Source organism: Sphingobium quisquiliarum P25, from assembly GCF_000445065.1.
Lineage (GTDB): Bacteria > Pseudomonadota > Alphaproteobacteria > Sphingomonadales > Sphingomonadaceae > Sphingobium > Sphingobium quisquiliarum.
The window spans coordinates 1-55,507 of record NZ_ATHO01000011.1; the positions used below are offsets into that span (position 1 = coordinate 1).

At 65.2% G+C, this 55,507-nt stretch carries 60 protein-coding genes (1 of these 60 cut by a window edge); 27 read left to right on the forward strand and 33 right to left on the reverse strand.

Annotated features, from left to right (window positions below):
• Window positions 1–757: glycosylhydrolase-like jelly roll fold domain-containing protein (locus L288_RS43385; protein WP_031303778.1), on the forward strand; the 757-nt coding region annotated here is incomplete at its 5' end.
• Here L288_RS43385 and L288_RS23960 read toward each other — a convergent pair.
• The gene (locus L288_RS23960; protein WP_021236655.1) at window positions 754–1,821 is read right to left on the reverse strand and encodes an AraC family transcriptional regulator; all 1,068 of its coding nucleotides are present in this window, start codon (window positions 1,819–1,821) and stop codon (window positions 754–756) included. The genes L288_RS43385 and L288_RS23960 overlap by 4 nt on opposite strands.
• A gap of 83 nt (window positions 1,822–1,904) precedes the next feature.
• Between L288_RS23960 and L288_RS23965 the strand changes: the two genes are divergently transcribed.
• The 8 genes from L288_RS23965 to L288_RS0121120 are packed head-to-tail and all read left to right on the forward strand — an operon-like array spanning window position 1,905 to window position 8,143.
• Entirely contained in the window at window positions 1,905–2,537 is a 633-nt protein-coding gene (locus L288_RS23965; protein WP_021236656.1) for a nuclear transport factor 2 family protein, read from the forward strand.
• Between the two features lie 6 nt (window positions 2,538–2,543).
• Window positions 2,544–3,041 (forward strand): nuclear transport factor 2-like protein, encoded by a 498-nt coding sequence (locus L288_RS23970; RefSeq protein ID WP_021236657.1) that lies wholly within the window; start codon window positions 2,544–2,546, stop codon window positions 3,039–3,041.
• Window positions 3,038–4,111 carry an alkene reductase gene (locus tag L288_RS23975; RefSeq protein ID WP_021236658.1) on the forward strand — a complete coding sequence of 358 codons (1,074 nt, stop codon included), beginning with the start codon at window positions 3,038–3,040 and terminating at the stop codon, window positions 4,109–4,111. The genes L288_RS23970 and L288_RS23975 overlap by 4 nt, the downstream gene beginning before the upstream one ends.
• A gap of 30 nt (window positions 4,112–4,141) precedes the next feature.
• On the forward strand, window positions 4,142–4,933 hold the full coding sequence (locus L288_RS23980) for an SDR family NAD(P)-dependent oxidoreductase (protein ID WP_021236659.1): 792 nt from the start codon (window positions 4,142–4,144) through the stop codon (window positions 4,931–4,933).
• Window positions 4,934–4,938: 5 nt separating this feature from the next.
• Window positions 4,939–5,736, forward strand: a complete 798-nt coding sequence (locus L288_RS23985) for an SDR family NAD(P)-dependent oxidoreductase (protein ID WP_021236660.1) — start codon at window positions 4,939–4,941, stop codon at window positions 5,734–5,736.
• 19 nt (window positions 5,737–5,755) lie between these two features.
• Entirely contained in the window at window positions 5,756–6,511 is a 756-nt protein-coding gene (locus L288_RS23990; RefSeq protein ID WP_021236661.1) for an SDR family NAD(P)-dependent oxidoreductase, read from the forward strand.
• Between the two features lie 46 nt (window positions 6,512–6,557).
• Window positions 6,558–7,073, forward strand: coding sequence for a nuclear transport factor 2 family protein (locus L288_RS23995; protein WP_031303780.1), 516 nt, complete (start codon window positions 6,558–6,560; stop codon window positions 7,071–7,073).
• Window positions 7,070–8,143, forward strand: a complete 1,074-nt coding sequence (locus L288_RS0121120) for an alcohol dehydrogenase catalytic domain-containing protein (protein WP_021236663.1) — start codon at window positions 7,070–7,072, stop codon at window positions 8,141–8,143. Before L288_RS23995 ends, L288_RS0121120 begins: the two co-directional genes overlap by 4 nt.
• Here the strand turns inward: L288_RS0121120 and L288_RS24000 are convergent, their stop codons facing one another.
• Window positions 8,144–8,548 (reverse strand): VOC family protein, encoded by a 405-nt coding sequence (locus L288_RS24000; RefSeq protein WP_021236664.1) that lies wholly within the window; start codon window positions 8,546–8,548, stop codon window positions 8,144–8,146.
• A gap of 97 nt (window positions 8,549–8,645) precedes the next feature.
• Between L288_RS24000 and L288_RS24005 the strand changes: the two genes are divergently transcribed.
• The 3 genes from L288_RS24005 to L288_RS24015 all read left to right on the forward strand — a co-directional run bounded on the left by L288_RS24005 (window position 8,646) and on the right by L288_RS24015 (window position 11,898).
• The gene (locus L288_RS24005; protein WP_021236665.1) at window positions 8,646–9,737 is read left to right on the forward strand and encodes a DUF1214 domain-containing protein; all 1,092 of its coding nucleotides are present in this window, start codon (window positions 8,646–8,648) and stop codon (window positions 9,735–9,737) included.
• Window positions 9,738–9,925: 188 nt separating this feature from the next.
• A complete protein-coding gene (locus L288_RS24010) occupies window positions 9,926–11,230 on the forward strand; it encodes an MFS transporter (protein ID WP_021236666.1) in 1,305 nt (434 codons plus the stop codon).
• A gap of 146 nt (window positions 11,231–11,376) precedes the next feature.
• A complete protein-coding gene (locus L288_RS24015) occupies window positions 11,377–11,898 on the forward strand; it encodes a hypothetical protein (RefSeq protein ID WP_021236667.1) in 522 nt (173 codons plus the stop codon).
• A gap of 204 nt (window positions 11,899–12,102) precedes the next feature.
• On the opposite strand, the gene L288_RS24020 is transcribed toward L288_RS24015, so the two are convergent.
• The 20 genes from L288_RS24020 to L288_RS24115 are packed head-to-tail and all read right to left on the reverse strand — an operon-like array spanning window position 12,103 to window position 30,575.
• Entirely contained in the window at window positions 12,103–13,050 is a 948-nt protein-coding gene (locus L288_RS24020; protein ID WP_021236668.1) for an alpha/beta hydrolase, read from the reverse strand.
• An 18-nt stretch (window positions 13,051–13,068) separates the two neighbouring features.
• The gene (locus L288_RS24025) at window positions 13,069–14,613 is read right to left on the reverse strand and encodes a FadD3 family acyl-CoA ligase (RefSeq protein ID WP_021236669.1); all 1,545 of its coding nucleotides are present in this window, start codon (window positions 14,611–14,613) and stop codon (window positions 13,069–13,071) included.
• Between the two features lie 8 nt (window positions 14,614–14,621).
• Window positions 14,622–15,797 (reverse strand): acyl-CoA dehydrogenase family protein, encoded by a 1,176-nt coding sequence (locus L288_RS24030; protein ID WP_021236670.1) that lies wholly within the window; start codon window positions 15,795–15,797, stop codon window positions 14,622–14,624.
• Between the two features lie 3 nt (window positions 15,798–15,800).
• Window positions 15,801–17,003 carry an acetyl-CoA C-acyltransferase gene (locus L288_RS24035; RefSeq protein ID WP_021236671.1) on the reverse strand — a complete coding sequence of 401 codons (1,203 nt, stop codon included), beginning with the start codon at window positions 17,001–17,003 and terminating at the stop codon, window positions 15,801–15,803.
• 17 nt (window positions 17,004–17,020) lie between these two features.
• Window positions 17,021–17,464, reverse strand: coding sequence for a nuclear transport factor 2 family protein (locus L288_RS24040; RefSeq protein ID WP_021236672.1), 444 nt, complete (start codon window positions 17,462–17,464; stop codon window positions 17,021–17,023).
• 6 nt (window positions 17,465–17,470) lie between these two features.
• A complete protein-coding gene (locus L288_RS24045; protein WP_021236673.1) occupies window positions 17,471–17,935 on the reverse strand; it encodes a MaoC family dehydratase in 465 nt (154 codons plus the stop codon).
• A gap of 4 nt (window positions 17,936–17,939) precedes the next feature.
• On the reverse strand, window positions 17,940–18,731 hold the full coding sequence (locus L288_RS24050; RefSeq protein WP_021236674.1) for an SDR family oxidoreductase: 792 nt from the start codon (window positions 18,729–18,731) through the stop codon (window positions 17,940–17,942).
• Window positions 18,728–19,807: an acyl-CoA dehydrogenase family protein gene (locus L288_RS24055; RefSeq protein ID WP_021236675.1), complete on the reverse strand. Its 1,080-nt coding sequence runs from the start codon at window positions 19,805–19,807 to the stop codon at window positions 18,728–18,730. The genes L288_RS24050 and L288_RS24055 overlap by 4 nt, the downstream gene beginning before the upstream one ends.
• Window positions 19,807–20,712: an SDR family oxidoreductase gene (locus L288_RS24060; protein WP_021236676.1), complete on the reverse strand. Its 906-nt coding sequence runs from the start codon at window positions 20,710–20,712 to the stop codon at window positions 19,807–19,809. Before L288_RS24060 ends, L288_RS24055 begins: the two co-directional genes overlap by 1 nt.
• Before the next feature lie 29 nt (window positions 20,713–20,741).
• Window positions 20,742–21,185, reverse strand: coding sequence for a nuclear transport factor 2 family protein (locus tag L288_RS24065; protein WP_021236677.1), 444 nt, complete (start codon window positions 21,183–21,185; stop codon window positions 20,742–20,744).
• Window positions 21,182–21,832, reverse strand: coding sequence for a gamma carbonic anhydrase family protein (locus tag L288_RS24070; RefSeq protein WP_021236678.1), 651 nt, complete (start codon window positions 21,830–21,832; stop codon window positions 21,182–21,184). Before L288_RS24070 ends, L288_RS24065 begins: the two co-directional genes overlap by 4 nt.
• A gap of 17 nt (window positions 21,833–21,849) precedes the next feature.
• Window positions 21,850–23,004, reverse strand: coding sequence for an acetyl-CoA C-acetyltransferase (locus tag L288_RS24075; protein ID WP_021236679.1), 1,155 nt, complete (start codon window positions 23,002–23,004; stop codon window positions 21,850–21,852).
• A complete protein-coding gene (locus tag L288_RS24080; RefSeq protein WP_021236680.1) occupies window positions 22,997–24,028 on the reverse strand; it encodes an acyl-CoA dehydrogenase family protein in 1,032 nt (343 codons plus the stop codon). The genes L288_RS24075 and L288_RS24080 overlap by 8 nt, the downstream gene beginning before the upstream one ends.
• Before the next feature lie 14 nt (window positions 24,029–24,042).
• Window positions 24,043–25,197 (reverse strand): acyl-CoA dehydrogenase, encoded by a 1,155-nt coding sequence (locus L288_RS24085; RefSeq protein WP_021236681.1) that lies wholly within the window; start codon window positions 25,195–25,197, stop codon window positions 24,043–24,045.
• Window positions 25,197–25,946 carry an enoyl-CoA hydratase family protein gene (locus L288_RS24090; protein WP_021236682.1) on the reverse strand — a complete coding sequence of 250 codons (750 nt, stop codon included), beginning with the start codon at window positions 25,944–25,946 and terminating at the stop codon, window positions 25,197–25,199. The genes L288_RS24085 and L288_RS24090 overlap by 1 nt, the downstream gene beginning before the upstream one ends.
• A gap of 17 nt (window positions 25,947–25,963) precedes the next feature.
• Complete coding sequence (locus L288_RS24095; protein WP_021236683.1) at window positions 25,964–27,052, reverse strand: NAD(P)H-dependent flavin oxidoreductase; 1,089 nt, start codon at window positions 27,050–27,052, stop codon at window positions 25,964–25,966.
• The gene (locus tag L288_RS24100; RefSeq protein ID WP_021236684.1) at window positions 27,052–27,954 is read right to left on the reverse strand and encodes an enoyl-CoA hydratase; all 903 of its coding nucleotides are present in this window, start codon (window positions 27,952–27,954) and stop codon (window positions 27,052–27,054) included. Before L288_RS24100 ends, L288_RS24095 begins: the two co-directional genes overlap by 1 nt.
• A 2-nt stretch (window positions 27,955–27,956) precedes the next feature.
• Window positions 27,957–28,754 (reverse strand): CoA-transferase subunit beta, encoded by a 798-nt coding sequence (locus L288_RS24105; protein WP_021236685.1) that lies wholly within the window; start codon window positions 28,752–28,754, stop codon window positions 27,957–27,959.
• An 11-nt stretch (window positions 28,755–28,765) separates the two neighbouring features.
• Window positions 28,766–29,653, reverse strand: coding sequence for a CoA transferase subunit A (locus L288_RS24110; RefSeq protein WP_021236686.1), 888 nt, complete (start codon window positions 29,651–29,653; stop codon window positions 28,766–28,768).
• Window positions 29,654–29,657: 4 nt separating this feature from the next.
• Complete coding sequence (locus tag L288_RS24115; RefSeq protein WP_021236687.1) at window positions 29,658–30,575, reverse strand: VOC family protein; 918 nt, start codon at window positions 30,573–30,575, stop codon at window positions 29,658–29,660.
• A 268-nt stretch (window positions 30,576–30,843) separates the two neighbouring features.
• Between L288_RS24115 and L288_RS24120 the strand changes: the two genes are divergently transcribed.
• From L288_RS24120 to L288_RS24160, 9 genes are all read left to right on the forward strand, one after another.
• Window positions 30,844–32,067, forward strand: coding sequence for an acyl-CoA dehydrogenase family protein (locus tag L288_RS24120; protein ID WP_236612990.1), 1,224 nt, complete (start codon window positions 30,844–30,846; stop codon window positions 32,065–32,067).
• Window positions 32,068–32,079: 12 nt separating this feature from the next.
• Entirely contained in the window at window positions 32,080–32,895 is an 816-nt protein-coding gene (locus tag L288_RS24125) for an alpha/beta fold hydrolase (RefSeq protein ID WP_021236689.1), read from the forward strand.
• On the forward strand, window positions 32,888–33,388 hold the full coding sequence (locus L288_RS24130; protein ID WP_031303786.1) for a flavin reductase family protein: 501 nt from the start codon (window positions 32,888–32,890) through the stop codon (window positions 33,386–33,388). Before L288_RS24125 ends, L288_RS24130 begins: the two co-directional genes overlap by 8 nt.
• On the forward strand, window positions 33,385–34,179 hold the full coding sequence (locus tag L288_RS24135) for a fumarylacetoacetate hydrolase family protein (protein ID WP_021236691.1): 795 nt from the start codon (window positions 33,385–33,387) through the stop codon (window positions 34,177–34,179). Before L288_RS24130 ends, L288_RS24135 begins: the two co-directional genes overlap by 4 nt.
• A gap of 43 nt (window positions 34,180–34,222) precedes the next feature.
• Window positions 34,223–35,170, forward strand: coding sequence for an acetaldehyde dehydrogenase (acetylating) (locus L288_RS24140; protein ID WP_021236692.1), 948 nt, complete (start codon window positions 34,223–34,225; stop codon window positions 35,168–35,170).
• Window positions 35,167–36,216 (forward strand): 4-hydroxy-2-oxovalerate aldolase, encoded by a 1,050-nt coding sequence (gene dmpG, locus L288_RS24145; protein ID WP_021236693.1) that lies wholly within the window; start codon window positions 35,167–35,169, stop codon window positions 36,214–36,216. The genes L288_RS24140 and dmpG overlap by 4 nt, the downstream gene beginning before the upstream one ends.
• 67 nt (window positions 36,217–36,283) lie before the next feature.
• Entirely contained in the window at window positions 36,284–37,102 is an 819-nt protein-coding gene (locus tag L288_RS24150; protein WP_236612991.1) for a sugar phosphate isomerase/epimerase family protein, read from the forward strand.
• Between the two features lie 25 nt (window positions 37,103–37,127).
• Entirely contained in the window at window positions 37,128–37,943 is an 816-nt protein-coding gene (locus tag L288_RS24155; protein WP_021236695.1) for an SDR family NAD(P)-dependent oxidoreductase, read from the forward strand.
• 145 nt (window positions 37,944–38,088) lie between these two features.
• Entirely contained in the window at window positions 38,089–39,048 is a 960-nt protein-coding gene (locus tag L288_RS24160; RefSeq protein ID WP_021236696.1) for an alpha/beta hydrolase, read from the forward strand.
• Between the two features lie 125 nt (window positions 39,049–39,173).
• Here the strand turns inward: L288_RS24160 and L288_RS24165 are convergent, their stop codons facing one another.
• Entirely contained in the window at window positions 39,174–40,142 is a 969-nt protein-coding gene (locus tag L288_RS24165; RefSeq protein WP_021236697.1) for an aldo/keto reductase, read from the reverse strand.
• 338 nt (window positions 40,143–40,480) lie between these two features.
• Here L288_RS24165 and L288_RS24170 point away from each other — a divergent pair, with 338 nt between their 5' ends.
• Window positions 40,481–40,939, forward strand: coding sequence for an Lrp/AsnC family transcriptional regulator (locus L288_RS24170; protein WP_021236698.1), 459 nt, complete (start codon window positions 40,481–40,483; stop codon window positions 40,937–40,939).
• Window positions 40,936–41,430 (forward strand): Lrp/AsnC family transcriptional regulator, encoded by a 495-nt coding sequence (locus tag L288_RS24175; RefSeq protein ID WP_021236699.1) that lies wholly within the window; start codon window positions 40,936–40,938, stop codon window positions 41,428–41,430. Before L288_RS24170 ends, L288_RS24175 begins: the two co-directional genes overlap by 4 nt.
• 69 nt (window positions 41,431–41,499) lie before the next feature.
• Here the strand turns inward: L288_RS24175 and L288_RS24180 are convergent, their stop codons facing one another.
• The 5 genes from L288_RS24180 to L288_RS24200 form a co-directional block, all read right to left on the reverse strand.
• A complete protein-coding gene (locus L288_RS24180) occupies window positions 41,500–42,438 on the reverse strand; it encodes an AEC family transporter (protein WP_021236700.1) in 939 nt (312 codons plus the stop codon).
• 98 nt (window positions 42,439–42,536) lie between these two features.
• The gene (locus L288_RS24185) at window positions 42,537–43,415 is read right to left on the reverse strand and encodes a sugar phosphate isomerase/epimerase family protein (RefSeq protein ID WP_021236701.1); all 879 of its coding nucleotides are present in this window, start codon (window positions 43,413–43,415) and stop codon (window positions 42,537–42,539) included.
• Between the two features lie 12 nt (window positions 43,416–43,427).
• Window positions 43,428–44,327: an NAD(P)-dependent oxidoreductase gene (locus L288_RS24190; protein WP_021236702.1), complete on the reverse strand. Its 900-nt coding sequence runs from the start codon at window positions 44,325–44,327 to the stop codon at window positions 43,428–43,430.
• Window positions 44,328–44,531: 204 nt separating this feature from the next.
• Window positions 44,532–45,782, reverse strand: a complete 1,251-nt coding sequence (locus L288_RS24195; protein ID WP_021236703.1) for a CaiB/BaiF CoA transferase family protein — start codon at window positions 45,780–45,782, stop codon at window positions 44,532–44,534.
• Window positions 45,779–46,579 carry a crotonase/enoyl-CoA hydratase family protein gene (locus L288_RS24200; protein WP_021236704.1) on the reverse strand — a complete coding sequence of 267 codons (801 nt, stop codon included), beginning with the start codon at window positions 46,577–46,579 and terminating at the stop codon, window positions 45,779–45,781. Before L288_RS24200 ends, L288_RS24195 begins: the two co-directional genes overlap by 4 nt.
• Before the next feature lie 104 nt (window positions 46,580–46,683).
• Here L288_RS24200 and L288_RS24205 point away from each other — a divergent pair, with 104 nt between their 5' ends.
• The 3 genes from L288_RS24205 to L288_RS24215 all read left to right on the forward strand — a co-directional run bounded on the left by L288_RS24205 (window position 46,684) and on the right by L288_RS24215 (window position 49,735).
• Complete coding sequence (locus L288_RS24205; RefSeq protein WP_021236705.1) at window positions 46,684–47,556, forward strand: LysR family transcriptional regulator; 873 nt, start codon at window positions 46,684–46,686, stop codon at window positions 47,554–47,556.
• Window positions 47,557–47,644: 88 nt separating this feature from the next.
• Window positions 47,645–48,799, forward strand: a complete 1,155-nt coding sequence (locus tag L288_RS24210; RefSeq protein ID WP_021236706.1) for an acyl-CoA dehydrogenase family protein — start codon at window positions 47,645–47,647, stop codon at window positions 48,797–48,799.
• Between the two features lie 12 nt (window positions 48,800–48,811).
• Window positions 48,812–49,735: an acyl-CoA dehydrogenase family protein gene (locus L288_RS24215; protein ID WP_021236707.1), complete on the forward strand. Its 924-nt coding sequence runs from the start codon at window positions 48,812–48,814 to the stop codon at window positions 49,733–49,735.
• 138 nt (window positions 49,736–49,873) lie between these two features.
• On the opposite strand, the gene mmsB is transcribed toward L288_RS24215, so the two are convergent.
• The 5 genes from mmsB to L288_RS24240 are packed head-to-tail and all read right to left on the reverse strand — an operon-like array spanning window position 49,874 to window position 55,350.
• Window positions 49,874–50,755 carry a 3-hydroxyisobutyrate dehydrogenase gene (gene mmsB / locus L288_RS24220; RefSeq protein ID WP_021236708.1) on the reverse strand — a complete coding sequence of 294 codons (882 nt, stop codon included), beginning with the start codon at window positions 50,753–50,755 and terminating at the stop codon, window positions 49,874–49,876.
• A gap of 39 nt (window positions 50,756–50,794) precedes the next feature.
• Window positions 50,795–51,574 carry an enoyl-CoA hydratase-related protein gene (locus L288_RS24225; protein ID WP_021236709.1) on the reverse strand — a complete coding sequence of 260 codons (780 nt, stop codon included), beginning with the start codon at window positions 51,572–51,574 and terminating at the stop codon, window positions 50,795–50,797.
• Between the two features lie 3 nt (window positions 51,575–51,577).
• Window positions 51,578–52,636 (reverse strand): enoyl-CoA hydratase/isomerase family protein, encoded by a 1,059-nt coding sequence (locus L288_RS24230; RefSeq protein WP_021236710.1) that lies wholly within the window; start codon window positions 52,634–52,636, stop codon window positions 51,578–51,580.
• Between the two features lie 40 nt (window positions 52,637–52,676).
• The gene (locus L288_RS24235; protein ID WP_031303792.1) at window positions 52,677–53,822 is read right to left on the reverse strand and encodes an acyl-CoA dehydrogenase family protein; all 1,146 of its coding nucleotides are present in this window, start codon (window positions 53,820–53,822) and stop codon (window positions 52,677–52,679) included.
• A 31-nt stretch (window positions 53,823–53,853) separates the two neighbouring features.
• The gene (locus L288_RS24240) at window positions 53,854–55,350 is read right to left on the reverse strand and encodes a CoA-acylating methylmalonate-semialdehyde dehydrogenase (RefSeq protein WP_021236712.1); all 1,497 of its coding nucleotides are present in this window, start codon (window positions 55,348–55,350) and stop codon (window positions 53,854–53,856) included.
• 113 nt (window positions 55,351–55,463) lie between these two features.
• On the opposite strand from L288_RS24240, the gene L288_RS24245 reads away from it, so the two are divergent.
• Window positions 55,464–55,507, forward strand: partial view of a LysR family transcriptional regulator gene (locus tag L288_RS24245; protein WP_021236713.1) — the 5' end (the start) only. It continues 838 nt past the right edge of the window; the window shows 44 of its 882 coding nt (coding positions 1–44); its start codon is at window positions 55,464–55,466; the stop codon falls past the right edge of the window.

A 55,507-nucleotide genomic window follows, 5' to 3' on the forward strand; every position in this document is an offset into this window, starting at 1 on the left:
TCAGGGCAACCTGACCTTCGAAGGAGATGCGTCGGACCTCGTCTTCGTCCAGCGCCGGATCGATGGCCGCACCGCCACCTTCGTCCATAACCGCGGCGGCAGCGCCCGCAATGTGACGCTCACCTTGCCGCAGGCGGGCGGTGTCACGCGGTGGCAGGCGATGGACGGTTCCATCACGCCCCAGCCGGCGATCGCGGCGGGCGGATCGACTCGCGTGCCGCTGTCGCTGGGCGGCGGCGAAAGCGCGCTTCTGCTGCTCGATCCGCGCACGGCGGCGCAGCCAGTGCCGCAGCCAGCCGCCATCGGCTCCCTGACGCTGCCTGCCGATGGCTGGTCGCTGTCGGTAAAGGGCCATGCCTCGCGCAAACCCTATGCCCATGATTTCGGCAAGGTGACGCTCAGGGACTGGCGCGAGGTGCCGGAACTGGCGGGCTTTGCGGGGGAGGCGGTCTATAGCCGCTCCATCACCGTCGATCCCGCTTGCCTCGCGGCGGGAACGAAGCTGACGCTCGACCTGGGGCGGGTGCATGACATGGCGACGGTCACCGTCAATGGCCGCACCCTGCCGCCGGTGATCGCCTCGCCCTTCAGGGCTGACCTGACCGGCGCGTTGAAACCGGGCGTCAACAGCCTGACGGTCACCATCGCCAACGTGCCGCAAAATGCGATGGTCGATCCGAAAAGCGCATCCTTCAAGAAGCTGCAACCCATTGCCGCCGGTTGGCTCGGCCCCGTGCGGCTGACCGCCAGCCGTTAGCTGTTCCGCCAGCGGCTCGGCGACGTGCCGGTCCACTGGCGAAATGCGCGGCAGAAAGAGCCGGTGTCGCTGAAATGCGCCCGCCGTCCCACTTCCGCTATGGACAGCCGTCCATCGCGCAGCAGGTGCGCGGCAATGTCGCGCCGGGCATTGGCCTTGATCCGCGACAATGACGTGCCCTCTGCGGTCAGGCGGCGTTTCAGCGTCGCGATGCTGATGCTGAACCGGCGCGCCAGTTCGTCCGCCGTCGCGGGCGCGTCCCCGCTCGCCAGCATCGATGCGTAGAGGTGCGAAATCCGGTCCGACAGCGGCGTCTGCTTGGACTGCGGCTCCTCTATGTCGAAGGGGAAGCGCTCCAGCAGCAGATCCAGTTCATGATGGTCGCGCACCACCGGCCGGTCGAGATAGCGGGCGGGAAAGCGCAGCCTGTTTTCCGGCGCATGATGTTCGACCGGATAGGGCAGCAGATAGGCCACGGTCCGCGCGTCCATCAGCGGCGGATAGCGCATCGCCGCGCCCGACAGCGGAATATCCTCCCCGATCAGCCAGCCGAACAGCCGGTGATGGGTGGCAAGTCCCGTCAGGTCCGACAGATAGGCGCAACTGTTTCGGACCTTGCGGATCGTCGCCATGTCCAGCCGCGCTTCCCCGCCAGCGATCGTCAGCGTCAGCCGCCCGGTGCGCGGGGCGAGCAGGGCGAAGAACTGGTCCATCCGCGCGATCACGTCGCGCAGCGTGCGGCAGGTGATGATGGCATAGCACATCATGTCGACGCCGCCCTTGGTCAGCGACGTGCGGCCCTCCTGCCGCGCCGCCACCTCGTCCAGCATCGCTGTCGCGCGGGCATATAGGCGGGTGAAATCCGCGTGCGCGATGCTGTCGCGATCGTCCCGTCTCTCGATCAGCATTGTGCCCAGCGCGGGCAGACCGGCGCTGCGCAGGAAGCGTTCGGGCGAACCGCCATGTTCCGCGACCATCCGCAACAGGTCGCGCGCCACGCCTGCGGGCACGCGCCCCGGCACCGGCCGCGACAGTTGCTTGTTGGGGATGAGCGATTTGGTCATGGCCTTTGAGCTATTCCGCCATTTCCTCGCCCGGCGCAATCGGGGAAACAGCATGGCAAGGACAGCTAAGGAGCGGAACAGGGATGACGGCCGACGAACAGTTGCTTGCGCGGATCGACCGGCTGGAATCGCTTGACGCCATCCGCCAGCTTGCGGCCAAATATTCTCTCGCGCTCGACATGCGCGATTCCGATGCCTGGGTGAACCTCTTCCCCGAAGATGTGCGCGTGGGCGGCGGCAAAACCGGCCGCAAGGCGCTGCGCGACTGGTTCGACGAAACCCATTCGATGCAGTTCGACGGAACGTCCCATCATATCGGCGGCCACATCATCGATTTCGACGATCCCGACCATGCCCAGGGAGTCGTCTATTCGAAGAATGAACATGAAACCGGACCCGAATGGGTCATCATGCAAATGATGTATTTCGATCAGTATGAAAGGATCGGCGGCCGCTGGTTTTTCCGCCGCCGCCTGCCGCTCTACTGGTATGCGACCGACCTCAACAAGCCGCCCATTGGGGATCGCAAGATGCGCTGGCCGGGCCACCCGCCCTATCATGGCAGCTTCCATGATCTGTTCCCTAGCTGGAAAAGCTATTGGGAACGGCAGGGCCAGCCGCATGACGGCCCGGTCGAGCCGCCCGCGCCCCTGGAAAAGTTCATCGAAACCATGCGGCGCGGCGCGCCCCTTCCCAAACCTCGCGTGCGGAGCTGATCGCCCATGGCCAATCCTAATGTCGAAGCGGTGAAAATCCTTTTCCAGGGCTATTTCGACGCCTGGAAAACCCGCACCATCCCGGTGCCTCCGCGCGGCCTGCTCGTCTGGGCGCCCGGAGCGGTGGCGGAGATTGGCGGCCACAGCATCGCTGTCGATCCGCACGATGTCGCGGACGATCCCTTCTTCCTCCAGATCGAGGCCGAATTTTACTGGTCCGCCATTCCCGATTGGCGCGTCACGGAACTGGACGTGGCGGGCAGCGACCATAGCGTCATGTCCTTCGCCAGGTTCGAAGGGACCGGGCCGGACGGCGTCGCGCTCGATCCGATCTGGCTGGCCGATCGCTGGCATTTCGACGCTCAGGGCCGCATCGCCCGCTGGCAGCAGGTGACCGACCTTGCCGCCTGGGCGCGCTGGACCGGGCTGACGGGCCAGGACTATCCGGCCTACATCGCGGAAGCCTTTGCCAAGAGCGGCCAGCCGCCCCGGTTCGTGCCATGACCGACATCTTCTCTCCCGTAACCCTGGGTGACATCGCCCTTGCCAACCGCATCGTCATGGCGCCCATGACCCGCGATCGCGCGGGTCCCGGCGATGTCCCGACCGATACAATGGTCGACTATTATCGCCAGCGGGCGAGCGCGGGCCTGATCGTGACCGAGGGCACCCAGCCTTCGCCCACGGGCAAGGGCTATTGGCGCACCCCCGGCATCCACAGCGCCGATCAGGTCGCGGGCTGGCGCAAGGTGGCGGACGCAGTGCACGGGGCGGGCGGCAGGATCGTCATGCAGCTCATGCATGTCGGCCGCGCCGCCGTTCAGGCGAACAAGGACCCCGGCGCTGAAACCGTCGCGCCGTCCGCCATCCCCTGTCCCGACAAGATACCGGGTCCCGATGGCGTGCCGGTCGAAACCGCGATGCCGCGCGCGCTGGAAACGGATGAAATCCCCGCCGTCATCGCCGAATATGCCGCCGCCGCGCGCAACGCCATCGCTGCGGGAATGGACGGGGTGGAGCTGCATTGCGCCAGCGGCTACCTGCCCATGCAATTCCTGTCGACCAACAGCAATCAGCGGACGGACCGTTATGGCGGACCTGTCGAAAACCGCATCCGCTTCGTGGTGGAAACGCTCCAGGCGCTGGCCGAAACCGTTGGCCCCGGCCGCGTCGGCTTTCGCATCTGCCCCGGCGTCCGCTTCAACGGCATGGACGATGCCGACCCGCACGAAACCTACGCCGCGCTGCTCAGGGCGGTGGACGGGATGGGCCTTGCCTATTGCCACCTCATCCACATTCCCTTGGAAGGGCAGGACGCGCTGGACCTCGTCAATGTCAACTGGAGCGGCGCGGTGATCGAAAATGCGGGCCTGACGCTGGACAAGGCGAAGGCGGTTCTGGCGGAGGGCAAGGCGCAGGCCGTCTCCTTCGGCTATCTCTACATCGCCAATCCAGACCTGGCAGAGCGCTTCCGGTCCGGCGCGCCGCTGGCCAAGGCTGCGCGCGAATATTTCTACACCGGCATGGGCGACGACCGCCGGGGCTATACCGACTATCCGGCGCATAACGCCTGACAAGAAGACGATTTTCAGGAGAGAGAGAGCATGCTCAGGCTGTTGGAAGGACGCGCCGCGCTCGTCACGGGCGGCGGACAGGGCGTGGGGCAGGGCGTCGCCCGCGCCCTTGCGGCGGCTGGCGCACGGGTCGCCATCGCCCAGCGCAACGCCGGACAGGGCGAGGAAGAAGCGCGCCATCTGCGCGACGTGCACGGGGTCGACGCCTTCTTCATCAGGACCGACGTGACCCAATCCGCGCAGGTGGAGGCGATGGTCAGGGCGACGCAGGATCGCTTCGGCCAGCTCGACATATTGGTGAACAATGCCGGGGCCAGCTTTCCCAAGCGCGTTGAACAGCATAGCGACGAAGATATGATGGGCTCCTTCGCCCTTAACTATTATGCGGTCTTCTGGGCGATGAAGGCTGCCTTCCCGATCATGAAGGCGCAAGGCTATGGCCGGATCATCAACATGGGCTCCTTGAACGGCGTGAACGCCCATATGTTCACCGTCGCCTATAATGCCAGCAAGGAAGCGATGCGCGCGCTCACCCGCACGGCAGCGGTTGAGTGGGGGGCGCACGGCATCACCTGCAACATCATCTGCCCCGCCGCCAACAGTCCGCAGGCGAGCGACTATTTCGCCGCCAATCCGGAAATGGCGGATGCGATCCTGCAACAGATCCCGGCAGGCCGCTTCGGCGATGCGGAAAGGGATATCGGCCCCGCCGCCGTCTTTCTGGCCAGCGAAGGCAGCGGCTATGTCAACGGCAACACCATCTTCGCGAGCGGCGGATCGCAGGTGAACGGCGTGTCCTGGCGCCCGCATGTGGAGGATTGACCGGTATGGAGCGGCTGAAGAACAAGCGTGCGGTCGTGACCGGCGGCGCGCAGGGGATCGGTGCGGCCATCGCCCGGCGGCTTGCGGCGGAGGGCGCGGTCGTCGCGCTGCTCGACCTTGATGCAAAGGCGGCGGGCGCAGTGCTGCCGTCGCCCCATGCCGGTATCGCCTGCGACGTGTCCGACAGCGCGTCGGTGGACGCCGCCTTTGCGGAAGTGAAGGCGCGGCTCGGCGGCGTCGACCTGCTCGTCAACAATGCCGGGCGCGGCAGCGCGCCAGGCGACGGCATGGACCAATATTATGCGGCGCAGGCCGCGCAGGCGGCGGGGGAGCAGGTCTTCGCCGACCAGACCATCCACTGCTCGGACGAAGGCTGGGCGGGCGTCATGGCCGTGACGCTGGACGGCGTGTTCAAATGCTCCCGCGCGGCGGTGCGGCTGATGGCGGAGCAGGGGACCGGCGGGGCCATCGTCAATATCGGCTCGACGGCGGCGGTGAAGGGCGACGGGCCGGTGCCTTATTGCGCGGCCAAGGCGGCGGTGCTGGGCATGACACGGGCGATGGCGCGCGAACTTGCGCCGCGCGGCATCCGGGTGAACGCCGTCAATCCCGGCGCGACCGAAACGCCCATCTATGCTGGCCTGCCCGACGAACTGAAGGCGACGATCGCCGCCGATAGCCTGATGAAGCGGCTGGCTCATCCTGACGAGATCGCGGGCGCGGTCGCCTTTCTCGCCAGCGGCGACGGCAGCTTCGCGACGGGCAGCGTCGTGACCGTGAACGGCGGCGCCTATTTTTCCTGACATGGGGAAAGGATCGGGCATGGGGCAACTGGATGGCAAGGTGGCGATCGTCACTGGCGGCGCGCGCGGCGTGGCCAAGGGCGTGGCGACGGCTTTCGTGAAGGCGGGCGCGAGGCTGCTGATCGTCGATCGCGAGGTGGAGTTGGGCCGGGCGACAGAGGCGGAGCTGCGGGCGCTTGGCGGCGATGCTGTCTTCCTGGCAGCGGACCTCGCGGATCGCAACGCGCTCCCCTCCGTCGTCTCGACGGCGATCGATCGTTTCGGCAAGCTCGATATTCTGGTCAATGCGGCGCAGGCCTCACGCCAGTTGCCGCTTGCCGAAACCACGGACGAGGCGATGGAGCTGTCCTTCGCCACCGGCTTCTGGCCAAGCTTCGCCCTGATGCGCGCAGCCTATCCGCACCTGGTCGAAACCAGGGGGTGCGTCATCAATTTCGGCAGTGGCGCGGCGTTCGACGGCCTGCCAACGCAGGGGTCCTACGCCGCCGCCAAGGAAGCGATCCGCGCCATATCGAAGGTCGCCGCCAACGAATGGGGGCCGCAGGGCGTTCGCGTCAACGTCATCTGCCCTTTCGCCAACTCTCCCGGCGTGCAGATGTGGCGCGAACATGCGCCTGATGATTATGCCGCACAGATCGACAAGGTCGCGCTTCGCCGCATTGGCGATTGCGAACGGGATATCGGTGCGGCTGCTACTTTCCTGGCGAGTGACGCGGCCGCTTATATAACCGGACAGACATTGATGGTCGATGGCGGGCAGACGAAGGCCTTCTGACGCATTAAAGCGATTGGCTTGCTACGGGACGACAAGGAGAAGAAGGATGTCACAGGCCTGGATGGACCGGCTGGAGCTTCAAGACTTGGTAATGCGCTATTGCCGCGCCTGCGACCGCCGCGACTTCGCGCTGGTCCGCTCGCTCTATCATGACGATGCGATCGACGACCATGGCACGATGTTCAGGGGCGGCCCGGATGAATTCGTCGCCTGGTTGCCGGAAGCCACCGCCCATTGGGACCTCACCCGCCACAGCATCACCAACAGCCTGTTCGTCATCGACGGGGATCGTGCGGAAGGCGAGCATTATGTCGAAGCCTGGCACCGGACACCCGCCCCGGACGCGCGCCTGTTCATCGTTCTTGGCCGCTATCTCGACCGCTATGAAAAGCGCGATGGCGCGTGGAAATTCCTCTACCGTAGTCTGGTCTTCGACCATGGCTCCATCGTGGATGTCGATCAGGAGGCTATGGACCGCATGAGCAAGGACGCTCCCAACGGAAGGCCCGGCAGGGAAGACCCGTCCTTTACTTACCCCCTGCTCGCGGGGCTGAGCCGATGAAGGCGGCGGTCTGGGATGGCGCGTCGCTGTTCGTCAGTGATCGCCTGAAGCTGCGCTCCGTGGGCGAGGGCGAGGTGCGGGTGCGCGTGCTGCGGTCGGGCATCTGCCATAGCGACCTGGCGATGATGACGCCGCATCTTCCCACGCTCCCAATCGTCCTGGGCCACGAAGCGGCTGGGGAAGTCGCCGAAATCGGCCCCGGCGTGGAAGGCTGGTCGGTGGGCGACCGCGTGACTGTCGGAACGCAGACCCCTTGCGGCGAATGCCGCGAATGCCGCCGGGGCGAACCGCATAATTGCGACATCAACTGGGGCTTCGCGCCTGGCTTCCCCTTCAGCCTGGACGGCAAACCCGTCGCCTCCTTCGCCAACGTCTCTTCCTTCGCGCAGGAGATCGTCGTCAAGGCGTCGCAACTGTTCGCCATCGATGATCTGCCGATGGAGCAGGGCGCGCTGATCGGATGCGCCGTATCCACCGGCGTCTGCGCCTCGCGCGTGTTGGGGCGGGTGCGGCCTGACGACAGGGTGCTTGTCTTCGGCATCGGCGGCATCGGCGTCAATGCCATTCAGGGCGCGGCGAAGCTGGGCGCGCATGTCATCGCGATCGACGCGAACCCAGCGAAGGAAGCCGCCGCGCGGCAGTTCGGCGCGGCCGAATTCGTGCTGGCCGATCCCGCGATGGACAGCGATACGGCTGGAGCGCGGCTGGCGAGCGAGCATGGCCCCATCGACGTAGCGGTCGAATGCAGCGGCGCAATCGGCGCGATCGAAACCGCGCTCCGCTCCGTCAAGCGCGGCGGGCGTATCGTGCTGATCGGCATGTCGCGGCCGGGGTCTCAGGCCGCCCTGCCGCTCGACCGATTCGTCACGGGTGGGGAGGTGATCGCCACCATGAACGGCGGCGCGCTGCCCGGCCGCGACTATCCCGGCCTGATTGCTCAGGCGCAGGACGGCCGGTTGAATATCGCCGATCAGGTCAGCGGCATCTGGCCGCTTGATCGCATCAACGACGCCATCGCCGCGCTCAAGGCGGGCGAGGTCACCAGGGCGCTGGTGAACCTCGCCGATTGATCAGCCCTTTAACTGTTGCAGCAGCTCGATCCGGTGCCCCTGCGGGTCGAGCAGAAAGGCGAGCCGCAGGCCATGTTCGGGAACGTCGATCGGAGGAATCTCGATCGTCGCGCCCGCTGCTATGGCCTTGTCCATGGCTGCCTCCATGTCCTCGACCATGAAGCCCACGGTCGCCTCGCCCGGCGCGGGGCAGGCTTTGTTGGGATAGCTGATCAGGATGAAGCTGGGCGCGGGCGGGCGGCTTCCCGGCACGCCCAGGATCAATTCGTGCATCAGCCGTTCGCCCTCGCCGAACTCGACCCTGCCGCGCACCTCCAGCCCCAGCGCCCCGGTATAAAAACGCTCTGCCGCTTGCAGGTCCTGAACCTCGATCTTGGTCAGGCTGAACGCCATGATGTTCGTCATATTCTCTCCTCCCTCCGCATTTCGCGGAAAATATTTGCCATCTACCATATATATGTAGGATAAGGGCATCATTCGAATACGCAAAGAAGGAACCAGCATGGAAGAGGACAAGCAGGCGGACGGCGTGCGTCTCTCCGCCGTCTGGCGGGATTTCTGCGAACAACTGGCGCAGGCCGGTGACATATTGGACCGCCCCAGCGCGCCCGGCACACCGATCGATCAGGCGGAAGGTCTTCGATATCTGTCGCGCCTGACGCGGACGGCGCTCAACATGCTGGTGGATTCGGCCGATCCCGATTTCCCCCGCATCTTCCTGCTCACCGACGACACGATCAAGATCGGCGCGGATAATCCCGACAATCTGTACCAGCAGGTGGTCGTGCGCGGCGACCGTGACTATCGCATCTGGGGAAAGCGCAACACGGTTCCCTATCTGTCGATCGGTTCCAAGGCCAACCGCTACGCCATCGACGGCACCATGGCCTCCACTGGCGAGATAGAGTTCGCGGATGTGGAGCTTGGCCCGGACGGCAGCTTCGAAATCATCGTGAGCAAGACGGAAAAGCCGGGCAACTGGCTGCCCATGGCAGACGATACGACCCTGCTCATCATCCGCCAGACCTTCAATAACAAGAGCAAGGAAGAGGCGGCGGAGGTTCATATCGAACGGATCAGCGACGGCCCGGAACTGCCCGCCATCCTGACCCCGCAGGCCATCGAAGCGCAGTTGAAGGGATCGGCCGCATGGGTGCGGGGAACGGCCAATACCTTCGCCGACTGGTCCGAATGGTTCATGCAGGAACCCAACCGCATCTATCAGGGCAAGGACCAGTCCGTCTTCTACCGCGCAGGCGGCGACCCCAAAATCTGGTACGGCCACCTTTATTACGACCTTGCCCCCGGTGAGGCGCTGGTGATTGAGGCTAAGCCCCCCAAATGCCGCTTCTGGAACTTCCAGCTCGACAATTGGTGGATGGAATCCATGGATCACGTCAACCGCAAGGTCTGGGTGAACGGCGCGCAGGCGAAATATGAAGAGGACGGCAGCGTCATCGTCGTCTGCGCTGACAGCGATCCGGGCTATGGCAACTGGATCGACCTGTCCGGCCATCGGTCCGGCACGGCGCTCTGGCGCTGGATCGAGGCGGACGAGCATCCCGTCCCGCAAGCGCGCGTGGTCAAGCTCTGAGCGTGGCGGGCGGGGTTTACCACCTCATCCGTTCGGACTGAGTCAGTCGAAGATGCTCTTTCCGCCCCTCGTCACGGTAAGCCGGACCTGACGAAAACCGCAAGCAAAGCCGGATATCGCCCCGCACCCTCTGTTCACCCCGCCAATAGCTGATTATGGCCTGGGAACGGAAGAACAGGGGGAAAGCGATGTCCGCAGAGGCGAAGACGGCGGTAAACCCGCGCGAATTGCGCACGGTGGTGGGGGCCAGCCTGATCGGCACGACGATCGAATGGTTCGACTTCTTCATCTATGGCGTCGCGTCGGCGCTCGTTTTCAACCGGCTGTTCTTTCCTTCCTTTGAGCCGCTGACGGGCACGCTGCTTGCCTTCTCCACCTATGCGCTGGGTTTCCTCGCCAGGCCTTTGGGCGGCGTGATCTTCGGCCATTATGGCGACCGGATCGGCCGCAAGACGCTGCTGATGATCAGCCTGCTGGTCATGGGACTGTCGACCACGGCGATCGGCCTGCTGCCGACCTATGACCAGATCGGCATATGGGCCCCGCTGCTGCTGATTGCGCTACGTCTGTTACAGGGCTTTGCCGTGGGCGGCGAATGGGGCGGGGCGGTACTGATCGTGGCGGAAGTCGCGCCCGCGCGGGCAAGGGGCTTCTGGACCAGCTGGCCCCAGATCGGCGCGCCCGCGGGCAATTTGCTGGCGGCGGCGGTGTTCGCCGCATCCTCCGCCTTCTTGTCCGACGCCGATTTTCAGGCCTGGGGCTGGCGCATTCCGTTCCTCACCTCCATCATTCTGGTGGCGGTGGGCTACTGGCTGCGGCGCGCCGTGTCCGAAAGCGCTGTGTTCGTGCAGGAAGCCGCGAAGGACGGGCTGGTCCGCTTCCCAGCGATAGAGGTCATCCGGCGAAAGGGCCGCGCCCTGCTGACCGGCGGCGGCCTGCGCTTCGGCGAGAATATCTGCTATTATGTCGTCGCGACCTTCTCCATCACCTATCTCACCGAAATTCGCGGCGGCGACCGCTCGCTGGCGTTGAACGCGGTGCTGATCGGCTCGGCGATCGAATGCCTTTCCATGCCCTTCCTTGCGGCCCTCTCGGACCGGATCGGGCGGCGCTGGGTCTATGGCGCGGGAGCGCTGGGCGTAGCGGCCTGGTTCCTCATCTTCTTCGGCATGCTGGACGCTGGTGATGGCTGGAGCATCGGCATCGCGGTCACGGTCGCCATGGTCGCGCATGGCGCCATGTATGCGCCGCAGGGAGCCATGATCACGGAGCTTTTCCCGACGCGCCTGCGCTATTCGGGGGCCAGCATCGCCTATCAGGCGACGTCCATCTTCGCGGGTTCGCTCGCGCCCATCATCGCGCTGTCGCTCTACAAGCTGAGCGGCGGCACCGGCGCGGTGGCGGCCTATGTGATCGGCAGCCTCCTCATCACTCTCGCCGCCGTGATCGCCGCGCCCGAAACCAGGGGCGCTGATCTGCGCGCCATCGACTGACCGCCTGTTTCCAGCGGGCTGTCGTAAGCGCGGCCGGATCATTGACCTGCATTAGCATATGCTGCGCGGAGGGCAGGAACAGCCGCGCCGCCCCTGTCGTTCTCCTGCCGGGCTGCAACCGGGCGGCCTTGGCAAGAGGATAGACAATGACGCAGGCATCAGCCCTTTTCGACAGCCACGCAGAGGCGGAGCGTGCCGTCAGCGAACTTCGGACGCTAGGCGTCAGCGATAGTGACCTGTCCGTCATCGCGCATCATGGCGGCACCACCACGACGCGCGACGGCGAAGGAGAGATTACCGACGAACATCACCGCAACGTCCTGCGCGGCATATTGGGCGGCGGCGCTCTGGGTGCTGGCCTGGGCGTGGCGGCGCTCGCCATTCCGGGCGTGGGTCCGCTTGCCGCGGCCGGAGCGATCGCCGCTTCCGCCGTGCCCGAAGCGGTTGGCATCGGCGCGGTGCTCGGCGCGATCGGCGGCAGCCTCAACGAAGTGCTGACGAAACATGGCGTCAGCGAGGAAGACGCCCAATATTATGACAGCAGGCTCAAGGATGGCGGCGTGCTCGTCACCGTTGCCGATGCCGGCATCGACAGCGCCCGCGTGCGGGAGGTGCTGTACCGCAATGGCGGCCATAATTCGACGCAGGCGCGCAGCACGGCCTATTGATCAGCCAAACGGAACGCTGCCAAGAAGAAGGGGGCTTGAGATCACAACTCAAGTCCCCTTCTTGTCGCGCCGTCGACATTCAGAGCCTGCCCAGAATGACCGTGTTCCTGCATCGGCAGGAACCCGGTTTCGAGCTTGGACTATCTCACATCAGCCGCCTGTCCCGCTGGAGCAGGCCACGTTCCAACCCGGTCAGGCCAAACTCTAGGCAGTCTGGTTCACCGCCGCGAACTGGCGTTTCAGAAATGTACAGGCGTCCGCCATCGCTTCCTGCGCGCCGGGCAGGAACGCCACCCATGACACGAAACCGTGGATCATGCCCGGATAGCGCTTCACCTCGACCTCGACGCCAGCTTCCTTCAGCACCGGGCCATACATTTCCGCCGCATCGCGCGCAGGGTCATTTTCGGCAGTGGCGATGAAGTGCGGGGGCAGGTCCTTGTGACTCTTCGCCTTGACCGCGCTGGCGCGATAATCCTCGTCCTGCTCCGGGCTTTCGATGTAAAGCTCATGGAAGTAGCGCACATCGTCCGCGCGCAGCACGGGACCATGTTCGAACTCCTTCATGGAGCCGCCTTCGGGCAGGGGATGCACCCCCGGACCATACCAGTTGACGACCGCGGCGATGCGGGGGCCGCCCTCGTCCCGCGCCTGGATCGCCATGCCGTTGGCCAGCACGCCGCCCGCGCTGTCGCCCGCCACCGCCAGCCGCGCCGCGTCGCCGTTGATCGAGGCGGCGTTGGCGGCCGCCCACTTGACCGCAGCCCAGCAATCTTCCGGCGCGGCGGGGAATTTATGCTCCGGCGCCAGGCGGTAATCGACCGAAATGACGATGGTCTCCGCGCCTGCGGCCAGGCCGCGCGCGATCATGTCCTGCGTGTCCAGGTCGCCCACCACGAATCCGCCGCCATGGAAATAGCAGGTGACAGGGAAGGGGCCGCTGCCTTCGGGCATGTAGATGCGCACCGGCACGTCACCGGCAGGCCCCGGGATAGTGCGGTCGGCCACCGATGCCAGCGTCACCGGCGGCGGAGGCAGCATGGTGGACGAAGCGCGCACCGCCTGGCGCAGTTCCTCCACCGGCTGGCTGCGGATCGGCGGCCATTCGGGCTGCCCTGCGAACATCGCTTCGATCTGGGGGTCGATCGGCATCCTTACGTCTCCTTCGTCTCAAGCTTCCAGTTCGCGCAGCGCATCGCGCAGCACCTTGCCGCCCGCATTGCGCGGCAGCGCATCGACCAGCGCCACTTTTCGCGGCACCTTGTAATTCGCCATATTCTCGCGCGCCCAGCGGATGATTCCCGCCTCGTCCGCCTCGCTTCCCGGCCGCAGCACGACGAAGGCCTTGCCGACCTCACCCATGCGATCGTCGGGTATTCCGATCACCGCCACCGACTCGATCGCCGGATGCGCCGCCAGCAGCTTTTCGATCTCGGCCGGATAGCAGTTGAAGCCGCCGGAAATGAACATATCCTTCTTCCGGTCGGTGATGGCCAGATAGCCGCGCGCGTCGATCGTGCCGATGTCGCCCGTGTGCAGCCAGCCATCGGCATCAATCGCTTCGGCCGTCGCCTGCGGATCGTCCAGATAGCCCTTCATTACCGAAGGGCCGCGCACCCAGAATTCGCCCGCCTGCCCCGGCGGCATGTCGCGCCCATCCTCATCTACGCAGCGCACTTCCATGCCCGGCATCGGATAGCCGCAGGTATAGGCGATGGTTTCCGCATCGTCGCCCTGCCGCGTCATGGATATGACACCGCATTCGGTCATGCCATAACCGTTGACGACATTGGTGATGCCCAGTTCATTGCGCATCCGTTCGACCAGCGCCGGGGCGACCGGCGCCGCGCCGGTAGGGGCGCCGCGCAGGGACGAAAAGTCATGGGCCGGATTGATCGCCAGCTCATGCAGCAGCGTGACATAGATGGTCGGCGGGCCGGGAAGGAAGTTCACCCGGTTGACCTCGATCTGGCGGATCATCTCCGCGCCGTCGAACACGGCCATGGGAATGATCGTCGCGCCCCGGATCAGGCACGCCACCCACCCGGCCTTGTAACCGAAGGCGTGGAAAAAGGGATTGACGATCAGGTGATTGTCGCCCTCGCGCAGATCCACCCGCACCGCCCAGTCGCCAAAGGTCTGCACGACCTGACGGTGCGTCGTCAGCACGCCCTTGGGGCGGCCGGTCGTGCCCGATGTGAAGATGATGTCGCTTACATCGTCGCCCGACAGCCGCGCCAGCGCTTCATCCACCGCCGGATCGTCAGCGCCCTTGCCCCGCGCCACAAAGGCGTTGAAGCCGCTGTCGATATGGATCAGTTCCCGCAGATCGGGCAGTTCCTCTCCCGCCAGCAGCGCCTGATAATCGGTGCCCAGAAATTCCTTCGGCGTGAACACCAGCTTCGCATGGCTGCGGCGCAATATGTCGGCCGCCTCCTGCCCCTTGAAGCGCGTGTTCATGGGCACGATCGCGGCGCCCGCAATATGCGCCCCCAGCGCCGTGATGATCCAGGCGCGGCAGTTGGGCGCCCAGATGCCGATCCGGTCGCCATTCCCCACGTCCTGCGCCAGCATCGCCGAAGCGCAGGCCCGCGCATCGGCCCAAAGCTGCGCGTAGGTCCAGCGTTCCTCCCCTTCGATCAGGCCGATGCGGTCAGGCCAGCGCTCTGCCGCAGCCTTTGCTGCCGCGGGGATCGTTTCAGGCCATGTCCCCATCGGCTCCTTCATTTTCCGCGCGGTTCCCGTGGAAGGCCAAGCCCGCGTTCCGAAATGATGTTCCTCTGGATCTGGTCGGTTCCCGCATAGATGGTGTCGGACCGGCTCATCAGATACATATTGGTCAGCCCGTCGAACCGTTCCTCGTTCGCGCCGATCTCGCCGTCCTGACCCATCACGTCCATGGCCAGTTCGCCCAGGTCCCGGTGCCAGCGCGACCAGTAGAGCTTGTAGGTATAGGCTGCGCCGGAAAGCTCCGCCCCGCCTTCACCATCGGACAGCATGCGCAGCCCGTTATAGCGCATGATCTTGAGCCCCGCATAGGCATGGGCGATCTTCTGGCGAATGACTGGATCGTCCGCCTTGCCGTTGCGCTTGGCGATGGCGATGATTTCGTCCAGCTCGATCTTGAAGTGCATCTGCTGCGCCAGCGTCGACACGCCGCGCTCGAAGCCGAGCAGCGCCATCGCCACCTTCCAGCCGTCGCCTTCCGCGCCGATCCGGTCGGCTGCCAGAGCCTCCGCGCCGTCGAAGAAGACTTCGGCGAACTCCGCTTCGCCCGTCATCTGGCGGATGGGGCGGGGGTCGACGCCCGGCTGGTCCATTGGCACCATCAGGAAGGATAGGCCCTTGTTGCCGATGCTGCCCGGCTCGGTCCGCGCGACCACGAAACACCAGTCGGCGATCGTGCCCATAGACGTCCAGATCTTCTGCCCGTCGATGATATATGTGTCGCCTTCAAGCCGCGCCTTGGTCTTGACGTTGGCAAGGTCGGACCCCGCGCCCGGTTCGGAATATCCCTGGCACCAGATCGACTTGCCCGATGCGATATCGGGCAGGAAGCGCGCCTTCTGCTCCTCGCTGCCCATCGCGATCAGCGTCGGGCCAAGCAGCTCGACGCCCAGATGCCCGACGCGCGGAGGCCCCTTCGCGCGGGCATATTCCTCCGCGAAGATGATCTGCTGCGCGATCGAGGCATCGCGGCCGCCCCATTGCGTGGGCCAGCCGATGACGCTCCAGCGCGCCTCGCCCAGCGCCGCTTCCCACGCGCGGCGCTGATCGACATTGTCGACCTGGTTGGTCTGGCCACGGATCGCCTTGAAGGGGCCGGAGAGCTGGGCGTTGAGCCACTCTGCGGCCTCTTCACGAAAGGCTTTCAGTTCAGGGGCGAAGGCAAGCTGCATGGATCAGGCGACCTCGAACAGACCGGCGGCGCCCATGCCGCCCGCGACGCACATGGAAACCACGACATATTTGACGCCCCGGCGCTTGCCTTCGATCAGGGCATGGCCGACCAGGCGGCTGCCGGTCATGGCGAAGGGGTGGCCGATGGCGATGCCGCCGCCATTGACGTTCAGCTTTTCAGGATCGATGCCCAGCGTGCGTTGGCAATAGATCGCCTGGTTGGCGAAGGCTTCGTTGATTTCCCAAAGGCCGATGTCGTCGATCTTCAGGCCCGTGCGCTCCAGCAGCTTGGGGATGGCGAAGACCGGGCCGATGCCCATTTCGTCAGCGCCGCAGCCCGCGACCTGGAAACCGCGATATATGCCCAGCACCGGCAGCCCTTCCTTCTGCGCGGTGGCCAGGTCCATGACGACCTGCGCCGACGCGCCGTCCGAAAGCTGGCTGGCATTGCCCGCCGTCACATGCTTGCCTTCCTTGATGACCGACCCGTTCTTGAACACGGGCTTGAGCTCGGACAGCTTTTCATAGGTGGTGCCGGCGCGGATGCCCTCATCCTTCGTCAGCGTGACCTCTTCCTTGCCGGTCTCATTGCCTTCCTTGTCGAACAGCGCCTTGGTGACGGTGATCGGCACGATCTCGTCATCGAAGCGGCCAGCCTCCTGGGCGGCGGCGGCGCGCTGCTGGCTCTGCGCGGCGAAGCGGTCCTGATCCTCGCGGCTGATGCCGTAGCGCTCGGCGACGATCTCGGCCGTCTCGATCATCACCATATAGGCATTGGGATCGCGCGCCTTGATGAATTCGGAACGGTTGCGGAAGGAAGGATAATGCTTGTCGATGGTCAGCGACACATTCTCCACCCCGCCCGAAACGGCGCAGTCGATCTCGTTGGCGATGATGCCGCGCGCGGCGAAGGCGAGCGCGTTGAGGCCCGACGAGCATTTGCGGTCCATCGAAAAGCCCGCAGTCGTGTCCGGCAGGACCGAACCGTGGACGGTCAGGCGGCCGACATTGTAGCTCTGCGTATTCCACTGGTTGGCGACGCCCAGATAGACGTCGTCCACCCGCGCCGGGTCGATGCCCGCGCGGGCGATGGCGGCATCCACCACATGGCAGGACATGACCGGCGCTTCGGTATCGTTGAACGCGCCGCGATAGGCTTTGCCGACGCCGGTGCGGGCGGTCGAGATGATGGCTGCTTCACGCATGAAAGAATGTCCTTAGATTAAAAGCCGTGCATGTTGTTGGGGCCCCAGAAGGCGCGCATTTCCACCACTTCATTGGCCTCGTTGAAGCGGAACGTGTCGATCACGTCGATCCGCTTGGCCCCGCCGTCAAAGTTCAGGTTCACCGAAAAGGGGAAGACCGCATAGTCGCCCGCGATGCGCACCGGCCCTTCCAGCTTGAGCTTCGCGCCGGTCTTCATGGATTCGGCGTAAAAGGCGCGGACGGCCTCGCGCCCCTTGTGGATCGGGCTGCCGATCGGGTCTTCAACGGTTGCATCCTGTGCATATAGGGCGGCGACCTGGTCGGCGCTACCGGCCTCGAACGCAGCGACATAGGCGTGGACGGCGGCTTCCATCTTGACGGGATCAGGCATGGTCTTTGCTCCGGCTTGGGCAGGGATAAGGGCGGTTGCAGCGATGGCGGTCAGGATGCGCCCGGTCATGGGTTTTCAGCTTTCCGGGAAATAGCGGTTGATCGTGTCCACGACGCAGGCGGGCTTGTCCTTGCCTTCGATCTCCACGGTGACGCGGATCACGGCCTGGATGGCGCCGCCCTTCACTTCCTCGACCGACACGATCTCGCCGCTCCCGCGAATGCGCGAGCCGACGACCACGGGATTGAGGAAGCGGGTCTTGTCCATCCCCACATTGACGCCCGCGGAAAAGCGGCGGACCTCGACGATCTGCGGCATGAACAGGTTGACGAGGCTCAGCGTTAGATAGCCATGGGCGATCGTTGCGCCGAACGGACCGTCCTTGGCACGCACAGGATCGACATGAATCCACTGATGATCGCCCGTGCATTCGGCAAAGGCGTCGATCCGGTCCTGCTCGATCGTCAGCCAGTCCGACGTGTCGAGCTTCGTCCCTTCCTTGCCCAGCAGGTCGCGCGGATTTTCGAAGATCACGGCCATCGCGTCAGGCCCGCTGGCTGGAGACCGCGACGATCTCGCCGGTCATGTAGGATGACAGATCACTCGCCAGGAACATCATGACGTTGGCGATTTCCCACACTTCGGCGGGCCGCTTGAACGCTTCCTTCTCGACCAGCTTTTCCAGCGCCTCCTGCGTCGTCACCTTGGCCAGGAAGGGGTGCATGGCAAGGCTGGGCGACACCGCGTTGATGCGCACGCCATGTTCGGCCGCCTCGATCGCGGCGCAGCGGGTGAAGGCCATGACGCCCGCCTTGGCCGCCGCATAATGGGCCTGCCCCTTCTGCGCGCGCCAGCCGAGCACCGACGCATTGTTGACCATGACGCCCGACTTGTTGGCATACATGGACGGCAGGAAAGCGCGCGTCATGCGGAACAGGGAAGTGAGCGTCACGTCCAGAACGCGGCTCCACTGCTCGTCCGTCATGTCGACAATGTCGACCTCGCCGCCCAGACCCGCATTGTTGATCAGCACGTCGACCTTGCCCAGCGCAGCGAGCGACGCGTCGCGCAGGCCCTGCACCGCTTCCTCGCTGGTGACGTCGCATACGAAGGTGGCAGGGCGCTCGCAGCCCACTTCATCGGCAATGCGGTCGGCCGCTTCGCCCAGGCGGCGTTCGTGGAAATCGCTGATCAGCAGCTTCGCGCCTTCTTCCGCGGCGCGCTTGGCGGCGGAAAAGCCGATGCCGGTGCCGGCAGCCGCGGTCACCACCACGGTCTTGCCCTTCAGCAGGCCAAGCGGGGTGGGGTAGGGGGGCACGGGAGAGGTCGGGGTCATGCGGCGTCCTTCATGATGATCCGGGCGAGTGCTTCGCGATGCTGGTCGGGCGTGCCGAGCCAGCTGGCGGCTGCGCGGGCCCGCTTGAAATAGAGATGGGCGTGATGTTCCCAGGTGAAGCCGATGCCGCCATGCAGCTGGATCGCGTCGCCCGTGACCGAACGATAGGCGTCCGAGACATAGGCGCGCGCGGTATGGCAGGCTTCGGCCACTTCCTCGCCGTCCTCGTCGATGGCGGCGGCGGCATAATAGGCTGCGGACCGCGATGCTTCGACGAGCAGCATCATGTCGGCCAGCATATGCTTATAGGCCTGGAACGATCCGATCAGCCGTCCGAACTGGACGCGCTGCTTCGAATAATCGACCGTGGCGTCGAGGCTATATTGCATCCCGCCGGTCTGTTCGGCGGCGAGCAGGCCCGCGCCGATGGTGAGCGTGCGTTCGATCGCCGCCTTCGCGCCGCCCGGCTCGCCCAGCACCATGTCCGGGGTCACCTCGCAATCGAAGCTCAGCCTGGCGAAGCGCCGAAGCCGGTCGAGCGAGGGCAGCGCCTCGATGGCAAGGCCAGGGGTTCCCGCCTCCAGCACTACCAGGCTGTCATCGGCCGTGGCGACGATGATCAGGTCGGCGACATGGGCGAAAGTGGCGAAATCCGCCGTGCCCGTCAGGCGGCCACTGGCGAGCGCGGGACGGCTCGCGGTCCCGGCGAAGCTCGCCTTCGTGCCCGAAGCGAGACGGGGCAGGAGGTCCGCCTTCTGCGCCTCGCTCCCCGCGCCCAGCACCGCCTGCACGGCGAGCACGGCGGTTTCGAAGAAGGGCACGGGCGCAAGCACGCGGCCCGTTTCCTCCAGCACCAGCGCCATTTCCACAGCGCCCAGCCCCAAACCGCCAAATTCCTCCGGCACCATCAGCCCGGCAAAGCCCATCTCGCCCGCAAGGCTGCTCCACAGGCCTTTGTCAAAGCCGGTGGCGCCTTCCACGGCGGCGCGGATCACGTCCGGGTTGGCCGCGTCGGTCAGGAAGTCGCGCGCGGCTTCCTGGATCGCGCGCTGGTCGTCGCTGAGCGCGAAGTCCATCAGGCGGCTCCGTAGACCGGCTTGGCGGGCTCGCGGGTTTCGATCAGCTTGCGCACGATCGCGTCCATCTCGCTCGCTTCCAGCCGCGCGCCCTTGTCGAAGCCCTTGCTGTCGGTCCACCCCTGCGACAGGAACACATGCCCACCCTTGAGTTCGAAGACCTGCCCCGTCACGCCCTTCGACTGTTCCGACACCAGATAGGCGACCAGCGGCGCCATGTTCTCCGGCGCGAAGACGTCGAATTCGCCTTCCTTCGCGTCCATGTCGAACGCGCCGGTCGACGTCATACGGGTGCGGGCGTTGGGGGCGAGCGCGTTGGCGGTGACGCCCAGACGGCCCAGCTCGGCCGCCTGCACCAGCGTCAGCGTAGCGATGCCGCCCTTGGCCGTCGAATAGGCCGACTGGCCGACGGAGCCCTGCAAGCCCGCGCCGCTCGTCGTGTTGATGATGCGCGCATCGACCGGGTTGCCCGCCTTGCTCTGCGCGCGCCAATATTCGGCGGCGTGGCGGCTCGTGCAGAAATGGCCGCGCAGGTGGACGCGGATCACCGCATCCCATTCTTCCGGCGAGCAGGTGAAGAACATGCGATCGCGCACGAAACCGGCATTATTGACCACGGCATGGAGCGCGCCGAAGCTGTCGAGCGCCTGTTCGACCATGCGCTTGCCCGATTCCCATTCGGCGACGTCGTCTGTATTGGCGACGGCTTCTCCGCCCATGGCGCGGATTTCGTCCACCACCTGTTCGGCTGCACCCTTCGTCTCGCCCGCCTCGCCATGGGTGCCGACGCCCAGATCGTTGACCACGACCTTGCAGCCTTCCGCCGCCAGACCCAGCGCATAGGCCTTGCCCAGCCCATTGCCCGCCCCGGTCACGATCGCAACACGTCCTTCGCAGATACCCACTTGTCTTACTCCTCAAAATGCCTTGCGCGTCATGCGGCGACCGGGATCAGCAGATGCTGACTAAGGTCGCCTACCAGATCGAGCAGTGAATAATCCCGCCCGGAAAAATGCCATTGCCCATCCGCCCGGACGAAGGCGTCATGATAGCGGCCTGCGCAGATCGCCTGCAAAGGCAGGTCCGGCGTCGCCTGGAACACGGTATAATAGGAACGGCAGGTCGCAGTGCCGGCGGCCTCGTCCACCTCGACGATGGGATTGGTGATGACATGCTTGGTGCGCGGTGTGCCGCAAGGGTAAAGCCGCACATGAGCGCGCCAGAGCGCCAGCATCGGCGCCGCGCCTTCGATGATCTCGCCGCTGCCGGTCTTCACCTTGGCGCGCGTGAACAGTGCGGCGACTCCTTCGAGATCGCCTGCGTCCATCAGTTCGGCATAGCGGTAGAGAAGGTTGGTGATCTGGGTGGCGCTGCTCATGCCTTGCCTTCCCGCTGCGCCGCTTGCTGCTCGCGATGCTGCGCGGTCTCGCCCGACAGGCGCACGGCTACGGCCTTCGACTGGCTGCGCTGCGCCTGCCGTTCCGGGCTTGCCTGCCGCAGCGGTTCCGCTTCGACCAGCTCGGTCAGTGCAGCCCGCGCGAGCTTCTGATACTCGCCCTCGCCATTGTTGCGCCAGGTGACCTGATGCAGTTCGAACGTCTTGACGACTTTCGCGGGGTTGCCCGCGACCAGGCTGCGTGGTGGGGTCACTGTGTCCGACTTCACCAGCGCCAGCGCGGCGACGAGATTTTCATCGCCAATGACCGCATTATCCAGGATCACGGCGTTCATGCCGATCAGCGCATTTTCGCCAATCTCGCAGCCATGGATGATGGACCCGTGCGCAATGGTCGCTCCGCGCCGGATGACCGTGTCGCGCAGCTGGTTGGCGTGGACGGTGACGCTGTCCTGGATCGAGCTGTCACCCTCCACCACGATCCGCCCGAAATCGCCGCGCAGCGATGCGCCCGGCGCGATGAAGCAGCCCGGCCCCACGATCACGTCGCCGATCAGCGACGCCAGCGGATGGACGTAGCTGCTCGGATCGACGACGGGAACGATCCCCTGATAGGCGTAGCAGGGCATGGGCTGCGCTTTCCCTCTTACAGCCGCTCGATGATGGTGACGTTGGCCTGGCCGCCGCCTTCGCACATGGTTTGCAGGCCATAGCGGCCGCCCGTACGTTCCAGCGCATTGAGCAGCGTCGTCATGATCCGCGCGCCCGTCGCGCCGATCGGATGACCCAGCGCGATGCCGCCCCCCTGCACGTTCACCTTCTCATGCGGCACGCCCAGTTCCTGCATCCAGGCCATCGGGATGGACGCAAAGGCTTCGTTGCATTCGAACAGGTCGATATCATCGACCGTCATGCCCGCCTTCTTGAGCGCATGTTGCGTCGCGGGGATCGGGCCGGTCAGCATCCATACCGGATTGGCAGCACGCACTGACAGATGGTGGATGCGCGCGCGAGGCTTGAGGCCATATTCCTTGACCGCGCGCTCGCCCGCGATGAGCAAGGCAGCGGCGCCATCGCAATTCTGGCTTGCGACGCCCGCGGTGATCTTGCCCCCTTCGCGCACGGGCTTGAGGCTGGCCATGCCCTCCAGCGTGCTGGCTGGGCGGATCGTCTCGTCCCTTTCCAGTCCCTCGAAGGCGGCGACTTCATTGTCGAACCAGCCATTGTCCCATGCCGCCTGCGCGCGCAAATGACTGGCCAGCGAGAATTCCTCCATCGCTTCGCGGCTGATGTTCCATTTGTCGGCGATCATCTCGGCCGACCGGATCTGGTCGACTTCCTCATCGCCGTAGCGCGCGTCCCAGCCCTTGGAGCCCCTGAAAGGTCCGTCGTTGAAGCCGAATTGCGGACCGACGGTCATGGCCGATGAGATCGGAATACGGTTCATCGCCTGGCTGCCGCCCGCAACGACGATGTCCTGCGTGCCGCTCATCACGCCCTGCGCCGCGAAATGCACCGACTGCTGGCTGGAGCCGCACTGGCGGTCGATGGTCACGCCCGGCACATGCTCCGGCAGGCCCGCGACCAGCCAGGCGGTGCGCCCGATATCGCCCGCCTGACCGCCGATCGTGTCGTTGCAGCCCCAGACCACGTCATCGACCAGATTGGCGTCCACCCCCGTGCGGCGGATCAGTTCCGCGATGGGAAAGGCGGCCAGATCGGCCGGATGGACATGCGCAAGGCTGCCCTTCTTGCGGCCGATGGGCGCGCGTACGGCATCGATGATATAGGCTTCAGGCATTTTCGCTCTCTCGTGCAAAAGTCTGGTCCGGCCCCATGGGCTGGGTGAAGATACGCGTGGCGATGCGCGCGCGGTGATAGGCGGGGGTGCCCCATGTCTGCGTCAGCGCGACGGCGCGCTTGAGGAACAGGTGGACGTCCACCTCCCAGCTATAGCCCATAGCGCCATGCACCTGGATCGAGGCGCGGGCGGCCTTGTCGGCGGCTTCCAGCGCGACCAGCTTGGCATGGCTGACGCGGGCGCGGGCCTGCACGTCACGGGCACCGATCTCGGCCGCCGCTGCGGCCACCACCGGCTTGGCGAACTCGATCGCCACCTGCGCGGAGGCGAGGTGATGCTTGACCGCCTGATAGCTGCCGATGGGCTTGCCGAACTGCTGCCGTTCCTTGGCATATTCGACCGCCAGATCGACCGACCGCTGGGCAAGGCCAAGGCCGAATGCGGCGTTGAACAGGGCCGCGCGATCCAGCGCCAGGTCCCAATCCGCCTTCCCCAGCGGGGTTGCCTTCGTCTTGTCCCACTCCACGGCAAACAGACGGCGGAAAGGGTCGATGCTCGGCTGCGCTGTCAGCGTCACCTGATCCGGCGTCGCCAGATAGGCGTCCCCACCATCATGCAGGATGATCGCCGCCGCGCTGTCGGCATTGGCGACATAGGGATTGAGCGGATGCTGGATCGCGATCGTGGCGCTCGGATCGGCCAGCACATCGCTATCGGGAGCCAGCGCCGCCAGCATCGGCGCAGCGACACCCGCGCTTTCGACCAGCGGTTCGGGCAGCACGACATAGCCCGCTTCCTGCGCGATCAGGGCGAAGTCGGTCTCGCCAAGCCCGATGCCGCCCGCGCTTTCGGGCAGCAGCACCAGCGTCAGGCCGGTCTCGACGATCGAGGCCCAGCGCGCCGGGTCGATCGCCTCGCCCGCTTCCATCATCTTGCGCCAATGGTCGGGCGTCGAACTGTCGGCGAACAGCGACCGCGCGGTCTCCGCGAACATCAGCTGTTCTTCGTTAAGGGTGAAGTCCATTTCTTTATTCCCCCTTAGCGCGGCAGACCGAGCATGCGCTCGGCGATGATGTTGCGCTGAATCTCGTTCGAACCGGCATAGATGGGCCCGGCGAGCGCGAAGATATAATCGTCGATCCAATCGACCGCCGCAGCATCGGGCGCGTCATGGGTCAGTTCCGCCTGCGGCCCCAGGATCGACAACGCCGTCTGCGTCAGGTGAATGTCGAGTTCCGACCAGAAGATCTTGTTGGTCGATGCTTCCGGCCCGATCTTCGCCCCCGCCATCAGCCGCGATGCGGTCTGGTAGATGTTGAGCGCATAGGCGTCGGCGTTCATGTGCGCGCGCACGACATCGGCTTCAAGCGCCGGATCAGCCGTCTCCTTGTTCGCGGCCCACAATTCGACGAGCTTCTTCGCCGCCACCTGATAGCGTGCAGGGGAGCGCAGCATCAGCCCGCGTTCGAAGCCAGCCGTCGCCATGCAGATATGCCAGCCCTGGCCCTCGTCGCCCAGGCGATTGAAGGCGGGAACGCGGACATTCTCGAGGAAAATCTCGGCAAAGCCGACATGGCCGTTGATCTTCTTGATGGCGTTGACCGTCACGCCCGGCGCATCCAACGGGAAGAAGATGAGGCTCATCCCCTTGTGCCGCTCGCTGCCCGGCTCGCGGAACAGGCCGAATGCCCAATCCGCGAAGACCGCACGGCTCGACCAGATTTTGTGGCCATTGAGGATATAGTCGTCGCCCTCGCGCGTCGCGGTGGCGCGCACCCCGGCCAGATCGGACCCGGCCTGCGGCTCGGACCATGCCTGCGCCCAGATTTCCTCGCCGCTCGCCATCTTGGGCAGGAAACGCTGCTTCTGCTCATGCGTGCCGAACTCGATCAGCGTCGGCCCCAGCAGGAAGATGCCATTCTGGTTGACGCGGCCGGGCGCTCCGGCGCGATAATATTCTTCCTCGAAGATCAGCCACTGGATAAGGTCAAGGCCGCGCCCGCCATATTCCTTGGGCCAGGTCACCATGCCCCAATCGCCCGACTTCAGCGTCTTTTCCCATTCACGATGCGCTTCGAAGCCTTCGCGCGTCGCATCGAAATGCTCCAGCGGTTCTGCTGGTACATGGGCTTCCAGCCATGCGCGCACTTCGGCGCGGAACGCCTGCTGCTCAGGAGTGTAAGTCAGATCCATCAGAATTTCGCCGCGCCCTTGTTTTCCACGAAGGCGTCACGCGCCTTCTGGCTGTCTTCATGCATGTACATTTCGAGCGTGAAGCCCTGCTCAATGCGATAATGCGCCGACGGATCGGTTGGCTCGATCAGGTTCAGCGCCTGCTTGGCGATCACCAGGGCCGCCCGGCTCTTGGACGCGATCACCTCGCAAAAGGCGTAGGCCTCTTCCTTGAGCTTTTCGAGCGGCACCACCTTGTGCACCGAGCCATGACGATAGGCGTCCTCGACCGGGATGCGGCCGCCGGTGAAGAAGTTGGCGCGCACCATCTGCACCGGCAGCATGCGGCTCATGAAGGCCGCGCCGCCCATCGCGCCGCGATCGATTTCGGGCAGCGAGAAATAGGCGCCTTCCGCCGCGATCAGCGCGTCGCAAGCGCCCGCGATGTTCACGCCGCCGCCGATCACGAAGCCATGGAGCGCGCCCACCACCGGGATCGCGCATTCGCGGATCGCCTTGAAGGTCAGGTAATTGTCCTTGTTCAGCTTGGCGATGCGCTCAGGATGCGCCTGCATCTCCTTGATATCGACGCCGCCGCAGAAACCCCGGCCCTCGGCGCGGATCAGGATGCATTTCACATCCTCGTTCGCCGCCGCTTCGTAAACCATTGCGGGAATCGATTCCCAGCCCTTGGTGTCGAAGGCGTTGACCGGCGGATGGTCGAACAGGATCTCGGCGATGTGATCCTTGACGCTCAACGTAATCGGCATATTCCTGTCCTTCTTCCTCAGGCCGCGCTTGCGGTTTCGCGGCCCATGGCGGCCAGCGCGGCGAGGCGCTCATGCGCTTCGGCGACGATGCGGTCGACCAGTTCCTGGCAGGTCGGGATTTCGCCGATCCGCCCGCCCACGACGCCCGTCGCCATCACGCCATGCTCGATATCGCCTTCGACCACCGCTTTCTGGATCAGCATCGGCATGGTCGCGGCCATCATCGCCTGCTTGAGTGGCATCGCGCCGTGCGCCGTCATGCCACGCGCCGACTTGATGAAGTCCATCCAGCTTGCGCCGGTCTGCTTCTTCATCGCCATGCCCGCCTCGATCGCGCGCAGCCACATGCCGAGCGAACCCGATTTCTCGATCCGGTCCATCAACCGCGTGCGCACCATCCGCTGCGGAATGCCGTCCAGCTTGGTGGTGACGACGATCCGGTCCGTGCTGGCTTTCAGATATTCCGCCTTGGCGCTGTCAGGCACCGGGCTTTCCTTGGTCAGAAGGAAGCGCGTGCCCATGGCGATGCCGACCGCGCCATAGGCCAGCGCTGCGGCAAGCCCACGCCCATCGGCAAAGCCGCCGCTTGCAATCACCGGCACCTTGACCGCGTCGAGCACCTGCGGGAGCAGCACGGTGGTCGGCACCGATCCCGTATGGCCGCCGCCTTCGCCGCCCTGGACATTGACCATGTCGACGCCCAACTCGACCATCTTCTGCGCATGCTTGACCGCGCCGACGGTGGGGACGCACAGGATGCCCGCATCCTTGAAGCGGCCGATCATCTTGGCGTTGGGCCCGCGCCCGAAGCTGACCGCGCGCACCTGATCCTTGTTGGCGAGGATCAGTTCGACGATCTGGTCAGCGCCGGGCTGGAAGCTATGGAAATTGACGCCAAAGGGCCGGTCCGTGCCCTTGCGCACAGCCAGGATCTTCTCGCGCGCCTCTTCCGGCGTCATGACGGCAGCGCCGAGGAATCCAAAGGCGCCCGCATTGCTGGAGCCGATCACCAGGCTCGGTTCGGCGACCCAGCCCATCGCGGTCTGGATGATCGGCCAGCGGCAACCCAGCCGCTCGGTCAAAATCGTGTGCAGCGGATCGCCCATTACTCGCTCGCCTGCTTCTTGTTCGCTTCCGCCATCTTCTTTGCGTCGAGCCCGGCGATCGAGCTGCCCTGGACGAGGTCATTCTGCGCATGGGCGAAATGGTGCATATGATATTGCGCCTCCATCGCGTTGCGCTTGCCCATCAGCTCCTCGACATGGTTGATCGCCTGCTTGGTGAGCCAGTTGCCAAGCCGGGGCTGCGCCACCAGCTTGGCCGCCATCGCCGCGACGGTTTCGCGCAGCGCCTCGCGGGAGACGATCTTGTTCACCATGCCGAACTGTTCGGCCCGCTGCGCACTCATCCGTTCGCCCAGCAGCAGGAATTCCTTGGCGATGCGCGGCGGCAGCTCATAGGCATGGGCGAAATATTCGACGCCCGGAATGCCCATGCGGTTGACCGGGTCCTGGAAGAAGGCATCGTCGGAAGCGACAATCAGGTCGCATACCCAAGCCAGCATCAGCCCGCCTGCGACGCACGCCCCCTGCACCATGGCGATCGTCGGCTTGGGCGCGTCGCGCCAGCGCCGGCACATGCCGACATATTGCTCCTTCTCGCGTGTATAGAGCAGTTCGGCGGCGGGCTTGTTGACATGGCCCGGCACCATCAGCCGGTTTTCGAAATGCTTGTGCACGTCGCGGCCGGGCGTGCCGATGTCATGCCCGGCCGAAAAATGCTTGCCGTTGCCGCCCAGCACGATCGCGCGCACATCGTCATCGCTTACCGCCTTCATGAAGGCGTCGTCGAGCGCATAGGTCATCTGGCCGTTCTGGGCATTGTTGAAGCCCGGACGGTTCATCATGATCCATGCGACATTGTCGATCACCTCATAGGTGACCGGCTCGTCGGTCTCGTAAACAATGTCGACCTGCTGCGGTTCGACCAGGCGGTCGGTCTCGTTCATTGTCAGGCTGCCCTTCTGTCTCCGGCCGGGTTATCCTTGAACACGGTCGCGCGGACATTGTTGGGGTCGATCTTCGCGATCAGCTCCAGCTGCTCGGCCGTCGGCGCAGGCGTCACCGGGATTTCGTCCGCGATTTTGGCGAGCGGAAAGCCGGTATTGTCCTGCACTTCCTCAAAGGTAACGCCCGGATGCAGCGAAATCACGCGGATCTGATGATCCGGCCCGCCAAAATCCATTACGCACAGGTTGGTGATGATGCGGCGCAGGTCCAGGCCCTTGGGCGGCTGCCCATTGCGGTAGCGCGCCGGATTATAGCCCGCCATGCAGACGAAATCGACTTCGCCTTCCACGAACGCGCGCTTGTTGTGGTTCGGGAAGAAGAAGCTGTTGGGATGGCTGATCGAGTTTCCGGGGAAGCCCCGCGCACCCAGCATCGCCGCCTTGGGCTTCTTATGATCGCCGATGACGGAGATATTGGCCTGGCCGAAGCGGTCGATCTGCACCGGGCCGACCAGCGCATGGCGGCGGCCGCTCCACAGCGCGGAAAAGACGCGGTCATAATTGGCGATGCCTTCATATTCGGGCTCGCTGTTGCGCTTGCCGGGGCCGACCGGCTCGCTGGTATACCAGACCTCGCCATCGGTGGTCTGGATCGCCGGGGAGAAGCTCAGCTTGGCAAGGCCAGCGCCGATGCGGGGCAGGGGGCCGATGCCGGTCGCCATCACCTCGCCATTGTCGCGCCACACTTCGGCGCAGGCGGCGATGACCAGTTCGGCGAGCGAATAGCTATTCTGGGTCATGTCAGTCTCGCTCAGTAAATGGGGACGGGCAGTTGCTTGACGGCTTCCTCGCCGCCGATCGCCGTCTGATAGTCCGCTTCGGACACGTCGATGAACTTCGCCTTATATTCGGCCCATGCCTCTGGCGAGGCAGCGCTCTCGACATAGGTCTTGATGTGCTTCAGATCGAGCTGATAGTCCGGCGCGGCGCTTGACGGATGCGCGCCCAGCGGCGCTTCGGCGACGCCGTTGATCATCGTGCGCTCGACCAGATTGTAGCGGCTGTTCTTCTTCATATCCAGCTCGGCCGTCGTCACGATCTTCTCGACCGTGGCGTAGCTCTTGCCCGCCGCGCGCACCAGCAACTCGTCGAAGATCGGATCGACCGACAGGTTGAGCAGGTTGCCGCGCTCGTCGGAACGATGCGCATGGATCAGCGCCACGTCCGGCACCAGCGCGGGCATGGCGACGAATTCCTCGCCATCCTCATAGGGGCTTTTCACGAATTTGAAGTCGAAGCCCGACTGGTTGATGATGTCGGTGCCGATGCCGACGCGCGTCGGCAGGAAGGGCAGCTTCATCGCGCCTGCGCGCAGGCCCCAATGATACATGCCCTCGTCCAGTTCCAGCACTTCGAAGGCGCCCGCCTGGCGCGCATTGCGGAAATGCGGTTCCAGCGGGAAATGATCCAGGCTGGCGAAAGCGAAGACCAGCTTCCTGATCTTGCCGGTGGCGGCCAGCATGCCGATGTCCATGCCGCCATAACCCGCCATCAGGGTCAGGTCCTTCAGGTTCGACCGGGCGATCGCGCGGATCAGGGCCATCGGCTTGCGCCGCGTCGCCCATCCGCCGATGCCGATGGTCATGCCGTCGGAAAGTTGGCCGACGATGTCATCCACCGTCATACGCTTGTCGAGCATAGTCTCAGTCATCCTTTTCATGGGCCCATTTGTGGCCCCAGTCACTGACGCCCAGGCTGGTGGTGGGCACCCAGCTTGCCGGGTCGATCACCATTCCGTTCCAGCCATATTCAATATCAAAGCCGCCCGGCGTCTGCATGTAGAAGGACGTCATCTTGTCATTCACATGGCGGCCCAGCGTCGCCGAAAGCGGCACCTTGCCCTTGCTCTTGAGCACGCGGTCATAGGCGCGGCCCACATCCTCCAGGCTGCCGACTTCCAGCATCATGTGCACCGCGCCGTTCGGGCTTTCGGGCAACTGGCCCAGAGCCAGGCTGTGGTGGCGGGCATTGCAATGCATGAAGGCAAAGCCCACGCCCGGATCGTCCGGCCCGCCGCCGCCCAGGTAGAAGCGGCCAAGGTCGGTGTCGCGGAAGCCCAGCACATCCTTGTAGAAGGCGTGCGTTTCGTCGAAATTCGGAGCGGTCAGAACGACATGGCCCATGCCCATGTCGCCATTGTCGCCGGTCACGAAACGGCTGACGGCGGCCGGGGACACGAACGGGGCATAATCATAGAAGCGGCCGTAGAACAGCTCCATCGCATGGCCGCACGGGTCCGACGACCGGGCAAGCTCCGTCACCTGGCGCGCCCGCGCTTCCATCACGCCCGCGCGCTCCACGGGGCGGCCGGCGGCCTCCAGCCTGGCGAGCGCTGATTCGAAATCCTCGCGACTCGCAAATTCCCACGCCGGCGCGACGAAGGCGTCGCGATCGCCCTTCTGCACCCACAGGCGGAAGGGGCGGTCGTCCATGCGGAACAGCGCCACGTCCTCGCGATCGCTCTGCGCGGGCATCAGGCCCGCTATGTTGCAGGCGAAGTCGCGCCATGCGTCAAGGTCCCGCGCCTCGATCACCACATAGCCAAGGGATTTTACTGCCATTCTGCCGCCTCATCCAAAGCCCGCCCCGCAAGAGCGGGGCAGTGAATTTCGTTCGGAACTGTCGCTTCCGCTACGCAATCCCGGCGGTGCCGGACCTTCACGCAGCGTAACGCTTACCGCCATATCTTCATAGGCGATAGCAATTCGTTCCAATCGGGCCTATAAGCATCGTGCCAAATACGCAAGCCCCCTTCGTCTTGACGTTTTGCGTATCAAAGAACTATATGGTCTACGCATATCCCGTTTTCGGGCGAGTTCCACGGAGAAGATGATGACCGGCGCTGCGGCTACTCAAATTGTCAATGAAACCGGGGGGCAGATCCCCACGGCGGAGGCGCTGATCGAACGCGCCCGCGCCATGATTCCGACGCTGCGCGAACGCGCCCGCGCCTGCACCCTGGCCCATAATGTCCCGGCCGAAACCGTGGCGGAGATGAAGGCGGCGGGATTCTTCCGCGTGCTCCAGCCCAAGCGGTACGGCGGCTATGAAATGCACCCCAACGTCTTCTTCGAAATCCAGAAGGCGCTGGCCGAAGGCTGCATGTCGACCGGCTGGATCTACGGCGTGCTCGGCTGCCATCCCTTCGAACTCGCGCTGTTCCATGATGAAGCGCAGAAGGAAGTGTGGGGCGACGATCCCGACATGCTCGTTTCCTCCACCTATCAGCCGGTGGGCAAGGTGGAAAAGGTGGAGGGCGGCTTCTACCTGTCCGGCCGCTGGGGCTTTTCTTCCGGTTCGACTCATTGCGGCTGGGTGCTGCTGGGCGCGATCAACTTCGACACCAATGGCGGTCCGCCGGACATGCGCACCTTCCTGTTGCCGCGTCCCGACTATCAGGTGATCGAAGGCACCTGGGACACGTTCGGGCTTCAGGGCACGGGCAGCTTCGACATCGTCGTCGATCGCGTCTTCGTCCCCGAATATCGCACGCACAAGGCCAGCGACGGCTTCGCCTGCAAGAATCCGGGGCAGGAAACCAACACCGCGCCGCTCTATCGCATGCCCTGGGCGCAGCTGTTCGTCCGCTCCGTGTCGACCGCAGCCTTCGGCGGCACGCGCGCCGCGATCCAGGCGGGCATCGACATCATGAACAGCCGCGTGTCCAGCAACACGGGCAAGGCCGCGAAGGCCGATCCGGTGCTGCACGCTGCGCTCGCCCGCGCCATCGCCGAAGTCAATGAGATGGAGCTGACGCATCGCGCCACCTTCAATGAAATGATCGACTATGCGGAACGCAACGAGCCGGTGCCGATGGAACGCCGCGCCCTGTTCGCCTACCAGTCGTCCAATGTCGTGCGCCGCATGGCTGACCTGGTCGATGACATCGTGAAGCTGCTGGGCGGCCGGGCTATCTATATGTCCAGCCCGATCATCCAGCCCTGGCTCGACCTGCATGCCGCGCGCGCGCATGTCGCCAACGATCCGGGCAACCGCAGCAGCGACGTGCTGGGCACCATGCAGGGCGAAGCGCCCGGCTTCACCTTCATCTAAAAAGGAACCGGCATGGCCAGCGAACTTTCCCGCAAGACGCACGGGGTCACCGGCGGCTACGATATCTCGGTCGCTGAACTGGGCGAAGGGCCCGCCGTCGTGTTCATCCACGGCAGCGGCCCCGGTGCGTCGGGTGCATCCAATTTCCGCCAGAATGCGCAGGTCTTCGCCGATGGCGGCTACCGCGTGATCCTGCCCGACCTTATCGGCTATGGCGCTTCCTCCAAGCCCGAAGGGATCGACTATACGCTCGATCTGTTCACCAGCACGCTGCTGGAGGCGCTCAAGGCGCATGGCATTGAAAAGGCTATCCTCGTCGGCAATTCGCTGGGTGGTGGCATCGCCTTGCAGATCGCGCTCGATCACCCGGAATTTGTCGACCGCCTGATCCTGATGGCGCCCGGCTGCATCCATCCGCGCGAGGATTATTTCAAGATGCCGGGCATCGCCAGCATGGTGAGTTCGTTCGGCGGGCCCGACTTCAACGAGGATGAACAGCGCCGCCTGATCACCAACCTCGTCTATGATCCGGTCCATGTGACCGACGATCTGGTGAAGGAGCGCTTCGCCGTCGCCCGGACACAGCCCAAGGACGTGATCGTGCGGATGCGCACGCCTGACCTTGGCCCGCGCCTCAACGAATTGAAGATGCCGATCCTCCTCTTCTGGGGGTATAATGAGCGGTTCATGCCGCTGGAAGGCATCAACCTATTCCTCGAAGCCTGCGAGGATGTGCGCTGCGTCACCTTCAACAAGGTGGGTCACTGGGTCCAGGTGGAGCGCGCGGACGAATTCAACCGCTACTCGCTGGCTTTCCTGAATGGCTAGTGCGCCCCAGCTCATGGCGGACCCGGCGGATGTCGCCACCGGCTTCCGGGGGGCGATGCGCCGCCTGGCGTCGGGCGTCGCCATCATCGTCGGCCGGGGGGATGGCGCCCCGGTCGGCATGGCGGCGACCTCCATCACCTCGCTGACGATGGACCCGCCCGCCGTTCTCGTCTGCGTCAACCAGACGGCCGGGCTTCATGCCTGCCTGTCGCCCGGCTGCCCGATCAGCGTCAACCTGCTCTCGCGGCACCAGCGCGACGTGTCGGCGGCGTTCGGCGGCGCGGTCGCGCGGGAGGAACGGTTCAGCGTAGGGCAGTGGACGGAGGATGCGCAGGGGCTTCCAATGCTGGAGGACGCGCAGGCCAATCTCGCCTGCACGATCGACAGCATCACGCCTTACGGTTCGCACAGCATCGTGGTAGCGCGCGTCAATGCGGTGCGGCTGTCGGATGCGGTCGAGCCGCTGATCTACCAGGACGGAGCCTATTTGTGACCGAAACCGTTGACCGGAGCCTGAACGACACGCTCGCGCAGGAGCTTTACGAGGCGCTGCGCGAAGGGCGGACGGTTGAACCGCTTATCGCCCGCCATCCGCAGCTTACCGTGGATGACGCCTACGCCATCTCGCTGGGCGCGCTCGAAAAGCGCAAGGCGGATGGCGAGCGCGTGATCGGCAAGAAGATCGGCGTCACGTCGAAGGCGGTGCAGGACATGCTGGGCGTGCACCAGCCCGACTTCGGCTTCCTCACCGATCGCATGTTCGTGGAAGGCGACATCGACGTGAAGGCGAACGGCCTGATCCAGCCGCGTGCGGAGGCGGAGATCGGCTTCATCCTCAAGGACCAGCTCAAGGGTCCCGGCGTCACCGCCGATCAGGTCATCGCCGCGACGGAGGCGATCGTCCCCTGCTTCGAAATCGTCGACAGCCGCATTCGGGATTGGAAGATCGGCATTGTCGACACGGTCGCCGACAACGCCTCCTGCGGCGTCTATGTGCTGGGCGAGGCGCGCGCCGATCCGCGCGCGCACGACCTGCCCAACCTGCACGTCACCGTGACCAAGAACGGCCAGCCGCTCAGCGAAGGCTATGGCCACGCCGTTCAGGGCTCTCCGGCCGAAGCGGTCGCCTGGCTCGCCAACACGCTGGGCGCTTATGGCGTTACCCTGGACGCGGGCGATGTGATATTGTCGGGCAGCCTCGTGCCGCTCGAACCGGCAAAGGCCGGCGATGTGTTTGAAATGCAGCTGCACGGCGTCGGCGCCTGCACCGCGCGTTTCGTCTGATTTTCAGTGTCGCATCGCTGGCGCGGTGCTTAGGGAGTGACTCATGACTGGCAAGGTCAAGGCGGCGATCATCGGTTCGGGCAATATCGGCACCGACCTCATGATCAAGATGATCAAATATCCGCAGAATATGGAACTGGCCGTCGTGGTCGGCATCGATGAGGCGTCGGAGGGTCTCGCCATGGCGCGCGAGCGCGGCGTCGCCACCACGCATGAGGGGCTGGAAGGCCTCATGAAGATGGATGTCTATCCTGAAATCGGTATCGTCTTCGACGCGACCAGCGCCTATGCGCACAAGGTCCATGACGAAGCGCTGCGCAAGGACGGCAAGCAGGTGGTCGACCTGACCCCCGCCGCCATCGGCCCCTATACCATCCCGACCGTCAACGGCGAGGCCAATCTCGACGCGGGCAACGTCAACATGGTGACCTGCGGCGGCCAGGCGACGATCCCGATGGTCGCCGCCGTCAGCCAGGTCGCGACCGTGCATTATGCTGAGATCGTGGCGTCCGTCTCCTCGCGTTCGGCCGGCCCCGGCACCCGCGCCAATATCGATGAGTTCACCCGCACCACTGCTGGCGCCATCGAAAAGGTCGGCGGCGCTGCGCAGGGCAAGGCGATCATCATTTTGAACCCCGCCGAACCGCCGATGATCATGCGCGACACCGTCTTTACCCTGTCGGAGGGCGCTGACGAGGACACCATCCGCGCTTCGGTCGAAGCGATGGTGAAGAAGGTGCAGGCCTATGTCCCCGGCTACCGCCTCAAGCAGGAAGTGCAGTTCGAACGCTTCGGCGACAATAATAAGCTCAAGATTCCCGGCCGCGGCGAATTCACCGGCATCAAGACCATGATCCTGCTGGAGGTCGAAGGCGCTGGCGATTACCTGCCCAGCTATTCGGGCAATCTCGACATCATGACCGCCGCCGCCAAGGCGACGGGCGAGCTGCTGGCGCAGCGCATTCTCGAAGGAAAGAAGGTGGCAGCATGAGCGGCGCCAAGTTCAACGTGGAATCGGGCGACAAGCTCTATATCCAGGACGTCACCCTGCGCGATGGCATGCACGCCATCCGCCATATGTACGGCATCGACCATGTGAAGGCCATCGCCAAGGCGCTGGACGACGCGGGCGTCGACGCGATCGAGGTCGCCCATGGCGACGGCCTCAACGGCGCCAGCTTCAACTATGGCTTCGGCGCGCACACCGATTGGGAATGGCTGGAAGCGGTCGCCTCGGTCCTGACCAACTCGGTCCTCACCACCCTGATCCTGCCCGGCGTCGGCACGGTCGAGGAACTGCGCCGCGCCTATGACATCGGCGTGCGCTCGGTCCGCGTCGCCACCCACTGCACCGAAGCCGACGTGTCCAAGCAGCATATCGGCATCGCCCGCGACCTTGGCATGGACGTGTCCGGCTTCCTGATGATGAGCCATATGATCGACGCTGAAAAGCTCAGCGAACAGGCCCTGCTGATGGAAAGCTATGGTGCGCAGTGCGTCTATGTGACCGACAGCGGTGGCGCGCTCGACATGGACGGTGTCAAGGCCCGGCTCGAAGCTTATGACCGCGTGCTCAAGCCCGAAACCCAGCGCGGCATCCACGCCCACCACAACCTCTCGCTGGGCGTCGCCAACTCGATCGTCGCGGCGCAGTGCGGCGCGGTGCGCATCGACGCGTCGCTGACCGGCATGGGCGCGGGCGCGGGCAATGCCCCGCTGGAAGTCTTCATCGCCGCCGCCGACCGCAAGGGCTGGAACCATGGCTGCGACGTCAACGCGCTGATGGACGCGGCCGAAGACCTCGTCCGCCCGTTGCAGGACCGCCCGGTCCGTGTCGACCGCGAAACCCTCGCGCTCGGCTATGCCGGGGTTTATTCCTCCTTCCTGCGCCATGCGGAAAAGGCGGCGGAAACCTACGGCCTCGACACCCGCACCATCCTGGTCGAACTCGGCCGCCGCAAGATGGTCGGCGGGCAGGAAGACATGATCGTCGACGTCGCGCTCGACATGGTGAAGGCGCGCGAAGCCGCTGCTTGATCGATAAAGGCGCGGCCGGACCATGGCCGCGCCTCATTCTTCGCCAGACAGGATGAGGAGAGGGAGCGTGACGGCCCGGCCGCGCTTGTCGCTTGACCATATCACCGTGACCGACACCACGCCCGCCCAGCTTGCCGGACTGGCGGCGGCGACGGGCTGTTCGGGCATCTGCCCCTTCCTCCATTCGATGGCGGTCCTCCCGGCGATGCCGGAATATGACCTGATCCGCGATCCCGCCGCTCGCCGCGCTACCCGCGATGCGCTGGCGGCCAATGGCGTCACGGTCGACCTCATCTATCCCTTCACCTTGGCGGGCCGCACCGTGGTGGCCGATTTCGCGCCCGCGCTGGAGGCGGGAGCGGAGCTTGGCGCGCCCCTCGCCAATGTGCTGTGCTACGACCGTGATCCCGCCCGCCGCACGGAAAAGCTGATCGAGCTGGCCGAACTCGCCGCCTCCTTCGACATCGGCCTCGCCATCGAATTCTACCCGCCCTCGCAGGTCCGCACGCTCGCTGAAACCCTGGCGGAGATCGACCGCACCGCCCGCGCCGACATCGGCGTCACCGCCGACCTGCTGCACATCGTTCGCGGCGGAGAGCTGGAACAGAGCATGGCGCTGCTGTCGGACCCGCGCGTCCGCCTTGGCCAGATCGCCGACGGCCCCGCCGACATGCCCGCCGAGCGCATCGAATGGGAAGCGGGCATACAGAGGCTGCTGCCGGGGGAAGGCGCGTTCGACATCGCAGCCTTCGCCGCCACGCTCGCCCCCGGCATTCCGCTCAGCATCGAAGTGCCGCAGCAATCGGCGCTCGACGCGGGCATGTCTTCGCTCGACCGGGCACGCGCGGCGGTCGATGCGACGCTTGGCCGCCTGGAGGCCCGATAAACGATAACGGCATAGGAGAGAGCAGATGGCCGGACGGCTGGAAGGCAAGGTTGCGATCGTCACCGGCGCGGGGCGGGACGGCAATATCGGCGTCGCCATTTGCGAAGCCTATCTGCGCGAAGGCGCGCGCGTCGTCGCCACTGATTTTCGCGAGGAAGAACGGGACGCCATCGCCGCCCGCATGGGCCGGGCAGGTCCCGCCGACGCCTTCCGCTACCTGCTGCACGATGTCACCAGCGAAGCCGACTGGTCGCGCGTGGCGGAAGAAACGGTCGCGGCATTCGGCGGCATCGACATATTGGTCAACAATGCGGGTATCGCCATCCATGCGGGCATCGAACAATGTTCGCTGGACGATCTGCGCAAGGTGATGGCCGTCAACCACGACGCGCTGTTCATCGGCATGAAGGCGTGCCTGCCCGCGCTCAAGGACAGCGTCGGGCGCTTTCCCGGCGGCGGGGCCATCATCAACAATCTGTCGATGGCTTCCTACATGCCCAATGCCCACAATATCGGCTATCATGTGTCGAAAGCGGCGGGCCGCATGCTGACCATGTGCGCCGCGGTCGAATTCGGCCCGATGAAGATCCGCGTCAATTCGGTTCATCCCGGCCTCACCATGACCCCGCTCATCCGCGAGGGCCTTGCCGATTATGTGAAGCTGGGCGCTTATGAAAATGTCGAAGCCGCCGAAGCGAGCATTGCGGGCATGGGTCCGCTGGGCATTTCCAGCGACCCGGAAGATACCGCCCACGCCTTCGTCTATCTGGGATCGGAAGAGGCGCGGTTCGTAACCGGCGCGTCCATCTATCATGACGGCGCGATCGGGCAGCGATATTAGGACAGCGATATTAGGACAAGGAAGAGAGGCAATCCTGCCTTGGCCTGAGCAGGAACATGCTTGCGCTGATCAGGACCAAATCCAACACAGACATGGCCGCCTCAACCGGATCATGCCCACCCATTAGGAAAGGAAGCCACCTCCCATGCGTGACCTGATCGATCCGGCGCTGCTGCCCGGCCTCGACATGATGCCGGCGCTCGATCTCAATGACGCTATTCTCCCCGCCCTGCGCGACGGGATGGAGCAGGCGTCGGCCGCCATGCCGGAGCCGGTCGGCACCGGCGTCACCACGCGGGACGAGCAAGTGCGGACGTCCGATGGGCACAGCGTTACCGTGCGCGTCTATACGCCATCGGGCGCGGGGCCCAGGCCCGCCATTCTGCAAATCCATGGCGGCGGCTATGTCATGGGGTCGGTGAACACCGGCCATGGCGCGATGATGACGCTGGCGGCGGCGGTGGAGGCGGTGATCGTGTCCGTCGATTACAGGCTGGCCCCGGAAACGCGCGCGCCCGGTCCGGTCGAGGATTGCTATGCCGCGCTGGTCTGGCTTCATGAGCGGGCCGCTGATCTGGGCATCGATCCCGCCCGCATCGCGGTTTCGGGGCAGAGCGCCGGCGGCGGCCTCGCCGCTGCCCTGACGCAGATGGCGCGGGACCGGGGCGGCCCGGCGATCGCGCATCAGATCCTCGTCTACCCCATGCTGGACGATCGCACCTGCATCACGCGCCAGCCCGAACATCTGGGCGCGTTCGTGTGGACACCGCAGGCCAACGCCTTTGGCTGGCGATCGCTGCTGGGGCGGGAACCGGGCGCGGCCGAAGTGCCGCCCTATGCCGTGCCCGCGCGCGCGGCCGACCTGTCGGGCCTGCCGCCCGCCTTCATCGCCGTGGGCGCGCTCGACCTCTTCCTGGCCGAAGACATGGATTATGCGCGCCGCCTGATCGAAGCGAAGGTGCCGGTGGAACTGCACGTCTATCCGGGCGCCTATCACGGCTTCGACGTCATGCCCGGCGCGCCCGTGTCCGGCCGCATGCAGCGCGACATGATCGCCGCGCTCCGCCGCGCGCTGCATGGGGAAGAGGGCGCGGAGGCCGCTTGACTTGAAGCGGCCCGTACTCCTGCCTTCGCAGGAGAACGGGCGCCTGTTTCAAATTGCTCGATGCGAGCGCGATGGCCGATCAGGACTGAACCTCGTCCAGCCTGATCGGCCATCACTGCGCGTCTTCATTCCGCGCGCAGTTCCGCCAGTTCGTCCGCCGACAGCTTCAGGCCCGCGGCCTTCACGCTTTCCTCGACGCGCTCGGGGCTCGACGCGCCGAAGATCGGGATCACCTGCTGCGGCTGGTTGACCAGATAGGCCAGCACCACTTCGGCCACGCTCACGCCATGGCGCTGCGCGACCTTCTGCGCGGCTGCGAAGCGGCCCTTGTTCGCCGGATTGTCATAGAAGCCCTTGAGCGCGTCGGACACGCTGTCCTCGCCCTGTTCCAGCATGCTGAAATAGCCGCGGCTCTGCGCGCAATAGGGCAGGATGGCGAGGCCCGCATCCTTGAGCGCGCTGCCATGATCCTCGAAATATAGCTGATAGCCCTGCTGCATCGCATTGGCTTCGTTCGGCTTGGCCAGGCCCCAGAAAGGCTCGATCGCGGCAAAGCCGGTCTTGCCGTTCGCCTTGGCATAGGCATTGGCTTCCAGCACGCGGTCGGCGGTCCAGTTCGACGCGCCGAACCAGCGGATCTTGCCCGCCGCCTTCTGCTCGTTCAGGAAGTCGACCAGTTCGGCGACCGGCGTTTCCATATTGTCCATGTGCAGCCAGTAAAGGTCGATCGTGTCGACGCCCAGATGCTCCAGGCTTTCATTAAGGTCGCTGGCGACGTCGGCGGGGGTGACCCGGTTGCGATAGTCGCCCACGCGCATGTCGAAGAAGCCGCCCTTGGTGGCGACGACCACATCCTCGCGCTTCCTGCCCTTCAGCCACGCGCCGATCGCGCGTTCGCTCGCGCCCTTGGGACCATCGGGAATCCAGTCGCCATAGGAACGGGCGGTGTCCACGAAGTTGCCGCCCAGTTCCACGAACTTGTCCAGGATGGCGTTGGCGCGCTGCTGGTCGATGGCGGAACCCAGCATGTTGGTGCCGTAGCATAGCTGGCTGACCTTCAGGTCGGTGTTGGCGAGCATCACTTTCGAAAGCATGGCATTCTCCTGAATGGGTGCATCGGCCTTCCCGTGGAAGACCGGTCTCAATTAGAGCGGGCTCGCGGCCGCGCCGCCTATGCGCGCGACCACGCTGCGATGCTTGGCCTGCATCGCCAGCCTCCCTATCCGTTACGCATTGCAAGGGTCAAAGGGAAGGGGATTGTGCGGAATAGCTGCTTGCCGGGCCATATTGATGCGATGATCGCATGTGCGCGGGCGGCTTGACTTTGGCGGAGCGGCGCCCGCAACGAAAATCTGGCGCTCATCGATTCGCCACGCTATGGTCCCGCCAAATAGAGAGGTGGGCAAGAATGCAGATAAGGAGCGGGCGGACAATGACGCCGCCACCGCTGGATGCTCTGGATACGAGCATCATTGAAATCCTCCGCACCAACGGACGGGCTACCAACCAGGACATCGCCAAGCAATTGTCCGTCACCGCGGCCACCGTCTCCGCCCGCCTGCAAAAGCTGGAGGACAGCCGCGCCATGCGGGTCGTCGCGGTCACTGATTTCTCCGCGCTCGGCTACAACATCATCATCGTCCTTGGCGTCAAGGTATGGGGGCGCAGCGCCCAGGATGTCGGCCGCGACCTGGCAGCCTTTCCCGAAGTGCTGAGCGTCAACATCATGAACGGCGCGCACGATCTGGAACTGCTGGTCGCCCTGCACGACTTTTCCGAAATCCAGAATTTCCTCTACGATCATATCGCCGGGATCGAAGGCGTCGCCCATCTGGAATCGGGGATCGCGGTCGATATCGTCAAATATGAATTCAACGTGGCGCCCCTATGAGTGGCGCAAGCTGGCAGCGCCTGGACGCGCTGGACCGCAAGATCGTCGAGAAGCTGGGCCGGGACGCGCGCATTTCCAACCGCGCCATCGCGGCGGAGCTGGGCGTCACCGAAGGCACGATCCGCACCCGCATCAAGCGGTTGCAGAATGAAGGGCTGATCCAGTTCACGGTGGTCAAGGACTTCCGCATGGCCGGGTCGCCCAACCTCTGCATGCTGGGCATAGACGCCGATCCGTCCTGCGTGTCGGCCCTTGCCGAAACCATCCGCCAGATCCCGGAAATCAACTGCGTCGTGCTGATGCTCGGCCGGTTCAGCCTGCTCGCCATGGGCCTGTTCACCAATATCGAGCAGCTCAATGAGATCGTGATCGATCAGATCCGCACCTTGCCCGGTGTCCGCCGTGTGGAAACGTCGATTTCGGTCCACAATCTGAAATATGAACCCACCATCGCCAAGATCACGTCGGACCCGAAGGCGGATTGCGCCTGACCTGACGTGATGCCTGACCTCACCTGATGCAGGCGCGCCCGGCTCCTCCGCCGGGCCGCGCCTCGTCCCTCAACTGCCCAGCCACCACAGCACGGCGATCAGCGACAGCGACGCCATGCTGGTGGTCAGCGTCACCGCCCAGGCGCTCAGTTCCATCGCCCATCGTCCCGCCTTGCCCGCCAGCACGAAGCTGGAAGCGCCGCACGGCATCGCCGCCATCAGGATCGCCATCTTCGCCCATAGCGGCTGCATCGGCGGCAGCAGCATCACGAACCCCGCAGTGATCAGCGGATGCACCCCCAGCTTCATCGCCACCGTCCGGCTGATCGGCGCGGGCGCGGCGCTTTCGCGCGGCAGGGCGATGAAGATGCCGATCGCCGTCAGCGCGCACGGCGCCGTCGCCTGCGCCAGCGTCTCCAGCAGCACGTCCAGCGGCCCTTGCAGCGGCAGGCGCAGGATCGACCAGGCCACGCCCATCAACGCCAGCAGGATCAGCGAGTTGCGCGACACCGCCCGCGCGGCGAGCTTGATTCCCTTCATCGTGCCATGGCCGTGATTGGCGGCCATTTCGCTCACCACCATGCCCACGGTGAAGATGACGGCGGAATAAAGCAGCATCGTCACCGCCACCGGCGCGACCGCCGCCTGGCCAAAGGTCAGCAGCGCGACGGGCAGGCCGACGAAGCCGGTATTGCTGAAACAGCCGCACAGCCCCGCGATATTGGCCTCGCTGCTCGTCCGCCCCAGCCATTTCTCGACCGCGAAGCCGATCGCATAGGTGGTCAGCGCCCCGCCGATCACCGCGATCAGCATCGACGGCACCGCCAGGTCGCGCGCATCCATCTTCGCGATCGACCGGAAGGTCAGCACCGGCAAGGTGACGCCGATGACGAAGCGGTTCAGCACTTCAAAGGCGCGGTCCCCCAGCAAATTGGTGCGCCCGCATCCATAACCGAGCAGGATGAGCCCGAACACCGGCACCAGCGCGCCCAATATCGTCATCGCCATGGGAAGATCGCCACCGGAGGAGGGAAAACTGCGCGCCGCTTACAGCATCGCACCGGAAAGTGGGAACGGCTTTTTCACAAAAGCGCAGCGGCGGCCCGTCACCTCATTTCGCCCGAACCGCCGCCGAACAGCCCTGCCGCAGTGACGAAGCTCGCCCGCGCGGCCTCGTCCAGTGGCAGCGCGCGGAACGCGTCGGACAGGATTTCGACTCCATAAGGCCCGTCATAACCCGTCCGCCCCAGCGCCCTGAGGAAAGCGGGCAGGTCGAAATCGCCTTCTCCGCACAGCCGCCTGTGGCGCATCGTATCTTCGGTGATGGAACCTCGCATCACCTTATCCGCGTCGCATAATTCCACCGCCTTGATGAAGCGCGCCGGAACCGCCGCGACATCCTCCACGGCGCTGCCCGAACGGACGACATGCCATATGTCGATCAGCAGCCCGCCATTGGCCGCCCCGGCCCGGCTGACCATGTCGAGCGCGGACGGCAGGTCCGGCAGGTCGGAAAAGGGGATCATCTCCAGCGCCATCGCCAGCCCATGCGGGGCCGCGTCCGCGCACAAGGCGGCGAACTGTTCCGCCAGCCGCGCCATGTCCCATCCCTCATCGCCAAAGGGCGGCATGACCTTCACATGGCGTGCGCCCAGCATATCGGCCGCCTCGAACAGCTCCGCCCGCGCGGCGTCGGACCGCTTGCGCCGGTCCCCGTCCGCGAACCAGTCCGGGAGATATTCCAGCTCGACGATGCGCAGCCCGGCATCGGTCAGGCGTCTGCACAGCGTCCGATAGTCCTTGCCCCGCTCACGCCACCGCGCAAGGTCGCCCAGCCAGAAGCCTACGCCTTGATACCCGGCCCGCGCCGCCGCATCGATCCGGTCCTCCAGCGGCCACCGGCTCACATTGTCCGGCGCATCCGGCCGCACATTGCCCGCGATGGTCCAGCAGGTGGCGATCAATGCGGGGCGCCGGCCCGGCACTTTTTCTCTCCCTCACCCTATCCTGGGCGTTTCGATCCCCGCATTGTCGCAGGCATAGTTCAGCAGCGCGCTATAATCCTTCGATGCATAGTCCGTCGCGCGCGCGCCGCCGAACACGGCATGGGCGGCCGATCCCATGGGCAGGCCGATGCGATTTTCCGCCGCCGCGGTGATGGCGAGCGTCAGGTCCTTGAACGCCAGGTCGATGGTGAAGCCCGGCTCTATATCGCCCTTCAACGCCTTGTTCACCATCAGCACATGGAACTGGCCGTTGCGCGCGGTGGTATTGCCGGTGACGTCGTGCATCGTCTGGATGTCGAGGCCCAGCTTCGTGCCCAGCGCCAGCGATTCCGCGACGATCTGCGCGGTCGACAGCAGCATGAAATTGTTGATCAGCTTCATGCGGCTGCCCATGCCCGGCTTGCCGCAGCGGAAGATGTCGGTGCCCATGGCCTTCAGCGCCGGTTCGACCCGCGCATAATCCTCGTCATTCGCGCCGACCATGAACAGCGATTCGCCGCGTTCGGCATGCAGCGCCAGACGGCCGATCGGCGCATCGACAAAGGCGATGCCCTTGGCCGCGCAGGCGGCGGCGACCCGGTCGGTCCCCTTGGCGTCGATGGTGGACAGGTCCATCAGCAGCCCGCCAGCATCGATATTGGCCAGCACGCCGTCTTCGCCCAGCACCACTGCTTCCACATGCTGCGTCGCGGGCAGCACGGTGATGACGATATCCTGCCCCCGGCTCGCCTCGGCAACGCTCGCCGCCTTCTTCGCACCCAGCTCTGCCACCTTGCTCATCTTCGCATCGTCAATGTCGAAGACGGTGACGTCAAAGCCCTTGCGTTGCAGGTTGGACGACATGGGCAACCCCATCGCACCCAGTCCGATAAAGCCGATCTTCGTGGTCATGCTATTTCCTCTCGACGTTCGGCCGACATCCCGGCCAAGATGAATTCTGAATTTTGTTCACGCGGAGGCGCGGAGACGCAGAGAAAGGAAGAATGCGCCGTAGGCGCCCTCAACTTGCTCCCGAAAAGGGCGACGCACCCTCATCGCCGCTCCGCTGCCTCACTCTTCTCCGCGTCTCCGCGCCTCCGCGTGAATCATCCTTGCTTAATGCAATTTCTCCGCCACGACCCCCGCTTCGATCAGCGCGGCCAGATCGGCCTCGCTCACGCCAAGCAGGTCCGTCAGCACGCCGCGCGTATCTTCGCCCGACCGGGGCGGGGCATAGCGATAGTCGGCGGGCGTCTTGGAAAATTTGCCCGGATAGCCGAGCACCTTCACCACCGTCCCATCGGACCGCACCATTTCGCGCACGACGCCGCGCGCCTCGATCTGCGGATCGGCCAAAATATGGGGAATGTCGTTGACCCGCCCGCCCGGCAGCTTGGCCGCTTCCATGGCCGCGATCAGGTCGTCCGACTTCCACTTGGCGATGGCGGGGCGCATCTCTTCCTGCAAGGCATGGCGGTTGGGCGACCGCCCGGCATTATCCTTGAAACGCGGATCGTCGGGCAGGTCGGGCCGCCCGATCAGTTCGCAAAAGCTGCGGAACTGCCGGTCATTGCCCAGCGCCACCAATATGTCGCCATCGGCGCAGGAAAAATCCTGATAGGGGACGGTATTGGGATGCTCATTGCCCAGGCGGCGCGGGATCATGCCGCCGTTCAGGTAATTGCTGGCCTGATTGGCGAGCAGCGACACCTGCGTGTCCAGCAGCGCCATGTCGATATGCTGCCCTTCGCCCGTGCGGTCGCGATGGGCCAGCGCCGCCAGGATGGAGATGGCGGAATATAGCCCCGTCACCAGGTCGCTGATGGGGATGCCGACCTTCATCGGCCCGCCGCCCGGCTCGTCGTCGGGACGGCCGGTGATCGACATCAGGCCGCTCATCCCCTGGATCAGGAAGTCGTATCCGCCGCGATCCTTATAGGGTCCGTCCTGCCCGAAACCAGTGACCGAACAATATATGAGCCTGGGATTGATCGCCGAAAGCGCGGCATAATCCAGCCCATATTTGACCAGCCCGCCGACGCGGAAATTCTCGACCACGATATCCGCGTCCGCCGCGATCTTGCGGATCAGTTCCGCGCCGCGCGGGTCGGCCAGGTTGATGGCGGCGGACTTCTTGTTGCGGTTGGCGCACAGATAATAGGCCGCGTCCTTCGACCCGTCCTCCAGGAAGGGAGGGCCCCAGCGGCGCGTGTCGTCGCCCTGTCCGGGTTGTTCGATCTTGATGACTTCGGCGCCCAGGTCGCCCAATATCTGCGTGCACCAGGGCCCCGCCAATACGCGGGACAGGTCCAGCACCTTGATGCCCGCCAGCGGGCCGGTTGCCTTGGGGGAGGGGTTGCCGCTCACTTGTCCTTGAACTCCGGCGCGCGCTTGCCCAGGAAGGCGGCAATCGCTTCATGATGGTCTTCGCTATAATGGGCCAGCGCCTGATAGCTCGCCGCCATTTCCAGCAGCGTGGGCAGCTTCACATGCGCGCCTTCGCGCATCAGCCGCTTGGCCATGCGGGTGGCGTGGCCGGGATTGGCGGCGATCTTGCCCGCCAGTTCGACCGCGCGGTCCATCAGCCGGCCGCCCGGCACGACTTCGGCCACCAGCCCATAGTCCAGCGCCGTCGCCGCATCGATCGCGTCGCCCGTCAGCGTCATGATGTTGGCGCGCTGCGGACCGATCAGGCGCGGCAGCAGCCAGCCGCCGCCGCCGCCCGGAATGATGCCCAGCTTCACATAGCTTTCCGCGACCACCGCGCTGTCGGCCATGATGCGGATGTCGCACATGCAGGCGATGTCCAGCCCCAGGCCGATCGCCGGGCCGTTGATCGCCGCGACCATCGGCACTTCCAGTTCCAGCAGCGCCGGGCCGATCATCTGCACGCTGGTGCGATAGCTGTTGCGGATCTCATAGGGCGATCCGCCGAACATGCCCGATCGTTCCTGCATGTTCTTGACGTTTCCGCCTGCGCAGAACGCCTTGCCCTCGCCCGTCAGGACGATCGCGCGCACCGTCGTGTCGCGCGCCATCCGCTTGCAGAAATCGACGATCTCCTCGCTATGTTCGACTTCGGAAATCGCGTTGCGTTCGGCGGGACGGTTGAACCGGGCGATGACGACGGGGCCATCGCGCTCGATGAGCAGAAACGGGTCCAAGGTCTGGCTCTCCTGAAAATAGGGCGGGTTTGCGCGGCACGCTAGGCGCTGGTCCCTTTTGGCGCTAATATTGATTTCGGCTTTATCGATATACAGAGGCTATCGTGGAACTGCGCCAGCTGCGCTATTTCGTCACCCTTGCCGAAACCGGCAATTTCCACCGCGCGGCGGAGCGGCTCAACATCTCCCAGCCGCCGCTGACGGTCGCCATCCGCAAGCTGGAGGCGGAACTGGGCGCGGCCCTGTTCGATCGCGGGGCGCGCGGGGTGACGCTGACGCCTGCGGGGCGCAGTTCGCTGGAAATCGCGCGGGCCGCGCTCGCCCAGGCCGATCGGTTCCGCGAAACCGTGCGCGAAGGGGCGGTGGGGGAACGGGGCAGGTTGCGCGTCGGCTTCGTCGGATCGGCCACCTTCGAACTGCTCCCTCGCCTGATCACCAGCTATCGCCGCCGCTATCCCGCGGTCGAACTGGTGCTGGAGGAAGCGACCAGCGTCGACATCGCGCGAAAGCTCGCCGCGACCGAACTGGATGTCGGCCTCGTGCGGCTTCCCCTGCTTCAGATCGCGGCGGTGGACACGCGCGTGATCGACCCGGACGAGTTGCACGCCGCGCTCCCGGTCGGCAGCCCCTTTGCCGACGCGGACAGCGTCGAACTCGGCGATCTGGCGCAGCAGCCCTTCATCCTGCAAAGCCGCATCAGCGTGCTGCACTCCATCACCCTCACCGCCTGTCAAAAGGCCGGGTTCATGCCCATCGTTGCGCAGGAGGCCGCACAGCTCAGCGCCGTGCTCGCCCTCATTCGCTCCGGCCTTGGCGTGGCGCTCGTCCCCTCCCGCGCGGCGGTGTCCGTGCCGCAGGGCGTCCGCCTCGTCCGCCTTGCGCAGCAGGTGCCGGTGCAGACCGGCGTCGCCCTGCCGCGCGAAGGCGCGACCCTGCTCGCCCGCAACTTCGCCGCTCTCGCCTCCGATAGCAAATAGGTATCGCTGGACGGACAATCGATATTGGACACTCGCCCCGGCAAGCGCGATCAGGCTTCGACTTCACTCACGGTTTTACGAGGCCGTCTTGTTCGAAACATTGACCCTTTCCACCCTCCCGCCAGAGGATGAAGCGATCCGTCCCGCCCTGCGCGCGCTGATCGCCGAAGCCATTTCCGAACTGCCGGTCGATCGCCGCGCCCGGTCCTGGCAGGGCTTCGACGCTTCGTTCAGCCGCAAGCTGGGGCAGGCGGGCTATCTCGGCCTCTCCATCCCCAAAAGCTACGGCGGCGCCGACCGCAGCCCCTTCACCCGCTTCGTCGTGGTGGAGGAACTGCTCTCCGCAGGCGCCCCCGTCGCCGCCCACTGGATCGCCGACCGCCAGAGCGGCCCGCTGATCCGCCACTTCGGCACGGAGGAGCAGCGCCAATTCTACCTGCCCCGCATCTGCAAGGGCGAAGCGCTGTTCTGCATCGGCATGAGCGAGCCGGGCTCCGGCTCCGACCTCGCCAGCGTCCGCACCCGCGCCGACCGGCAGGAGGATGGAAGCTGGCTGCTCAACGGCCAGAAGATCTGGACCACCAACGCGATGCACAGCGATTACATGATCGCCCTGGTGCGCACGTCTGGAACCAGCGCCGACCGCCAGCAGGGCCTGTCGCAGCTCATCGTCGACCTGAAGCTCCCCGGCATCACCATCCGCCCCATCGTCGACCTGACCGGCGACGCGCATTTCGCCGAAGTCTTTTTCGAGGATGTCCGCCTTGCCCCCGACGCGCTGATCGGCGCGGAAGGGCAGGGGTGGAAGCAGGTCACCGCTGAACTCGCCTTCGAACGCAGCGGCCCGGAACGCATCTATTCCTCCGTCGTGCTGATCGATGCCTGGGTCCGCCACCTGGAAGCCGTGGGCCGCAAGGACAGCGCCACCATGCGCCTCGCCGGATCGCTGACCGCCCAGCTTGCCGTGCTGCGCGAAATGTCGCTCGCCGTCACCGCGCGCCTTGTCGCGGGCGAAAGCCCCGTGGTCGAAGCGTCGCTGATGAAGGATCTCGGCACCGGCTTCGAACAGGCCGTGCCGCAACTGATCGGCGACGATCTTGCCGCCAACCCGGACGAGCCTGTCGATGCCGAACTCTACCGCACATTGCTTTACGTCACGCATATCGCGCCCAGCTTCTCGCTGCGCGGCGGCACGCGGGAAATCCTGCGCGGCATCATCGCGCGCGGATTGGGCCTGAGATAAGGGGGACGGACCATGGACATGCAGGAACTGATCGATCCCTTCGCCCGCCTGATCGAGGATCTGTGCACCCCCGCCGCCGTTCGTGCGGTGGAAGCGGGCGGCGACAGCAGCGCGATGTGGAACGGCTTCGTCGAATCCGGCTTCCTCGACGCGCTGGTGGCGGAGGAGGCGGGCGGCGCTGGCCTTTCGCTCGCCGATGCCGCGCCGCTGATCGCGCTGCTTGGCCGCCATGCCGTGCCGCTGCCGGTGGGCGACACGATGATCGCCCGCGCGCTGCTGGCGGCTGCTGGCGTGGAAGCGCCTGCCGGTCCGATCGCGATCGCCACCGGCGCGGGCCCGGCCCCCTTCGCAGCCGTTGCCTCGCACATCCTGTCCGGCTCGCCCGAAGTGCCTGTCCTCAGCGAAGCCAGGGTCGAGGCGACCGGCGTGCATCATGACGTTGACGGCTATGCGCCCGGCCTGGATGGCAAGGCGCTCCGCGCCGTCGCCGCCATGCTGCGCGCGATCCTGATCTCCGGCGCGGCGGAGCGCGTCATGGAAATGACGGTCGCCTACGCCAATGAGCGCAGCCAGTTCGGCAAGCCCATCGGCAAGCAGCAGGCGGTGCAGCAGCAGCTTTCGGTCCTCGCCGAACAAGCCGTCGCCGCCCGCATCGCCGCCGCCATTGGCGCGCGGTCCGGCCTCACCCCGCGCCTGGCCGACGCCGCCATCGCCAAGCATGGCGCCAGCCTCGCCGCCGCGCAGATCGCCGCCATTGCCCATGCCGTGCACGGCGCGATCGGCATCAGCGAGGAATATGACCTGCAACTGCTGACCCGCCGCCTGCATGGATGGCGGCTGGCCGATGGATCGGAAGGCTATTGGGCGGGCGTTCTGGGCGGCTTGCGGATGGATGAAGCGGGCAAGCCGACCGCGGACTTCCTGCGGGCGGCGTAGGGGTTGGTCCCGAAGCGCGGCGTTCTCCTGCGAAGGCAATCGAACGAGACAAGCGGCTCGTGAAAGCCCAGTCCGGCCTCTGGTCGATCATCGCACCGTTTGGACCTGGTTCCTGCCTGCGCAGGAACACGTTTCGCCTTACCCCCGCAGCAGCCTGATGATCGAGGAAAAATCCTTCCCACCCTCGCCGCTATTCACCAGCATCTGGTATAGCGCCTCTGCATTGCCCCCCATCGGCACGCTGGCGTTCACCGCCGCAGCGGCCTCGACCGCCAGCTTGAGATCCTTCAACATCAGCGCGGCGGCGAACCCACCCTCATATCCATTGTCGGCGGGCGAATTGGGGCCGACGCCGGGCAGGGGGCAATAGCTGGTCATCGACCAGCTCTGCCCCGACGAAACGCTCGAAATGTCGTAGAAGGTCTGCGGATCGAGCCCGATCTTCTCCGCCATGGCAAAGGCTTCGCAGGTCGCGACCATGGTCGCTCCCAGCAGCATGTTGTTGCAGATCTTGGCGGCCTGCCCATTCCCCGCGCCGCCCGCATGGATGACGGCCTTGCCCATGGCGGACAGGATCGGCCTGGCCCGCTCGAATGCGGCATCGCTGCCCCCCACCATGAAGGTCAGCGTGCCGCCATTGGCCGCCGCGATGCCGCCGGAAACCGGCGCATCCACCATCGCAAAGCCCTTATCCTCCGCCGCCGCGATCGTGCGGCGGGCGGTGGCGACATCGATGGTCGAACAATCGAGCAGGATCGCGCCCGCATCGGCCGCGCCGAAGACGGAACCGTTATAGACCTCTTCCACATGCTTGCCCGCAGGCAGCATGGTGACCACCGCTCCGGCCCCTCGCACGGCTTCCCCGGCACTGGCGCAGGGAAGCGCGCCCGCCTCCTTCGCCTTGTCCAGCGCGGAGGCGGAAAGGTCGAAGGCACGGACCGCATAGCCGTTTTTCAGCAGGTTGGCCGCCATGCCCGCGCCCATATTGCCCAGGCCGATGAAAGCGATGGTCATGCTCATATGCTGGCCGCCTCCTCGCGGCCGTCACTATTCAGGGCGTCAGCGCCCCTTCCATTGCGCCGGGCGCTTTTCGACGAAGGCGGTCATGCCCTCGATCTTGTCCTGCGTGGCGGTAAGGATCTGGAACAGGCGGCGCTCGGTCAGCAGCCCCTGGGCGAGGCCCGTCTCGAACGCGACGTTGACCATCTCCTTGTTGATCATCGCCGCCATCGGGGGCATCGACGCGATAGTTTCCGCCGTCTTGAGCGCATCGTCCAGAAGCTCGGCCGCCGGGACGATGCGGGCGACGAGGCCCGAACGCTCCGCTTCCTCCGCGCCCATCATCCGGCCGGTCAGGCACATTTCCATCGCCTTCGCCTTGCCCACGGCGCGGGTCAGGCGCTGCGACCCGCCCATGCCCGGCGCGACGCCCAGCTTGATTTCCGGCTGGCCGAACTTGGCCGTATCCGACGCGATGATGAAGTCCGCCATCATCGCCAGCTCGCATCCGCCGCCCAGCGCAAAGCCGTTCACCGCCGCGATCCACGGCTTGCGCGTGGCGACGACGCCGCTCTGCCAGCCGGAAAAGAAATCCTCCAGGAAGAAGTCCGCCGCTTCCTTCTCCACCATTTCCTTGATGTCGGCTCCGGCGGCGAAGGCCTTGTCCCCGCTGCCGGTCAGCACCGCGCAACGCTGCGACGGGTCGGCATCATAGGCGGTGAAGACGGCGGTCAGGTCCTTCAATACCTGACTGTTCAGCGCATTCAGCGCCTGCGGCCGGTTGAGCGTGATCAGCGTCACGGCGCCACGCTGTTCCACCAGGATCGTTTCATAGGTCATCGGTCAAGCTCCAGTCTGCGGGTGAGGCGTCCATTCCCTGCCCGGTGGCAGCGGAGCGAAGAGGCTGTCAACCAGATCATGCGTGACCTCTTGCGGCGTGGCCGGATTCCAGCGCGGCGCATTGTCCTTGTCGAAGATGACGGCCCGCACGCCTTCGACGAAATCGGGGCGGCGGATGACATGGCAGGCGATGCGATATTCGTTGTGCATATTGTCGGCAAAGTCGGTGAAGGCCGCGCCTTCCGCCAATTGCCGCAGGGCGACCTTCACCGTCTGGGGCGACTTGGACGCCAATATGGCGCGCTGCTCCTGCGCCCAGGGCGATCCGTCCGCCTCCAGCGCGGCCAATATGTCCTCATAGCGGTCCGAAGCGAACAGGCGGTCGATATCGGCCCGCCGCGCCTCCCACTCCGAAGCGGGCGGGACATCGGCCAACGCGTCCAGAATGCCGGAGATGCGCGAAGGATCGGCGACGATCCGCTCCTTGGCCGCCTCGATCCGGCCGGATGGCAGATAATGGGTGGCAAGGCCCAGCGCCAGGCAGTCCGCCCCCTTGATCCGCGCCCCCGTCACCGCCAGCCACACGCCCGCGCGGCCGGGCAGGCGCGGCAGATACCAGCCGCCGCCGACGTCCGGGAACAGGCCGATGCCCGTCTCAGGCATGGCGAAGGTCGTCCGTTCGGTCGCGACCCGGTAGCGGGCGGGCAGCGATATGCCGACGCCGCCGCCCATGACGATCCCGTCCATGAAGGCGATGACCGGCTTTGAATAGCTGAACAGCATATGGTTCATGCGATATTCGAGGAAGAAGAAGCGCTCGGCCTCCGTGCAGTCCCCCTTCGCGCTGTTGGCGATCAGCGCGATGTCGCCCCCGGCGCAAAATCCCCTGCCGTCCGCGTGATCGATCATCACGGCGGCGATCCGGTCATCGCTCGCCCAGGCGATCAGCGCGTCCATCACCGCTTCGCACATTTCGGGCGTGAGCGCGTGGATCGCCTTTGGCCGGTTCAGCCGGATGCGGCCCACTCCATGATCGGCAAAGGTGATAAGCTGATCCGTCATTCCCGCTCCATATCCATGCGCCGCAGGGGCTTTCGTTCCGCTATTGCTTCAGCATATCCCGCGCGACGATCATGCGCATGACCTGATTGGTGCCCTCCAGGATCGAATGGACGCGCAGGTCCCGCCAGAAACGTTCGACCGGATAGTCCATCAGATAGCCATAGCCGCCATGCAGTTGCAGCGCGCGGTCCGCCACTGCCGATCCCGTATCGGTCGCCAGCCGCTTGGCCATGGCGGCAAAGCGCGTCTTGTCGGGCGCATTCTCCGTCACCTTGACGGCGGCGGCGTAAAGCAGCATCCGCGCCGCCTCCAATTCGGTCTGCATGTCGGCGAGCGTGAACTGCGTGTTCTGAAAGCCGGCGATGGCCTGACCGAACTGCTGGCGTTCCTTCGTATATCGCAGCGCCTCATCGATGCAGCGCTGCGCCCCGCCCAGCGAACAGGCGCCGATGTTGAGCCGCCCCCCGTCCAGCCCCATCATCGCGATGCGAAATCCTTCGCCCTCCGCCCCGACCAGATTTTCCAGCGGCACCCGCACGCCGTCGAAATTGACCTGAGCGGTAGGCTGGCTGTGCCAGCCCAGCTTGCGCTCCTGCGCGCCGAAGCTGACGCCCTCCATATCCTTTTCGATGATCAGGCAGCTGATCCCCTTGGGGCCTTCGCCGCCGGTGCGCACCATCGTCACATAGATGTCGTTTTCGCCGCCGCCCGAAATGAACTGCTTCGAACCCGTCACCACATAATGATCGCCGTCCCGCACCGCCCGCGTCTTGAGCGCGGCGGCGTCGGACCCGGACCCCGCCTCCGTCAGGCAATAGCTCGCCATGCGGTCCATCGGCACCAGATCGGGCAGATATTTGTCCTTCACCGCCTGGCTGCCGAAGCGGTCGATCATCCACGCGCCCATATTGTGGATGGAGATGAAGGCGCTGGTCGACGGGCATCCATAGGCCATGGCTTCCATGATCAGCGCCGCTTCCAACCGCCCCAGCCCGATGCCGCCCGACGTTTCCGACACATAGATGCCGCCGAAACCCAGTTCCGCCGCCGCGCGGATCGTGTCGCGGGGGAAGATATGCTTTTCGTCCCATTCGGCGGCGTGCGGCGTGATCGCATCGGCGGTGAAGCGGCGGGCAAGCTCCTGAATCTCGCGCTGCTCTCCGGTCAGGTCGAACTGGTTGGTCATGCTGTCCTGCTGTTCCGCCTTTGCCGCCTGATCATCCCATCGTCGGTATGATGAACGCGCTTTCGCCGCTTGCGCCGCCATCGGGCCAGCGCTGCGTCACCGTCTTCACCTTGGTCCAGAATTTGACGCCCTCCATGCCATGCTGGTTGGTGTCGCCAAAGGCCGACCGCTTCCAGCCGCCGAAAGTGTGATAGGCGACCGGCACCGGGATGGGAACGTTGATCCCGACCATGCCGACATTCACCCGCGCGGCGAACTCGCGCGCCGCATGGCCGTTGCGCGTGAAGATGGCGACGCCATTGCCATATTGATGCTGGCTGGGCAGCGCCAGCGCCTCCTCGAAACTTCCGGCGCGCACCATTTGCAGCACGGGCCCGAAAATCTCCTCCTGATAGCTCCGCATCGTTGGCGTCACATGGTCGAACAGGGTCGGCCCGACGAAAAAGCCCTCCTCATGCCCTTGCAGGGTAAAGCCGCGCCCGTCGACCACCAGTTCCGCGCCCTCGTCAACGCCCATCTGGATATAGTTTTCGATTCTCGCCTTGTGCGCGGCACTGACCACCGGGCCATAATGCGCATCGGGATCGGTCGACACGCCGACCCGCAGCGCTTCGATCGCGGGCAGCATCTTTTCGCGCAGGGCGGCCGCCGTCTTCTCCCCCACCGGCACCACCACGGGCAGCGCCATGCAACGCTCGCCCGCAGATCCGAACGCAGCGCCCGACAGGTCGTTCACCACCTGATCCAGGTCGGCGTCGGGCATGACGATGCCGTGATTCTTGGCCCCGCCCATCGCCTGCACGCGCTTGCCCGCCTCGACCCCGCGCCTGTAAACATAATGGGCGATATCGGACGATCCGACGAAGCTGACCGCCGCAATATCGGGATGGTCCAGGATCGCGTCCACCATCTCCTTGTCCCCATGCACCACCTGAAGGATGCCTTCGGGAAGCCCTGCCTCCAAAAACAGTTCCGCCAGCCGCACCGGCACGGAAGGATCACGCTCGGACGGTTTCAGGATGAAGGCGTTGCCGGTCGCGATCGCCACGCCCGACATCCACAGCGGGATCATCGCGGGAAAGTTGAAGGGCGTGATCCCCGCGCCGATGCCCAGCGGCTGGCGCATGGAATAGACGTCGATGCCCGGCCCCGCGCCCTGCGTATATTCGCCCTTCAGCGCATGGGGAATGCCGCAGCAGAATTCGATCACCTCCAGCCCGCGCTGGATGTCGCCCTTCGCGTCGGCAATCACCTTGCCATGCTCGGAACTGAGCAGACGCGCCAGCTCGTCCATGTTCCTTTCGACCAGCGCCTTGAATTCGAACATGACGCGCGCGCGCCGCTGCGGGTTGACGGCGGCCCAGGCGGGCTGGGCCTTCTTCGCGGCCTCCACGGCGCGGTCCAGCAGCGCCCGGTCGCCCAGGGCGACGCGCGCCTGCACGCTGCCCCTGTTCGGGTCGAACACGTCGCCGAAGCGGGCAGGGGCGGGCAGGCCGGAAAAGGCGATCTTATGGCTGATGTCGCGCATGGCGGATCTCTCCTGTGGTTGCTTCGTCTCTGGGCCTAAGCACATTTGCATGCAATAGCGCATTGTTGCATTCATGGGCTGCAAAAATGCAGCAAGGCGCGGGAAGGAAGCAGATGTTCGACTGGGATGACATGCGCGTGTTCCTGGCCGTGGCGCG

Coding starts and splice junctions, on each gene's coding strand:
- L288_RS23960 (WP_021236655.1), bottom strand. CDS start 1,821: ATGACCAAATCGCTCATCCCCAACAAGCAACTGTCGCGGCCGGTGCCG.
- L288_RS23965 (WP_021236656.1), top strand. CDS start 1,905: ATGACGGCCGACGAACAGTTGCTTGCGCGGATCGACCGGCTGGAATCG.
- L288_RS23970 (WP_021236657.1), top strand. CDS start 2,544: ATGGCCAATCCTAATGTCGAAGCGGTGAAAATCCTTTTCCAGGGCTAT.
- L288_RS23975 (WP_021236658.1), top strand. CDS start 3,038: ATGACCGACATCTTCTCTCCCGTAACCCTGGGTGACATCGCCCTTGCC.
- L288_RS23980 (WP_021236659.1), top strand. CDS start 4,142: ATGCTCAGGCTGTTGGAAGGACGCGCCGCGCTCGTCACGGGCGGCGGA.
- L288_RS23985 (WP_021236660.1), top strand. CDS start 4,939: ATGGAGCGGCTGAAGAACAAGCGTGCGGTCGTGACCGGCGGCGCGCAG.
- L288_RS23990 (WP_021236661.1), top strand. CDS start 5,756: ATGGGGCAACTGGATGGCAAGGTGGCGATCGTCACTGGCGGCGCGCGC.
- L288_RS23995 (WP_031303780.1), top strand. CDS start 6,558: ATGTCACAGGCCTGGATGGACCGGCTGGAGCTTCAAGACTTGGTAATG.
- L288_RS0121120 (WP_021236663.1), top strand. CDS start 7,070: ATGAAGGCGGCGGTCTGGGATGGCGCGTCGCTGTTCGTCAGTGATCGC.
- L288_RS24000 (WP_021236664.1), bottom strand. CDS start 8,548: ATGACGAACATCATGGCGTTCAGCCTGACCAAGATCGAGGTTCAGGAC.
- L288_RS24005 (WP_021236665.1), top strand. CDS start 8,646: ATGGAAGAGGACAAGCAGGCGGACGGCGTGCGTCTCTCCGCCGTCTGG.
- L288_RS24010 (WP_021236666.1), top strand. CDS start 9,926: ATGTCCGCAGAGGCGAAGACGGCGGTAAACCCGCGCGAATTGCGCACG.
- L288_RS24015 (WP_021236667.1), top strand. CDS start 11,377: ATGACGCAGGCATCAGCCCTTTTCGACAGCCACGCAGAGGCGGAGCGT.
- L288_RS24020 (WP_021236668.1), bottom strand. CDS start 13,050: ATGCCGATCGACCCCCAGATCGAAGCGATGTTCGCAGGGCAGCCCGAA.
- L288_RS24025 (WP_021236669.1), bottom strand. CDS start 14,613: ATGGGGACATGGCCTGAAACGATCCCCGCGGCAGCAAAGGCTGCGGCA.
- L288_RS24030 (WP_021236670.1), bottom strand. CDS start 15,797: ATGCAGCTTGCCTTCGCCCCTGAACTGAAAGCCTTTCGTGAAGAGGCC.
- L288_RS24035 (WP_021236671.1), bottom strand. CDS start 17,003: ATGCGTGAAGCAGCCATCATCTCGACCGCCCGCACCGGCGTCGGCAAA.
- L288_RS24040 (WP_021236672.1), bottom strand. CDS start 17,464: ATGACCGGGCGCATCCTGACCGCCATCGCTGCAACCGCCCTTATCCCT.
- L288_RS24045 (WP_021236673.1), bottom strand. CDS start 17,935: ATGGCCGTGATCTTCGAAAATCCGCGCGACCTGCTGGGCAAGGAAGGG.
- L288_RS24050 (WP_021236674.1), bottom strand. CDS start 18,731: ATGACCCCGACCTCTCCCGTGCCCCCCTACCCCACCCCGCTTGGCCTG.
- L288_RS24055 (WP_021236675.1), bottom strand. CDS start 19,807: ATGGACTTCGCGCTCAGCGACGACCAGCGCGCGATCCAGGAAGCCGCG.
- L288_RS24065 (WP_021236677.1), bottom strand. CDS start 21,185: ATGAGCAGCGCCACCCAGATCACCAACCTTCTCTACCGCTATGCCGAA.
- L288_RS24070 (WP_021236678.1), bottom strand. CDS start 21,832: ATGCCCTGCTACGCCTATCAGGGGATCGTTCCCGTCGTCGATCCGAGC.
- L288_RS24075 (WP_021236679.1), bottom strand. CDS start 23,004: ATGCCTGAAGCCTATATCATCGATGCCGTACGCGCGCCCATCGGCCGC.
- L288_RS24080 (WP_021236680.1), bottom strand. CDS start 24,028: ATGGACTTCACCCTTAACGAAGAACAGCTGATGTTCGCGGAGACCGCG.
- L288_RS24085 (WP_021236681.1), bottom strand. CDS start 25,197: ATGGATCTGACTTACACTCCTGAGCAGCAGGCGTTCCGCGCCGAAGTG.
- L288_RS24090 (WP_021236682.1), bottom strand. CDS start 25,946: ATGCCGATTACGTTGAGCGTCAAGGATCACATCGCCGAGATCCTGTTC.
- L288_RS24095 (WP_021236683.1), bottom strand. CDS start 27,052: ATGGGCGATCCGCTGCACACGATTTTGACCGAGCGGCTGGGTTGCCGC.
- L288_RS24100 (WP_021236684.1), bottom strand. CDS start 27,954: ATGAACGAGACCGACCGCCTGGTCGAACCGCAGCAGGTCGACATTGTT.
- L288_RS24105 (WP_021236685.1), bottom strand. CDS start 28,754: ATGACCCAGAATAGCTATTCGCTCGCCGAACTGGTCATCGCCGCCTGC.
- L288_RS24110 (WP_021236686.1), bottom strand. CDS start 29,653: ATGCTCGACAAGCGTATGACGGTGGATGACATCGTCGGCCAACTTTCC.
- L288_RS24115 (WP_021236687.1), bottom strand. CDS start 30,575: ATGGCAGTAAAATCCCTTGGCTATGTGGTGATCGAGGCGCGGGACCTT.
- L288_RS24120 (WP_236612990.1), top strand. CDS start 30,844: ATGATGACCGGCGCTGCGGCTACTCAAATTGTCAATGAAACCGGGGGG.
- L288_RS24125 (WP_021236689.1), top strand. CDS start 32,080: ATGGCCAGCGAACTTTCCCGCAAGACGCACGGGGTCACCGGCGGCTAC.
- L288_RS24130 (WP_031303786.1), top strand. CDS start 32,888: ATGGCTAGTGCGCCCCAGCTCATGGCGGACCCGGCGGATGTCGCCACC.
- L288_RS24140 (WP_021236692.1), top strand. CDS start 34,223: ATGACTGGCAAGGTCAAGGCGGCGATCATCGGTTCGGGCAATATCGGC.
- dmpG (WP_021236693.1), top strand. CDS start 35,167: ATGAGCGGCGCCAAGTTCAACGTGGAATCGGGCGACAAGCTCTATATC.
- L288_RS24155 (WP_021236695.1), top strand. CDS start 37,128: ATGGCCGGACGGCTGGAAGGCAAGGTTGCGATCGTCACCGGCGCGGGG.
- L288_RS24160 (WP_021236696.1), top strand. CDS start 38,089: ATGCGTGACCTGATCGATCCGGCGCTGCTGCCCGGCCTCGACATGATG.
- L288_RS24165 (WP_021236697.1), bottom strand. CDS start 40,142: ATGCTTTCGAAAGTGATGCTCGCCAACACCGACCTGAAGGTCAGCCAG.
- L288_RS24170 (WP_021236698.1), top strand. CDS start 40,481: ATGACGCCGCCACCGCTGGATGCTCTGGATACGAGCATCATTGAAATC.
- L288_RS24175 (WP_021236699.1), top strand. CDS start 40,936: ATGAGTGGCGCAAGCTGGCAGCGCCTGGACGCGCTGGACCGCAAGATC.
- L288_RS24180 (WP_021236700.1), bottom strand. CDS start 42,438: ATGGCGATGACGATATTGGGCGCGCTGGTGCCGGTGTTCGGGCTCATC.
- L288_RS24190 (WP_021236702.1), bottom strand. CDS start 44,327: ATGACCACGAAGATCGGCTTTATCGGACTGGGTGCGATGGGGTTGCCC.
- L288_RS24215 (WP_021236707.1), top strand. CDS start 48,812: ATGGACATGCAGGAACTGATCGATCCCTTCGCCCGCCTGATCGAGGAT.
- mmsB (WP_021236708.1), bottom strand. CDS start 50,755: ATGAGCATGACCATCGCTTTCATCGGCCTGGGCAATATGGGCGCGGGC.
- L288_RS24225 (WP_021236709.1), bottom strand. CDS start 51,574: ATGACCTATGAAACGATCCTGGTGGAACAGCGTGGCGCCGTGACGCTG.
- L288_RS24230 (WP_021236710.1), bottom strand. CDS start 52,636: ATGACGGATCAGCTTATCACCTTTGCCGATCATGGAGTGGGCCGCATC.
- L288_RS24235 (WP_031303792.1), bottom strand. CDS start 53,822: ATGACCAACCAGTTCGACCTGACCGGAGAGCAGCGCGAGATTCAGGAG.
- L288_RS24240 (WP_021236712.1), bottom strand. CDS start 55,350: ATGCGCGACATCAGCCATAAGATCGCCTTTTCCGGCCTGCCCGCCCCT.